The organism is Haloarcula sp. Atlit-120R (assembly GCF_003665885.1).
Taxonomy (GTDB): domain Archaea; phylum Halobacteriota; class Halobacteria; order Halobacteriales; family Haloarculaceae; genus Haloarcula; species Haloarcula taiwanensis.
The window spans coordinates 54,930-112,600 of sequence record NZ_QPLN01000003.1 but is presented as its reverse complement, the minus strand read 5'-3'; the positions used below and the strand labels follow the sequence as shown (position 1 = coordinate 112,600).

The following is a 57,671-nucleotide window of genomic DNA, read 5'->3' as shown; positions in this document are numbered from 1 at the left end:
CACGATGTTCTCCCAGATTACCGCAGAGGTGCTGGGCTGCACGCCGGACGATGTCGTCGTCATCGCCGCCGACACCGACCTGACGCCGTTCGATTACGGCGCGTACGCCTCCTCGACGACGTACATCAGCGGTCGAGCGGTGAAGAAGGCCGCCGAAGACGCGAAAGAGCGGGTGCTGGGATGGGGGTCGAAACTGCTCGACGAGCCCCCGGAAGCGCTCGACACCGGCGACGGCGGCGTGTACAGCGAGCAGACCGGGAGCCGCGTCTCGCTGGCAGAGATCGGCTACGAGGCCGCCTACGGCGACGACGAGCGCGAACACATCCTCGGGGACGGCAACCACTCGACCGACGAGAGTCCACCGCCGTACGGTGCGCAGTTCGTCGACGTGACTGTCGATACGGAGACCGGCGAGTACGAACTCAACAGACTGGTGTTCGCGGCGGATTGCGGCGTCGCCATCAACCCCGCGCTGGTCGAAGGCCAGATTGAGGGCGGTGAGCACATGAGCCTCGAATACGCCACGAGCGGCGACCTGACCTTCGACGAGGACGGGAACCCCGAAGTACTCGGCTTTCGACAGTACGGGATGCCGCGGACGACGGACCACCCAGAAATGGAGACCATTCTCGTGGAAACACACGAACCCACGGGTCCGTTCGGCGCGAAGTCTATCGCGGAACTCCCGACAAACGGGGTCCCGCCAGCGCTTTCGAACGCGATCCGCGACGCCGTCGGCGTTCGGCTGACCGAGCTACCGTTCACTGCAGACGACCTGAAGGCGGCACTCGACGACCAGTCTGCCGATGGTAGATAGGTTTGTTTCGGGCAGTTTTCTTCCGTGTAATATCACACACGGAGTGTTTTTTCGGTGTGTCGAGCAAACTATTAAGAGCTGGTCGGGAAAACCTCGACAGTATGGCGTACATCGGTTTTCTGCTGACAGGGGGTCCCTTCGACAGTGAGCGGTGGCGTACCGCCTACGAACTGGGGCGGGCGGCGCTGGACCAGGGTCACGAGGTGAGTTACTTCCACTACCTCGACGGCGCGCTCGTTCCTGTCGCGGACCAGACCCTGCCGGGCTGTTCGGACAGCGGGCTGTACGACGAGATGCCGACAGAGAAGTTTCAGGAACTTATCGCGGACGGCGCGGAGGTTATCTGCTGTGGACTCTGTGTCGACGCACGCGGCATTGACGCGCCCGCCGACTACCCCGATGGCGTCGAAGTCGGACTGCTGCCGGACCTTGCGGACATCATCGGCGAGGTCGACCGGGTGGTCTCGCTATGAAACAGGATGTCGTCGTCCTGCTTACCCGTGCGCCGTGTGGACGTGTCCATATCCCGGAGGGGCTGCGCGCCGCCCGTGGTATCGCGGCCGGCTTCGACATGCACGACGTGACCGTGATATTCACACAGGACGGCGTGTACGGCGCTCGGGAGGCCGTCGACCGCAACGCGCTCAACATGAGCGGGCATGTCGCCGATCTGGAAGAACAGGACGGACAGATGGTCGCGGACGGCGCGGCGATGGCCGAGCGCAGTATCGAAAAGAGCGAAATCGACGACGACGTGGCCGTCTGGTCGGACGACCGCGTTACCGCCCGCATCCGTGACGCCGACCGAACACTGGACTTCTGACAATGCTGTATCTCATCGACAAACCGATGGCGGAAATCGGGCTGCGTACCGCCGCCGGGGACCCCGAGGCACGCGTCGTGCTGATTCAGGACGGCGTCTACCTCACGCCGGATATCGACGCCTCCGTCTCAGCGGTCGCGAGAGACGTAGACGTGCGTGGCGTTTCACTCCCGCCGGACATCGACCGGATATCCTACGACGACGTGGTCGAGTGCCTCGTCGAACAGGAGGTCAAGAGCTTCGTATGAGTCTGTTCGAACGGCTCGACGAACTGGCCGCGCAGGGAGAACCGGCAGCACTCCTGACTATCGTCCGCAAGGACGGCAGCGCACCGCGAGACGTAGGGGACAAGATGATAGTCACAGGCGACGACGAGTACGGGACCATCGGAGGGGGCACGGTCGAGCATCTCGCCGTACAGGACGCCCGGTCAGTGCTTTCAGGAGCCGACGACCCCGGCGTCCGGACGTACGAACTCGAACCCGGCGGCAACACGGGAATGGTCTGTGGCGGCGAGATGGACGTGTTCATCGACCGGGTTCGCGGGCAGGCACGGCTCTATATCGCTGGCTGCGGCCACGTCGGCGTCGAACTGGCCCCGCTGGCCGAGCGACTGGGCTACGCCGTCACCGTGGTCGACGACCGCGAGGCGTACGCCGATCCGGGGCAGTTCCCCGACGAGACGGACGTAATTCACGGCGGCTACGGCGACGTGCTCGGCGACCTCCCAATGGGGACGGAGACGGCGGTGGCTGTCGCGACGCGAAGCGGGACGTTCGATCAGGAGGCCGTCGCAGCGGCGCTGGACGGTGAGGCCGGCTACGTCGGCCTCGTCGCCAGCGAGACAAAGGCCAATCACGTCCTCGACTCACTCGCCGAATCGGGCTACGCCCGTCGGGAACTCAGCCGGGTCCGAACTCCGGTTGGACTCGACCTCGGCGGGAGCGGCCCGGCCGCCGTCGCGCTCTCGATCCTCTCCGAGGTCACCATGGACCGCCACGACGCCACCGGTAAGCGGTCGACACGACTGAACCTCGACGACCTAGTCGTCGTCCGCGGCGGCGGCGACCTCGGGAGCGGCGTGGTCTATCGCCTGCAGCAGGCTGGCTTTCCGGTTATCGTCACAGAGGTCGAACAGCCAACGGTAGTCCGGCGGGCAGTCGCCTTCGGCGCTGCACTGTACGAAGACGAAGTGACGGTCGAGGGACTCACTGGCCGGGCAGCAGCGGACATCGACGAGGCGCTTGAACTGCTTGCCGACGATGTCGTCCCGGTCCTCGTCGACCCTGAGGCGGCCGTCGCCGACGAACTCAACGCTGCAGTCCTCGTCGATGCTATCATGGCGAAAGGGACGTTCGACACCGGCACGCGACGGGGAGACGCCGACGTAGTGATTGGGATGGGACCTGGTTTCGAGGCCGGCGAGGACGTGGACGCGGTCGTCGAGACCGACCGCGGGCACGAGCTCGGCCGGGTGTTCTACGAGGGGGCAGCGAGCGAGTACGACGGCGAGCCCGGCGAGCGGCGCGGCTACACCCACGAGCGGGTGCTCCGTGCACCGACCGACGGTGAGTGGACCCCCACGGTCGCCATCGGCGATACTGTCACAGCCGGCGATGTAGTCGGCACGGTCGGTGAACTGCCGGTCGAGACAGAGATAGACGGGCTGGTTCGCGGCCTCGTTCACGACGGCCTCAGCGTCAGTGAGGGCACTAAGCTCGGCGACGTCGATCCCCGTGGCGAGTCTGTCGACCCAACGAAGATTTCCGACAAGGCACTGTGTCTCGGCGGTGGGGTGCTGGAGGCAGTGCTCCGGTTGCGGTAGCAGGCTCCTACTTGACGTTATGAACGAACTTCTTCGATAGTCGGGTCGTCAATCGTGACGCCGCGTCCGGCCGTAACGCGGCCGACAGCTCGATAGAACATGCCGGCGTCGTCGAACGCCGATTCGACGGCAGCAGTCGCAGCCGGTGGGACGGAGACGAACAGGCCGCCGCTTGTCTCCGCGCTCTCTCCGTCAGTTAGCCCGTATCCGAAAAGCGTCGAGAGACCGGGCGTTCCTGCGATGACCGGGAGGTGCGTCAGTTCGATACCGACATTCGAGCGGGCGGCCATCACGCGGCTCTGGCCGGCGAGGCCGAAGCCGGTAATGTCGGTTGCGGCGGTTGCATATTCGCGGCACGCGACCATTGCGTCCCGGTTCGTAGTCGTCATCCACGCGATGGCTTCCGAAGCAATACTGTCGAGCGGGCGCTCAGCGGCGTCGGTGACTATCTCAACGAACTGCTCGTCGGTTACGCGGGTCGCCCCCATCGCCGGTTGCGTCCCGAGCGGTTTGGTCAGGTAGAGTCGGTCGCCGGGGCTAGCCCCGTGTGAAGTGAGCAGGGCGTCGGGTCGTGCTGTCGCCGAAATCGCTCCGCCGGCGAAGGGCCACGGACTCATGATGGTGTGGCCACCAGCGATGACGCCGTCCATCGTGTCCAGCGCGTCAGCCATGCCGGCGAGGATGGGCGCTGCGCTCTCGGTTACGTCTCGCGGGAGGCCGAGAGTGACCAGACAGTCGATGTTCTCGACCGCACCTGTAGCGAACGCATCGCTAGCGGCATTACAAGCGGCGATACGACCGAAGTCGTACGGGTCGTCGACGATAGGTGTGAAGAAATCCACCGTCGAAACCAACGCGATATCGTCGGTAAGTTTCCGGGCAGCGGCGTCCTCGCCGATGCCGAACAGCAACGAGTCGTTCTCACCGGTGAGGCCGGCATCGGCGAGCAGCGAATCGAGGTCGCTCTGGCCGACTTTGCAGGAACAGCCGTGGAGTTCGGTGTACTCCGTCAGGCGCGTCGTCTCGTCGTCCGCAGTCGGAGCGTCGGTTCCCACACTCAGGCCTCCGATAGCGACGCCATCTCGGTCACCCGGAGTTCGAGTTCGAACTCGTCGGACTCGCCAGCGGTCTCCGCTGTCGTCACGTCGATACCGTGCGTCGTACACATCCTCCGGAGATTCTCTTCAGCGGGGGGGTAATCGCCCCGCACGACGAGCGTCTCACCGGTATCGAGATCCGAAAGCGCCTGTCGGACGATAAGCGCCGGACGGGGACAGATTTCACCACGAACGTCTACGCGAGCCATACCGGTACGTGTGTCATCATGTCACAAAAACACTATCGCCGCCACATACCGTTGCCCCGGTAAGCTATTTGTGTGTCTTCCGCGGAGCGACCGTATGCATCTGGCTGCTGCGCTGGGCTTGGGGTCCAGCGCCGCTGTCGCTTTTGTCGGGGCCGGCGGAAAGAAAACCGCGATGGGACAGTTGACGGTGGAGGGCACCGACGAGAGGTACGACGTGGGCTACACGACGACAACGGCGATGCCACCGCCGTCTGACCTGCCGCTGACGCTCATCGATCCGGACGCGTGGCGCGCTGACCTCGAAGCACACGACCCACCAATTGCCGTCGCTCGCGAGGAAGTACCCGACCCGGCGCGAGTTGACCGGAAGGTTCGCGGATTGGAGGCGAGTATAGTAGAACAACTATCCAGTGTTGGACTGTTCGACTGGCTCCTCATCAAGGCTGACGGGGCACGCAAGCGAGAGTTCAAAGCACCTGGAGATGGGGAGCCAGTCGTCCCGAGCACGGCCAGCCACGTCGTCCCGGTCGCCTCGGTCACCGCCGTCGGTGAACCGCTGACGACGGATGTGGTCCATCGGCCGGAGCGGGTCGCGGACATCACCGATATCAATGTTGGCGAGACGATCACGCCAGACGCTGTCGGAACAGTGCTCACACATCCCGACGGTGGCCTCCGAAACGCGCCAGCCGGGGCGTCTGTGATACCGTTAATCAACAAAGCGGATACCGAGCCACAGCAGCGGACCGCCAGAGACGTACTCACGTACTCGCTTTCACAGACGAAGCGGTGTTCTCAGGGCGTCATCACGTCGTTCACCTCCGATATCTGTGAAGTCGTCTCAGAAGCAGATCTGCAAGAGGCAGAGAGCGATGGCTGACTTCGTGGAAACAGCCAGTCTCGGTTCGAGAGGAAGGTAAGCATGAACTGTCAGGACCATTCCGGAGTCGGCGGTGTTATCCTCGCCGCTGGTCGGAGCGCACGGTATGGACCGGGTAACAAATTGCTGGCGACTATCGACGGAACGGCGGTCGTCCGACAGGTGGCCGAAACCGCCAGCCAGTCATCATTGACGGACGTTGTCGCCGTCCTCGGCTACGAGGACGAGGCTGTCGCTGAAGCGCTCAATGGACTCTCGCTGTCCCACCGCCACAACAGCGATTACGCGGCAGGCCAGAGTGCATCAGTTCGACACGGCGTCGAGTTCGCCCGTTCGGCCGACTGGGACGCCGCCCTGTTCCTGCTTGGCGATATGCCGTTCGTACGCGTCGAAACCATCGAGACACTTATCGAAACGTACCGTACAGGCTCGGCAAGCATTGTCGTTCCCAAATACGATGGGCAGCGGGGTAATCCGGTGCTTTTCGACGGCTGCCACTTCGATGCCCTCGCCTCGGTCTCCGGCGACCGCGGTGGCCGAGACGTCATCGAAGCCAACGAGGAGACAGCGTTCATCGATGTTGCAGACCCTGGCATCCACTGGGATATCGACACTGCTGCAGACCGTGCCGAGTTCACCGACCGCCGCGACGGCCTGTGAATTTAAGATGCTGATGGTGGAACTCCAGATTGATGAAACGGATACTCAGCACGACCGATGCTCCCGATGCGGTCGGCGCGTACAGTCAGGCAACGACGAACGGCTCGCTCGTGTTCACCGCGGGCCAGATTCCGATGACGCCCGACGGCGACCTGCTCGACGACGAACCGATAGCGACACAGGCCGAACAGGCGCTATCGAACGTCGAAGCGGTGCTGGCTTCCGAGGGGCTTGCAATGAGCGATGTGTTGAAGGTGACCGTCTATCTCGACGATATCGACGATTTCGAGGCGATGAACGACACATATGCCGGCTTCTTCGACGACGCGCCGCCGGCCCGGAGCGCAGTTGAGGTCGCTAACCTGCCAAAGGGTGTCGGCGTCGAAATCGAAGCCATCGCAACGAGCGAGTAAGGGCACCCGCCGAGGGCCACTCAGGGCTTTTGTTCCTGTGCGGACTTGCGCTCGTCTTCGAGGTCCATCTCCAGCCCCATCGTCGAGGCCCGAGAGCGGACGGCGTCGGCGTCGATAGTCGTTACGTCACCGTGTTCCATGAGGACGTTCCCGTCGACCATCGTGAACCGAACGTCGTCGCCGTGTGCCGCAAACACCAGGTGGGAGAGCACGTCGTGCAGCGGCGTCGCGCGCGTGAGGTCCGTAGTATCGAGACCGACGATGTCAGCGCGCCATCCCTCCCGAATCGCGCCGAGTTCCTCGAACCCAGCGGCTTTCGCGCCGTTTCGCGTCGCCATCTCGAAGATTTCTGCCGCCGGCGTCACCGTCGGGTCCAGCTGGTCGACTTTCTGGAGGAGACTCGCCTGTCGCATCTCGGTGAATGCGTCGAGCGTGTTGTTACAGGGCGGGCCGTCGTTGCCGATAGCGACGTTGATACCGCGGTCGCGATAGTCCCAGACGGGCGCGATGCCGCTGGCGAGTTTCATGTTTGATGACGGGCAGTGTGTGACGTGGGTTCCCGTCTCAGCGAGGACTTCGCGCTCGCTCTCGTCGGTCCAGACACAGTGCGCAAGGACCACATCCTCGCCGGTGAGTCCCACCTCGTCGAGCCAGTGGATGTTGCGCATCCCGGTATCCTCTTTCACCGTCTCGATTTCGCTCTGATTCTCACTGGCGTGGGTGTGGATGCGGACGCCGTCGTATTTATCCGCCAGTTCGCGCACGCCCCGGAGACAGGCCTCACTGCAGGAGACGGCAAAACGCGGGGTGACGGCGTACCGGATCCGGTCGTTGTAGGCACCGTGATACTGCTGAATGAGTCGCTCGGATTCGTCCAGTGCGGCCTGTGTCTCCTCTAGCAGGCCGTCCGGTGAGCGCTGGTCCATCAGCACCTTACCGAGCACGCCACGAATACCGATCTCGCCCGCTGCTTCGAAAGCGCGGTCCGCGTGTGCGACCGAGAGGTGGTCGATACAGGTCGTGGTCCCGCTTTCGATCATTTCCAGATAGCCAAGTTTCGCCGCGACCTCCATCTCCGCAGCGGTCAGGGAGGCTTCCATCGGCAGAATGTAGTCGAACAGCCAGTCGAGCAGTTCCGTGTCGTCGGCGATGCCGCGGCCGAGACTCTGTACGGAGTGGATATGGCCGCCGACGAGTCCCGGCAATAACACGTCGTAGGACTGGTGTTCGTGATCGGCGTACTGCGATTCGAGTTCGGCCCGTAAACCAACAGCCTCGATACGGTCCCCGGAGACGACGACCGCCCCGTCCTGCAGGACAGTCTCAGAATCTGCAACGACAGTCCCAGTGAGTAGCATACGTTCTGCAAGACGGTCTCTGTATAAAGAAGGTCCTCATATAGGGGCGACCACCGAGTGCAGACAAGCCGGGCACAGACGTGTGGCACTCCGTGTGTCGCGTGTGGTTCGCGGTGGTCTCACGTTTTCGGGCCGTTTCGTGTCCGTTTCTCACGGGTGATGTATCTGGTGAGTCGGGTCTGGGTACGAAACGAATCCACGCTGGCAAGTCGCTGAACGAGTCGAGTGTTTGTCTCGTACTGCTCAGTAAACAGTTCGGGATACTCAGACAGTAGCCTGTCGCCGGTGTCGATTATCTCCTGGGGGTCGGCCTGCATGGGTGTGAGAATCGCGGAGTATAGCTGTTAACTGCTTTGCTCACAGACGTACCACGGCGTGTCTCATACTGTTGGCCATCCCTCTTGCGGGAGATTTGCGGCCCCCGGGGTGGCGCAATACATCACAGGCCGACGGATGAAAGTGTCAGGTATCCATCGACGGCTTTGGCGGCGTGTGTCGCTTGTGGCGCGTGCTGGCACACCACTGAATCGTACGCTCGACGACAGATTCGCCAACACCGACTTTGTCGGCCACCATCGACGCGGAATAGTCTCTATCAATCGCGAAGTGGAGGATGCTATCGAGAGCTTGCTGGTCTATGCCCAGTTCCGCGGCATCGGTTGCACCAGTGTCTTTCACCGGATGTGTGGACTGGTTGAGGAGGTCCGATGGGACCGCAAGTGCAGCAGCCAGGGACTCGATCTCAGTCCGATAGAGATCGCCAAACAGTGAGAGATCCACGCCGTTCTCGCCGTGTTTCGCAACGGAGCCCAGCAGCCGGTCAGTCCGTGAGACCGTCCCGACGACCAGCTCATTTTTGCTGTTTGCGACGTAGTACTTACACGCCATTCGGACGCGCTCGCTGGCGTTTTGCATCGCCACGAGGTCGTCGGTCGGCTCACCGGTCTCACCGACGGCTCGTTGGAACGCCGTAAGCACTGGCTGCAGATGGATTCGGTGACAGTCGATGTCAAGCAGCGACGCGACGGTTTCAGCCGTCCGGGCAGGTCCTTCGTCGCTTAACTGTACCGGCATCACGAGTCCAGTCACGTGTTCGGCCCCGATGCCGTCGACGGCCAATGCCGCCGCAACCGCCGATTCGACACTGCCGTCAAGGGGCACGACAAGTCCATTGGCCTCCGCGTCGATGAGCTTCTTTTCCAGAAACGCTGGGAGAATCCCCTGTATCCGTCTCGTCGCTGCCGTCGACGTCGCCAATCCGTGTTGCTCACGCGGGAGTTTGAGCGTACGAGGGTGCGTTGATTTACTCACTGCTACGCTCCCGCCTCCGACAGACACACGGAGATGCGACTAACGAAACGCCTGCATCCAACCGGCCTAATCATACTGTGACGTAGGTCACTGGTACGGTATAACTGTTGTCGACAAACGTCATGGGTGTCTTCGGAAGCCTCGATATTCCTTATATCCGACGAGAGAATATCCACTAGGATACCGAGAATGCTACTCAGTGTCGAACCCGTCCGGGTATATGAGTTGAGATGCGCTACACGGTACTCAGAGTGTTGTACAGAGTGCAGATCCCGGATCGGGCGAAGAGGGGGCCTTTCGGAGAGGGCGCTCATCTCGGCTCCCGCCAGACCAGTTCTGAAAGCTATAGTAGCCATTGGAAATCAATACACACCTGATCGCACGATGGCAGTGCGAAGTGTGTAAATCGTTTCAGTGTTACTATAGACCAGATCCACTGGCAATGAGCTAAGACAGGTACCGCGCGGTTCGCTACGTCGTGAGTTCGGTCGTTTCGATGGACTTATCGGTAACAACCAGCTCTCGGTTGACAATCCAGTCGACGAGCGTACTGCTGTCAAGCTGGTCCGAGATGACACCACCGTCCGCAGTGTAGCGTCTGATTTTGTAGGAGTCCATCGCGTTCCGGTTCTCGGTGACAGCTTCGACAGCTTCGATTCGCTCGTCAGTCACAGTGTTGCGATACGTGACGCCGGGAACAAAGCTGACGGTCGGGACAGCAGTCGGACAATCCCAGTCGAACTGCTTGTGGTACTGGTCGAACTGCCAGACAAGACGGGCAGCGGAAGGCTCTGTTTCGACCGTCTCAGTAGTTGCCGTCTTCAGTGTCCGGTCCCAGTAGTCCATCACGCAGGATTTGAGATCCGCCCCGAGCTGTCCCTCGATCATCTTTTGTTCGATTGGATACCGCAACTCGATAGCTACGATGGCTTGGCTGTCAAGGTGGGTAAGACACCGCTGGCACTCCATCTCAAACACAGAAAGACCAAGCGGCCGCTCGGCTGTGAGATGGACGAGTTCGTTCCCGCAGTTTGGACACCACAGGAACAACACATCGTCGTGACTCCCAGTCAGTTCCGCCAGCACAGTCAGGTCGTCGAACGCTTTGTCGATGTCCGCATCCTGTGACTGGGCGGACTCGCCTATCGCAGTGTTGGAGTCCTCGTCCGCGTACTTCGCGATTTTGCGGTCTTTCAGTATTGTTTTGATAACCGAATCGTACGATGAATGCGACTCCGCGTTCCGTATCTTTCTCAGCTTTTCTTTTGTCCAGTCTTTTACCCGTATGCTCGCCATTTGGCGGAAGAGTATGCCAAACACTCATAGTTCCTTTGTATAATTGTCCTAAAACTTGAGTTACACCTAGGAGTGTCCAGTCGTTTCTCAGACAACAGCGGTGCAGCCGAGCAAGAGACTGGGCGTCGATAATGAGATTCAAGGGCGAGAGAACTCAGTCAGCCGACGCCGCTTTCTCGTTCGCAACAGACCACTGTGTCGGGTCGATCTCGCGTCCGTCGAACGCAGTGTATTCCGGGTACGCAGTGAATACTAGATACTCGGTGCCCTGCCGCAAGTACTCGATGAGGGTGTGCAGATTGTCGTCATCGAGACCACCCAGCCCGTCAACGAGCATGAGCGGGACAGTGTCGCTAACGTCGAACGACTGGCGGCCGGCCAGCGCTGCTACAAAGCCGATCAGTTCGAGTTCCCCCTCGCTGAGGGCATCTAAGCTCGCTTCCTGGCCGTCGCGAGCGACCACGATATCGAAGTCAGCGGTGAGGCGAGCCGTTTCGAACCCCGTCCCAAATCGGGAGAGGATGTCCTGCATCGCGGTGTCGAACGCTTCCCGTGACTCACGCTTGATTCGGTCTTTCCGGTTTCGAAGTTCCGCGAGGTCGTCCCGGAGCGATTCAAGCTCAGTCTCGAGCGTGTCGACGCGGGCCGCTCTCGTTTCGAGCTGCGCCAGTTCGTCGGCAGTGTCTTCGAGCTCAGCCTCGCGGTACTTGATCTCACTTTCGACATCCGAAAGCTCCGCCACAGCCGCATCAACGTGGTCGGAAAGCCGCTCTACGTCCTCTTGAGCCTGTTCAAGCCTGTTTCTGGCTGTATCGAGGCTCTGTTTCCGGTCGGCCAGCGTCGTTTTCAACTCAGCGATATCTTCTTCTAAATCGGCCTTTCGCCGGCGAGCCTGACTAATTTCCTCGCGCTGTGTTTCCAGTTCCTCGACAGTATCTCGGTAGGTCTCCTTCTGTGCGCGAAGCGCTGTGAGTTCGCTTCCGATTGTGTCCAGTTGGTCAGACAAATCTGCTCGTGTGGTCTCACTGCCGCAGGTCCAACAGGCGACGGTGTCCCCGGCGATATCCCGCTCCACCTCGGCCAGCAAGTCGAGCCGGTCTTCGCTGAGTACCATCTCGGTGGCCGAGTACACAGACTGGAGCACCTCAGCGTCGCGCTCCACCTCCGAGAGCCGTTCCCGCGCCTCCGAGAGCCTGTCTTCAATATCATCGTACTCCGGGATTTCGAGGGCGTCGAGGGCGTCTTTGCGGTCAGAGAGACGCTGTTCCGTCCGCTCGATACTTTGCTCCAGTCGTTCGACGCGGTTCTTGGCCTGATTCTGTTCAGTCCGTGCTTGACTGAGCTGTCGGCGCACGGACTCAGAGCTGTCGTCGCTTCCCGCCTCGTCGTCGATTGTCTCGCGTCTGGCCCGCAGGTCTTCGATTTCGTCTTCCAGTCGTGTCACTTTCTCCTGAACGCTTGGAATCCGCTTTTTCGCTTCGCGAGCCTGCGTGAGTTCCGTTTCAATCTGTTCGCGCTCCCGCTGTAACGTCTCGATCTGTGAGTCGATATTCTGGAAGTCGAGCGGCTGCAACAGCACGTCCTCCAAGTTCTCTCCTGCTCGGACGGCACGGCGGACCTCGTTTCGTTCGTCCAGGCACGCAAACAGTTCAGCGCGGATCACGTCGTACTCGTCACTGAGATACGGTTCACCCCGTCGGACCACGGTACCGTTCTCACGGCTGAGCGTCACATCGTAGGCACCGGTTGGCGTTTCGAGATGCACCGCACCGTCATCCGCCCCTTCAGTCAGTTCAGTAGAAGTGCCAAGGGCCGTCTTGATAGATTCGATGAAGCTCGATTTCCCCTGCCAGTTTGAGCCACGGACAACATTCAGTCCCGGTTCTATCGTCGCCGATCCGTCGAGTATCCCCGCGATTCGTTCGATTTCGATGGTCCAGCTCATGAGTTGTGTGCTGACAGGTTCGCGCTCCGGTGTTGCTTGCAGACGTACCCACGCTCAAGTGCGACAGCAAACGGAACACGGGTCGGACAATCCGGGCATCCGAGTTGTATCTGAGCCTCTATCTCCGCGGTGTCACCGCCGTCGATATCGCCCTTCTTCGCGAGCGAAGACAATGCTGTTTCGGCCTTCTGTTCGGCGACAGTTTTGGCCGTTGCCACACTTTCGCGCTCCCAGTTCTTTGTTGCCTCCCGGGGCTCTTTTTCCCCGTCGAGGCACTCGTTGAGATGCGTCCGCATCGTCCCCCACGAAACCATGTCATTGCGGATCGATGCACCCGGAATGCCAGTCGCCTGGAGTCGCTCTATCAGTTCGTCTCGTTGCAGATCGTCTTTGCCCCGTAATGTCTCGTAGTCACTGTCTATGCGGGTATCGAGGGCGTCACGCCCGTGTTCAGTGTAGACTTGTTTAAGAAGTCGTTTGTTGAACCACGCTGTCAACGACCGATACCCCATTTCGGTTCGGTCATCAGCACCAGTCCAGCGTGCGAGCAGCCCATCGTCGAGGGAGTCATAGACGGGGTCTGCCGACGCCAACGCGTACTTGTCGATGACCGCGTCTACTTTGCAACCGGAGTCAGCAGCCATTGTCCAGTTGTTCCGGCCTGCTCAGTAATAGTTTTTGACGGCGCGTAGCCACAGTCTGCTGTGCGTCGACGCTCCATATAAAAAGATACACCCTTAGTGTGTGATTTTGACACTGAGCTACAAAAATAAAGACGGAGTTTGTCTGCCAGCCACCATCGATGTAATATATGTGTTATGTATTCGGTAATGAGTTTTACCTGATGTGTTAGCGGCACTAGTACACGTCCGCAATACGCGACACCGTATTCGTTTTTCAGTCACCTTCCGCAGAAAGGCTGTATTGAAGACAGACCACCACTCACCGGAAATGGATAATGAAAGGGTACTTTGAGTCTTCCAAGATTTCCAGACAGAGACCGGTCTGAGAGGAGAGGTCAACTAGAGCCACTGGTGCGAAAGTTGTCGTATCCATACACATTCTAAACGATAAGAACTGTTCACTTGCTTGTCAGGAGCCGACTTTTCCAAGAGAGACAGCTGCTAGCAGACGTAGAATCATGGCGGCGTTGTAACCAAGTCAAACGTTTATACCCTCTGTCTCGTAATTGATGTAGTATGCGGAAGTTGGCCGGTGAAACCGGGCCGGCATCAGCGGACAGTGGGACGGTCGCTTCGAGAATCAAGGTACTGTTAGTCGATGACTACGGGGAGTTCCGGCGGACGACAGCGGAGCTGCTGGAACACGAAAACGACCGTATCGATGTCATCGAGGCCGCAAGTGTCGAGGATGCACTCAGCTACTTCGATTCCGAGTCGATCGACTGCATCGTCAGTGACTACGAGATGCCCGAGACTGACGGGATTGAGTTCGTAGAGACGGTGCGACAGTCTAACGGAGACCTCCCGTTTATTCTGTTGACAGGCCAAGGGAGCGAGAAACTCGCCAGCGAAGCGGTTTCCGCTGGCGTCACTGATTACTTCGTCAAAGGTGGCGGTCCGGAGCAATACGCAGTGCTCACGAACAGAATCGAGAACGCGGTCGAGTCATACCGGTTCCGCCGAGAAACTGCGCGGCTATCACGGATTAACTCACTGTTCCGGGAGATTAATCGGCAGGTACTACGGGCCTCTACAGCAGAGGAAATCAAAGAAGCCGTCTGTGAGATTCTTACCAGTTCGGACGCCTACCAGTTCGCCTGGATTGGCGAGAAGGACGAATCGGGTGATATCGTCCCCACTGCGGGCGGTGGGGACGCCTTCGAATACGTCGAAGCAATGCTCTCTAAATACGGCCGCTCGGCGTTCGACGACGGGCCGTTCGGCCACGCTATCGAAACCGGCGAACATCAGGTGATGTCCGACATCCGGGTCGAATCGTCGGGCCAGCCCTGGCGCGAGCTCGCATCGGAGTACGGTTTCCGATCGATGATCGTCCTCCCGATCCAGTACACGGGATCAGTGCCGAGTGTCATTTCGATATACGCGGACACACCATACGCTTTTGACGAGGCGGAGCAGACCGTGCTGTCAGAGCTTGCGGAAATCGTCGCTGACGGGCTCCATTCAACAGCCACGCGTGCCGAGCTCGAAATGCGCGAAGAGGTCCTGCGGACGATTACCGAAGTGTTCACCACGCGAGAAGGGGCGCTACGAGAACAGATAGCTGAACTCATGCAAGTGGGCCGCAGCGTACTGGGAACCGAGTATGCGACGCTGTCGCAGATCAATGGGATGGAATACGGTTTCGAAGTACTTCAGACACCTGACGAAACGATCTTTTCGGGAGGGACCATTCCGTTGTCAGAAACGCCCTGTGCGAAGGTTATTACGAGAGAAGAGACGGTCGTGATGACAGATGTCAATGCCGAATGTGGCGGCAGTGGTCGAGACCACATATGGGACGGCGAAGTCAATCGGTACCTCGGGACGCCACTCACTGTTGGCGAGAGTATCTACGGGACGCTCTGTTTCTACGGATCTGGGGGCAGCGGAACTGGGTTCTCAGACTGGGACGTGACACTCGTAGACCTGCTGAGCAAGTGGGTCGGAAACGAACTACAGACACAGCGGGCGGAGATGGGCTTTACGCAGTTGTACGAAACGGCAACGGACCTCTTGGGTGTGACATCGGAAGAGGAAGCCGCGAAGATCGTCGTCTCCCGGGCGCGCGATATCATCGGGCTCCCCGAGGTTGTGCTGTATACGTTCGACAGCGATACGAACGCTTTCCGCCCGCTTGCGGCCACGGATACCGAAGGGCACAGAGCGATTCCGGCGGACGACGATAGCCCTGTGAGTTCGGCCTTTTTCGCCGAAGAAACGATAGTACGTGACGAGGAGTCGACCGGTGATGCGAATGAACAGGCCATAGCTGACGGGAAAGCCGTGTTCGTCCCGCTGGGGGACCACGGCGTCATTCGGGCAGGTGACACCACCGGCGGCGTGTTCGATACCCAGACGCACCGGATTACAGAGCTCCTCGGGGCGACGATTCGAACGGCGTTCGATAGGCTAACCTACGAGACGGAACTCGAGGACAGGCAGCGCGATCTTGAGCAACAGACGGTTCAGCTTGAGCAGATGAATCGGTTGACGGAGCTAAGCCAGAAAATTCACGAGCGAGTGCTCAGGGCAGACAGTCGCTCCGAAATAGAGCAAGCGGTGTGTGATCAGTTGGTCGCGTCAGACATCTGTTCGTTTGCCTGGATCGGCGAATACGAATCCGATAACGATCGAGTCACACCACGGACGTGGGCAGGAACCGACCGTGGTTTTTTGCAAGAATCCCGCACGCCCTCGAATGAGACGCCGCCTCCACCAGCAGTCCAGACAGCCCGGACTAACGAACAGACGCTGAACAACAACATCGCGGACGGCCTCAGGGGCAAAGGGTGGCAACGACGGCTACTGGAACGAGGGTTCCAGTCAGTCGTCAGTATTCCACTTAGCTATCAGCAACTCTCCTACGGCATCCTGACCGTATACGCGAAAACGCCGGACACTTTCGATCTGCCGACACAGTCGGTACTCGAAGAGGTGAGTGAGACCGTCGGATACGCCATTAATAGTATTGAAACGAAGCAAGGGCTCGTCGCAGATCGGGCCGTCGAACTCCAGTTGGAAGCAACGGAGTCCGACGATATCATTCATCGGATCGCGGGCATCGCCGATGCAGAGGTCACATTCGAGGGTATCGTTCCACAGGGAGAGACCAGCTGTATCGTGTTTTTCAGCACTGACGCTTCCCCCGATGACTTACAAGCGTGTTTGGACACCCTCCCCCGACTTGAGCGATTAGAGTGTTTGACTGATACAGAAGACACGAGGTTGTTCGAGGCGGCAGTATCGGGAACACAGCTTGCACTGACAGTCGCCGAGCAGGGAGGGGCCCCGCAGTTACTCCGGTCCGACGGTGAGACGCTAGAGATACAGCTTGAGGTCCCACAGACTGTCGATATTCGCCAGCTCATAGCCGAATTACGGCGTTCGTGTCCAGATATCGAGCTCGTGAGCCGTCACAAGCGGGAACGTGGTGTCCAGACCCGCGAGTCATTCCACTCGGAGCTGACGGCACAGCTAACCACCCGACAGTTCGAGGTCCTGCTTGCAGCCTACTATAGCGGGTTCTATCAATCTCCCCGAGACAAGACCGGACAGGAGATCGCCGATACACTCGATATATCACAACCAACGTTTAGCCATCATCTTCGGGTCGCTGTCCGGAAACTACTCGAACAATTGTTTAGCGAAGGTGGAACGACCCAGCATCTAGATAGTTAGCGTCTGTAATTTCAGTTTGCTAGTCTGATAGAGTATATCCTGATACGGTAGCACGTCCATACAAGGAATAATGAGTCTGGAGTGGAACGAGACAGAAACTGTCTTCTGGGCAAACCAGTACGAATCACCGAGTGAAGCGATTGTGACCGCGATAGCAGCCAAAGAATCCGTCACAGAAACGAGCCTCCCGCCGTTATATAATCAGATCGACCCGGATGCCCTCGACGCGCTCGTCACAGGGCGGTCCAACGACGATATACAGATCAGTTTCACATACAGTGGGTACACCGTTCGGATCCGAGACAGCGAGACAATCGAGATCACGCCCACGTAGCTGGCTGGCAACTTCCTACTGTTCCTTCAGCGAGTACATAACCAGTGTCGTATATCCCCGATATATTATTAATAGGATACTACGTAATTTCTGTCTGCTCTCGGTAGAATCTGATAGTACAGTTCTAATACTTATATATGTATTAATAGAAGCAGATCCAGGGTCTGGTAGTGTGAATCAGAGGGGTGTCTCAACCGAGCACAAACTTACCGTACGGCGCTTTCGCCTTCATACTTACATGTTATCTATACTCAATTTTTGTGATTGCGGCGTGTAGTATAGCGAATACGTCCACATCACAGGTACAGAGATTATATGCTGACTGTGGCCAGTCAGTGACGGACAGAATTCTAGTACGTCATACAAGTAGCTATTTCTTACTGAGGAATTAGAGGGTAACGGGGGTGTAACAAAACGGTACCCCGGGTTTCGTGTATATATGTCGCTCTCGCGGCCTGAACATAAACCAATGCAGCAAGAGAGGTCATGAGTGCACCGATGGCAGAAGAAGAACAAGAGCTCTCGCGCGACCAAATGTTCGATATCCTCAGCAGTTCTAGGCGTCGATACACACTTTATTATCTGCGCCAACAGATGGAACCAGTACAGCTGACCGATTTAGCTGAGGAATTGGCCGCGTGGGAAAACGATACAACCGTTGAAGAACTCTCCTCGCAGGCCCGAAAGCGGGTGTACGTTTCGCTGTATCAGACCCATGCTCCGAAGCTGCAAGAGGCAGGGCTAATAACTTATGACGCCGATACGGGTGAGATAGCTCTTCGAGAGGATGCGCCGGAAGTTGAACCGTTCATCAGCAATGGCGATGACGAGTCAAAGTGGTATCAGTACTATGGCGCTGTAGCTTTCTTGAATGCCGTTTTGGTTATAGCAGCGATCGTCGGTGTGCCTCTGCTCAGTGCCGTTAATCCGTTAGTCATCGGACTAGTCGTCATCAGTTCATTTCTCGTGCTTTCTATTGCTCACGCGGTCTCCATGCGCCGAAGAAAAAACAATAAAACCTTCGACATCGGTGAGCCGTGAACGGAACTGTAGGCTGATCAAAAAGACACCCCCCAAGGGTGTGTTATTCTTCGTCGTCGGCCGCACTGTCCGGCAGTAACTGATCAGGCGACCGTTTGTACATCGGAGTGCTCGCGAATTCCGAGATCCGTTCCATTTCGCTGTCGGAGATATGTTCCGGCATACACCGCTACCTGTAACTGTTACAGTTTAGTAATTGAGTTCATATTTGAGGTAGTCAGCTTCTTCTAGACGGTTGTCAGTTGTCGATGTCCAGAGCATATTTGCATCGGGCTTTCGGGATTTCGTTATAAGTGTCTGAATTTTGTGATACTGTGAGCGCTTGTCCAGACGTTGGCTGGGGGAGTGGTCATACATATATTAGTAAGGCTATAATATCTGTTCGTCAGTTACGATTTCGGGTGTCAGCCGCGCCTGGTCTGGTAGATATCAGTGACTTTCTCATGACTTGATTTTAATTTGAAGAGGACGGTAGTGACTCAACAATTCTTCGTGGGGTCGGCGAAGCCATAGCAAAGTGTCTGACGCCAGTAGGCATAGCTAAGGAGCTAAGACCGGAGTGAGCCGGAAAGGCGGTGTGAACGAAGCCGCTCCAGCTCACTGTCAAAGTGGAGAGAGCGATCCGAGTCGACAGCGACTATACAGGGCACGAGCGTCCCTGAGGGGGGTGGTAAGGATTGGGCCGGTGTTGTGGATGTCGGGTAGCTGCCCTCTCCGTTAGACTCTTACACGCAAGGATGTATTGTTATAGTTGTGTTATTCTGGCATAGCTGAGCTTACCACCACGACGTACTAGAGCGACAGTAGCTGCTCAGATTGATTAAGTGCCAAAGCCAACGAAGGCACCCACTGACAGTATTTGAGAGGACGTTGTTGGTTTGGAGATTCAGGCGTAACGATTACAGTTAAAATAGCCCGCATGAGATTGTCAATTAGGACCCGTAGATACAGAACTATTGGTATGGATGTACAGAGAAGTTTGAGTGATCCTGTGGCTAAGTTCAGTATCCACATACGTCACAGAACAGTGTCATCCACAGTCCAAACCTAGCGAATAGCGAAGTAATTTGATCTTACTTCCTGGGATTATGAGTTTTGTTGAGTGCGAAGTCGCAGGATAGGCTGGTAAGTAACTGGGTTGTAATTTACATAAGAATGCCGTGTATAGAGACGCAATCTTTAATATAGTAATTACACCTTTCCGAGATATGCTCGATGTCAGCGCGGTAGAGAGAGAGTATAAATATCGTCTTAATATGAGATCAGGACTACTGGACCGGAGTCAGGATTCGCGGTTGACACACAAGTGTTTGAGTTTGTCAATATCAGGACATTTGAATGGAGTAGCGACTGAATGATGACCTCAGAGGAGTGGGAGGACGTAGCAACAGACCCGGACTGGGAATCGGACCTAGGTTACGAGATGGAAGAACTCACTGTTGTCAAATCTTCCACAGATTCACAGTTGATATTTTTGCCAGAGCACGAGTCACAACTTGGTGAAGAAGAGTTCATTGTTATTCATTCGGACTCACTTCGAGATCTACGCCGATAGCTGAACGGCGCTGGTGACCGAAAGGATGTGCGGTTTGCTTACATGTGATAAGCTCTGATTAGTAGCAGCATTACAATGTGGCACCTGGGAAAGCGTGTGAGTGATGAAAGCAGTAGTCCTCGCAGCTGGGAGGGGAACACGACTCCAGCCACTGACTGATAACCTTCCAAAAGCGTTAGTCAAGGTAAACGGAGAGCCGCTTTTGACACACTGTCTTGACGAACTCGTTTCACTTGATGCGGACGAGTTTGTTATCGTCGTCGGATATCGCCAAGAGCAGATTATCGACTACTACGGGAACTCGTACGATGGTGTCCCGATAACGTATGTTCATCAGGAGGAGCCTGCTGGGCTAGCACACGCTTTATTACAGGCCGAACAGGAAATTGAGAAGGATTTTATGCTGATGCTGGGAGACAATGTGTTTCGAGGAAACCTCGACACAGTCGTGCAACGACAACGAGAGCAACGCGTCGACTGCGCATTTCTGGTAGAAGAGGTCCCGGAGAACGAGGCGTCTCGGTATGGCGTTTGCGTGACGAATAAATACGGTGAGATAACCGATGTGGTAGAAAAGCCGGACGACCCTCCATCTAATCTGGTCATGACCGGCTTTTACACGTTTTCTCCAGCAATATTCAAAGCATGTCGCCTGGTTCAGCCCTCTGATCGGGGCGAGTACGAACTCAGCGATGCCATTGATTTACTGATGGACAGCGGAAGAACCATCGACGCCGTTCGTCTTAACGGATGGCGTATCGACGTTGGATATCCTGAAGACAGAGATGCTGCAGAACAGCGTCTTTCAAAGGAAGCAGCCGCGCCGCCCACTAGCGGCGGGAATATCCAACAATAGTCCGCCTCTAAAGCGCTCCCAAATCACCGTTGTGTTGGTCCCGGTGAGCCGATGGCGAATTATATGTGATTCGACTCATTGTTTTCGGGCGCCAAATTCAATGATCCAATTTCTGTGGCTTCTCAGTAGTGCCCAAGCTAGAACATCGTACACCACAGCTATTCATACGGGAACTGCTACTGGAAGCACCGTTCAGATTATCGGCCAACAGCACGCGCTAGCAGTAGTATAACAAAACAGGAGGGGTATATTAGCGTAGCTATGTGCGCTAGCTGGGTCCGACAGTTTGTGGGTGTGTTCGTCGTCTGGCTATCGACGACGCTGGGAGGTATGATGTTTATTGGTCGGTGGAACCCGTTATTGTATTACTTGCTCAGCTATGCGGGGTTTCTCTTTGCAGTTGAGCTCAGTAAACCAGACGGCCCTAGGCCGAAGAATCACAGGCGACTGCGCTGGGTTTCCATGAGTGGGTTTGTGGTGTTTGTTTACGGGGTTGTATCGTGGGTACAGGCAGTTATTGCAACCATGCCGGCGTAGGCCAAACTCACGAATGTTGTGCCTAATAGTGACAGGTAGGCTATACTAATATATTGAAGGCGATATCAACTTCATAGAAGGATTACATGGTATCGGTCAGCGTTGTCATCGCGACACTGAAGCCGCGGGATGAGATTGAAGCAATTCAGTGCCTCGAGCAACAGGCATTCGACGACTTCGAGGTTATCGTCTGCGATGAGAGCCCAGTAACCAGAGCACGGAATGAAGGGATCAGACGTGCCTCAAGCGACAAAATCGTGTTTCTCGATGATGATTCACGAGTTCGACCGGGATATCTTCGAAAAGCCAACGAAGTCCTCGAAACAGAGGCGGCCTACGCCGGTCGAACCGTTCACCCAGCAGATGACGTATTTGCCCGACATTTCACCGGTCATTACGATTGGGGAGACGATGCGTGCTACGTCAGACACTTCTGGGGGTGTAACATGGGCGTTCACAGGGACGTATTCAGGACCGTCGGTGGATGGGACGAGCAGATGGGGTGGGGTCACGAAGAAAAAGAACTTGCCAGGCGAGTCAGCAGCAAGTTTGATATTCTCTACGATCCCGAACTCATTGTCGATCATCCGTACGCGTCTTCTATTACCGAATACTGGCGGAAGCAGTATAAACTCGAAACGAAGAGTCCATACTACTGGTCAAAGTGTAACATCTCGCGAGCTGATCAACTAAAGAACATTTCCTGTGAAGCATTTGACCCACTGAATTACATCAGAATAACGCCAACAGCTACCGTGGTAGAGGCGGGGAGTACCGTTGCGAAGACAGCCGGGCGTCTTCGAGGGTTCCTTAGTCACCCCCAGCAAGAAGCGGATAGGGGCGAGGTACCAGAGATTGATCGGCCTTCCCAGTCCGCAGACCCGTCAGAATAATCTTAGACTGATTCCGTCAGTGCTGGATTGGGGCAACCTGACAGCTACTGCAGCGATTCTATCCGTGGACAAAGTCGGAGGAGATTCTGTGTTAGTCACTCGCCGAAGCCATGTTCACCATATCCATCCTCACCGTATCCACGATAGAATAGCTCTCGCTTCACAAGCACTGCAGCGATAAACGAGAGACCAGTCGCGACGAGGGCAAGAACGGTCCGCCGGGTGGCCTGCTCCGACTCCATGGTCTTGGTCTCATCATCTGAAGGCATCAGTACCGTGGAATAGTCCTTCTTGCTCCTGTAGCTACGCTATGTCGGCGGCTATTTTGATCCATCGCTATCAGGAATCCAATGACGGGGCGCGTTTTAGTAAACAGGCCATACTGTCAGTCATGCTGTAGCATATCCTGCTGTTGATCGCCATGTGGTTTGGACATGGGCCTAGCTACCACGTATATAGAGGGCACAGAAAGTAAACGCCGACTTGTGGCTGTCGTCGTATGTGTACTCGAGAAGGGAGAATCAAGTCACGACCGAACATCTACGTAGTTGCTGATATGAGTGTTCTGATTGGGAGTCCGACAAGTCCGAGTTAGTAGTCATATAACCACACCGTGCGTGTTCCAAAACCCCATGAGATGGGTGCGTACTGATACAGAGTTTCAGATATGGACCCAGTCGTATTAAGAGAGCGGCCGGTTGTTGCAGACTGCCAGAGTTAGCAGTACGAGGTTACTACTATTGGGGCTACTGTCCCACTCTCAACCGATGACGTACACTGTCGCAGTCATTGGGACTGGCGCAGATCCGGACGACCCGGATACCGACGGGTTCGCAATGGCATACAGACATGCAGGCGCGTACAGGCGGCTAGGTTCGTGTGAAATTACCGCATGTGCCGACGTCGTCCCGGAAAATGCCAAGAACTTCGGTGAACGATGGAATCTCCCAGACGGAAACATCTACACAGATACTGAAAAGATGCTCGCTGCTGTCGAACCCGACATCGTCAGTGTCTGTGTTCCGCCCCATATCCATGCACCTGTCGTGATGACGTGTGCTGATAGCGGGGTAATGGACGCGATCCACTGCGAAAAGCCGATGGCAACGAGATGGGAGGACTGTCAGACAATGGTGTCGGCCTGTAAGCGGGCCGGCATCCAACTCACGTTCAATCATCAACGGCGATTCGGGAAGCCCTTCCGGAAGGCCAAGTCGCTGCTTGAAAACGGAAAGATAGGCTCATTAGAGCGAATTGAACTTGGTGGAAAAAATCTGTTCGACTACGGGTCACACCTGTTTGACCTCTGTGGGTATTTCACTGATCAAGCAATGTCGAAGTGGGTGATGGCTGGGATCGAATACAGCGAGGAAAACGTACAGTTCGGGGCCCACAACGAGAATCAGGCCATCGCGCAATGGCGGTATACAAACGGTGTCAACGGGCTTGCATCGACAGGGGACGGTGGCATTGTCGACTGTCATATGCGACTGCTTGGTACAGACGGAGTAATAGAAATCGGCGGCGAGGTTCCCCTACGGCTCCGGACCGGGAAAAGCTGGGCAACAATCGACACTGATGGAGAGGATGTGCATGGGCCCAACGAAACAATATTCGACGCTGCAAAACAGAAGCTCAGCGCTCGAATACCGGGAGTCACTGTAGAGAACACAAGACCCGAAACCTATATCGACCGTGCCATTGCGGACACCGTCGACGCACTTGCCACAGGCCGTGAACCCGAGCTTTCAGCAGACAATGCACTGCAGGCAACAGAGCTGATATTCGGGTGCTGGGAATCCGCTCGCCGGTGTGGGCGAGTCGATTTCCCGCTGGAAATCGACGATAACCCGCTGGAGTCGATGGTTGAAAGTGGACAAGTCCTCACCGCTGACAATCAGTAAACCCCAGTACACTCGACCAGTTGCAACCAAGAGGGGGTCGTCAGGAGACGCCCTGATAGTTCAGCGGTGTCGCAGTTATCCCGTTCATAACAAACAGAGGGTATCCAAAGTGTGTAGCAACGGAGAGTCTATGCAGGCACAGCAATATAGAGTATTACGTCGGCAGAACACATTTCAGTTTAGCAGAGTGGCTCGACACAGACGTGACGAGGAGTTTGGACGACGATGCTAGATAAACTAAAACGGCTGATAAAGCGACTGCTCCCTGCCAGTGACGATGTCATGGAACAGGCTGTCAAAAGTGGCGTTTGGGTCGGCGTCATGAACGTCACTGAACGGGGGTTAGAGTTGCTGTTGCTAGTCATCGTCGCTTCACTGTTGTCCCCACGTGCATTCGGGTTGATGGGAATCGCGCTGTTGACGCTATCCTCACTCAAGAAATTCTCGGAGTTGGGCATCAAGTCTGCTCTGATACAGGCCGAGGAGGACAATGTCGACGACGAACTCAACACGGCTTGGACAATTGAGACAGCGAGAGGGACGGTAATTGGCGTAATCCTGTTCCTTGGGGCACCGTTTATAGCTTCGTTATTTAACCAACCTGCGGCGACCGACCTATTTCGGGTCATCGCCCTTTCGCCGTTTATTGTTGGGTTACAAAACCCTGCTGTCGTCTATTTTCAGAAGAGTCTAGATTTCCACAAAGAGTTCGTCTACAGAGTCAGCGGTGCGGTGGCATACTTCGTCGTCACCGTGGGTATAGCTCTGTATGATCCAACCGTCTATGCACTGGCAATCGGATTCATCGCCGGCGATGCCGCCCGGTTTCTCGTCTCGTATATCGCAGACGGATACCGGCCATGGCCGTCGTTTGACCTCGGTGTTGCGAAAAAGCGGTACAGTTTCGGGAAGTGGGTTACAGCCAACTCGATCCTCTATTTCCTGTACAGTAGAGGGGATGATGCATTTGTCGGCTGGGCGCTCATGGCGAGTGCACTAGGGTTTTATCAGCTTGCCTACCGGCTCTCGAACGCACCGGCGACCGAAATCACACAGACAATTTCCAGTGTGACGTTTTCGGCATATTCGAAGGTCCAGAACGATGTCGATAAGCTCCGATCCGGATATCTCCAGACGCTCAGGATGACCACTCTGGCCTCGTTCCCAGCAGCTATGGGTATCGCGGCGGTCGCACCCGCATTCGTCGAAGCATTCTTCACTCCAGAGTGGCGGCCGATGGTCCCCGTAATGCAGTTGCTAGCTATCTATGGGCTACTGCGTTCGATGGGTGCGACGATGGGGCCAGTCTGGAAAGCGGTCGGACGGCCAGACTATATTGCTAAACTCTCCGCTGTACGTGTGACTCTCATTGCGATATTCATCTATCCAGCCACGATGATGTACGGAATCGAGGGGACCGCGGCCCTCATTACGGGCATCTACATCTTCCCGATGATGCCGATAGACACCTATCTTATTTCCCGGACAGTTGAGGCGTCTCCGGTTCGAGTGCTCAGGGAGGTCTCGTATCCACTGGCAGCAAGTCTCGGGATGGCAGCTGCGGTGACCTACGTCTATCAGACAGTGACTCTCAACGCGCCGGTATTGGAGTTTATTCTGATGGTTCTGGTCGGTATCGGAGTCTATGTGGCCCTGGCTCTGGCTCTCATGTTTAGTTTCAATTGGGAAGTCAAGCAGAACCTCGAATCCATATTCGATACGTTGGCGTGATCAAAATGAAACAGGTAATCCAGATCAATTGGCTCGGCGAACGGAAAGGTAAAGCGCGATGAAGCGTCGAACAGTACTTGCTGGTGTCCTCCCGTTCTTACAGGGTGGGCGCTGGTTAGATCAGCTGTTGCTCGTTAATCAAGGTGAGATCGTTCAAAAGCGGTTCGTCGGCATTGCAGAGGGGGAGACGACTGAAATCGCCTCCATTGACAATGACGAGACAACCGTTTCGTCAAAGCACGAGGGCCAACTTGGGCAATCACCCGGGGAGATCTCGACAGCGGTCGCAACTTCGCTGCGGGAAACATACGACTCTGTACAATTCCAAGTCACAGTCGACCACGCTGACGGTACTATCAACATGTTCAGCCGGACCGGATCGGTAGAGTACCGGGCGTCAAGAACGCTGTACAACGGAGTTACAGTGGGCGACCACATTTCGTTTCAAACATCTCTCCTGAACAGAGACACCATCATCTCGTTGTCGTGTCTGGCAAAGGAAGAAGAGTCGCTACAGCGTCGGTGCCGGGTTGACATCGAAGACCCGACCGGGTAATCACAGGAGCGTTCGGCGTCACCCCCGGGTCGTGGACACTGCACAGCGAGGACGAGTCGGGGGCGGCCTATCGCATTCGGATTGGGAGCGGGCCCGGGATTACAGTAGCAAAGTGGGCCGGTTTTAGACGGTATAACAATACGTCCGACAGCGGTCCCACCAGTCAGGGATGTACACGCTGGAGTCTTTGAAACATGGCCTCGATGAACCACACAAGATTTTCCAGGAGGTCAACCGCCTCTACTATCGCCGACTCCGGACGTGGCCGTACAACCGCGACGGCATCGACGTCTTTGCTAGGGACTGGGACCACCTCCTCATTCTGGATGCGTGTCGCTACGACATGTTCAAGCAGCAGAGCTCGCTTCCCGGGACACTGGAGTCAGTAGAATCGAGGGCCTCCGACACAAAGGAATTCCTCAAAGCGAACTTTCACGGGCGCAAGTTCCTCGATACGGTGTACGTAACGGGAAGCCCGATGTTGCACAGGCATCGAGACAGGGTAGAGACGCGGTTTCACGACATCGTCGACGTGTGGAGGGAGGACGGCTGGGACGAGGAGTACCGGACGGTCCTCCCAGAAACGATGACCGAAGCCGCGATACAGGCGAAAGAGCGGTACCCCAACAAGCGACTGCTGGTCCACTACCTCCAGCCACACTACCCGTTCCTCGGGCCGACTGGACAGGAAAATTTCGACCTAGACAGGCTTAATTTCGAGTGGCACAAGCTCCTCAGCGGGGAAATAGACGTCTCCGACGAGGTCGTCGAGCGTGCGTTCAGGGAGAACCTCGACGTGGTGTTGCCCGAGGTCGAGCGGCTCTTCGACGAGTTTTCGGGGAAGACGGTCGTCACCGCGGACCACGGGCAGGTCATCGGTGAGCGGAGTTTTCCGGTGCCGATAAGGGAGTATGGACACCCGGGTGGGGTGTACGCCGACGGGCTGGTCACGGTCCCGTGGCTGACATACGAGCGCGGCGATCGCCCAGAAATCACTTCTGAGAATCTCGCCGGTTCCGACACGTCCGAACAGGACGAAGAGACCGCCCGCGAGCGACTCGGGCATCTCGGCTACGTGAACTGACTCGAGACCCAGGTCGCGTCGTCGCCGGACCGGAACCACGCGACTGAGGCCCGGTAAGCGAGTCGGGAACTGAGGTCGCCAGCGTTACACTCTGCCGCATCTTGCTGTTAATACCTTCTTACTTCTGGTCCTGCTCGGCAATATCGGCTGGCGTTCGATAGTTTTACTGTCATTTTCGTTTGTAATTTTCTTTTAATAATGATATGCAAGATAGATTGCATGGGTGGCAAGTACTTCAAAAGCCACCTAACCCGCAACAACGAATAAAATAGTAAATAGGGATTACCGGAGTGTGACCAACGAAGAACAGAATCGCTCGCACGACAGTGAGGAGGTGTCGCGGGAGGACAGGATTCCGACAGACGCGACCGTCGTAGACCGCCGCACGTGCCTGAAATTAGCAGGTGTTGCCACCGCGGCCCTGGCGGGATGTACCGGTAAAGGTGGTCCTACCACGGGCAGTTCGGCGGCACAGTTCGGCTACGGCGGCGAGCCCGCAGTGACGTCCCAGCTCGCCGCGGTCGACGTTTCGGAGGTGGCCGGGGACGCCAGCGTGGCGAAGTCGGTCAGCAGCCTCGACGTGGGTTCTCGGCTCTCGACGACGCTGTCTCCGGGCTCGTCCGATCTCTTCGCGTTTCGGCCCGACACCGAGGACGTGACTGTCACGTTCACGCCCGGCCCCGACACGGGGCCCGCGGCCCTCGGGGTGTTCAACCCCGACGGTGAACTGGTGTCACAGGCGTACGCGAGTTCGGCGGCCCCGGTGTATCTCCCGGAATCACTCTCTACCAGCGCGACACATTATCTGCAAGTCATGGACGTCGGTCGGGGCGGTGGCGATTACTCGCTGGCCCTCTCGACCGGCACCACGACGCAGTCCCAGTCCCCGTACGAGGGGACGGTCCGGTCGATTCCGGGCCGTATCCAGGCCCAGAACTTCGACATCGGCGGCGAAGGCGAGGCGTATCACGACACGTCCGCCGGGAACATCTACGGGTCCGCCAGCCGGGACACCGACGTGGACATCCGACCGACCGGGGACGAGTCCGGGACGTACAACGTCGGCTACTTCCAGGCCGGGGAGTGGCTCGAATACACGACCGACGTCTCGCCGGGGACGTACGACATCAGCCTGCGAGTGGCGTCGGCGCTCTCGGACGGCCAACTCGAACTGTCCCTCGGCGACCGGACCCTCGCGACCGTCACCGTGCCCAACACGGGCGACTGGACCTCGTGGGAGACCGTCACGGTCGAGGACGTCGAGATAACGGCCGAACAGCAATCGACGCTGCGGGTCGAGGCGCTGGATTCCGGCGTGGAGTTCAACTGGGTCGAATTCGAGAAAGTCGACGTACAAGACCCGTACAACGGGACGGCCGCGACGATTCCCGGCCGTATCCAGGCCCAGAACTACGACACTGGTGGGGAGGGCGTCGCCTACTCCGATACGACGGCCGGCAACGAGTACGACACCGGGTACCGCGACACCGACGTCGACATCCGGGAGACCCAGGACAGCACCGGGGAGTACAACGTCGGCTACTTCGAGGACGGCGAGTGGCTCGAATACTCCGCCGACGTCTCGCCGGGCCAGTACGACATCAGGGTCCGCGTGGCGACGACCCGGGACGACAGACAGCTCCGGTTCACGCTCGGCGAGCGGACGCTCGGTACAGTCGACGTCCCCAACACGGGCGACTGGACGGCGTGGACGACCGCGACCCTGGAGGACGTGACCATCGACGCCGACGGACAGCAGGTCCTCCGGGTCGAGGCCGTCGGCTCCGGCATCGACTTCAACTGGGCCGAGTTCGTCGTCGCCGGCAACCAGCCGTACGACGGCGTCCCGGTTCTGCCGGGCCGAGTGCAGGCCCAGAACTACGACCTCGGCGGCGAGGGCGTGGCGTACCACGACACCACCGCCGGGAGCGAGTACGACCTCGACTACCGCGACTCCGACGTGGACATCCGGCAGACACAGGACGTCTCCGGCGAGTACAACGTCGGCTACTTCGAGGACGGCGAGTGGCTCGAATACACCGTGGAGGTGCCGGCCGGAACCTACGACGTCGACGTCCGCGTGGCGACGACCCGCGACGACAGGCAACTGCGGGTGTCGCTCGACGGCGAACGGGTTGGCACGGTGGCCGTCCCGAACACGGGCGACTGGACCGCCTGGGAGACGGCGACGCTGCCGGACGTGACGGTCGATTCCGGTGGCGAACACGTCATCCAGGTCAAGGCGGTCGGGTCCGGTATCGACTTCAACTGGTTCGAGTTCCGGGAGGCGACCGAAACGGAGACCGAGACCGCGACGCCGACGGAGACCGAGACGGCCACACCGACTGAAACGGCCACGCCGACAGAGACGGAAACGGCGACGCCGACACCGACGGAGACCGAGACCGCGACCGACGACTTCGGCAGCGAAGGCTACGGGATGGGTGGGTACGGGGGTACCCAATAAGACAATGGCAGAACGATACAACACGCCCGCGGAGGGCACGCTAGATTGGCACGTACCGCTCAACGAGAACTTCAAGAAGCTCGACAACCACGTCGAACTCCGGGACGCCGAATCCAACATGGACCAGTATTCGCCCAGCGCCGGTGCGAAGTTCCTGGCGACGGATACGGGGACAGTGTATCTCGGAGACGGCGACACGTGGAACCCCATCGGGGACATCACACCCTCGTCTACGGGGTCGAAGACCGCCGACGACGGGACGATAATTGCCCCGCCCGGCGACCTCCAGTCCGCAATCGACGACGCGTCGAACGGCGCCGAATGGGGCAAGCGGCCGACCCAGACCGTCCGGTTGGTCTCGGGCGAGAACTACACCGTGTCGGACACGATTAAGCTCCGGCGCGGCGTCCGACTGGAGTGCAACGGCGCCAGAATCGTCCCCTCCGGCGACTTCGACGTCATCGAGATGTACCGGGAGAGCCAGCTCATAGAGCCACATATCGACTCCCGGAACCAGGGCTGGAGTTCGACCCAAATCGTCGTCGGTGCCGACGACGCTGCGAAACTCGAAGCCGCGAACCGGGCCTGGGTCCGGGATGCCTACCTCATGGGCGACAAGGGAGAAGGAACGGGTCTCCAGTTCCGCGGCGGAAGCGGTGGCCCCTGCTCGATGCAGTGGGCGACCGGGACTATCAACGGGTTCAAGCGTGCGATAGACCTGTACGCGGCGGGTGGCGACACCAGTGGTCAGGGCGACTGGTCGAACGGCAACCACTTCGAGGGGCTCATCCGGAACTACGAAATCGGGGTCTCGATGCGGTCGGAAGGTGCAGCCGTCACAGGCAACTCCTTCCGCCTGCAGGCCCAGCCGAACCCGCGAGTCAGTAAATGGCTCTGGTACATGGAAGACGACCCCCGCTCCAGCTCTCAGCGCGGCGACTCCTCCTACGTGAAGAAGGGCAACGCCATGCTGGTGAAGTCCTGGGACAACATCAATTACGAGAAGAACCCGTACTACGACAGCAGTGACCGCAAGCCCCCGGTGTGGTACATCGGGAAGGGCAAGCAGTACGCGAACTCGCTGTACGACTTCGGTGGCCTGATGGGCAACCAGTACATCGTCAACAACGCCGACACCCCCGACAGAAACGGTATTCTCACCGGTCACGGCGGGCACGTAACGGGGACGACGGAGTGGAGCCAGCCGCCGAACTACCAGCGCAACGACAGCCGGAACTGGCACCACGAGTCACGGAACGCGTAACTCGTAATTCGTACCGACCGCTGTCCAGAAGCCCCCGGTTTCAGCTGTTCTCGGACTCCGGGTGCCATCTGCGACTATCGTTTCGGTCGTATGCGGGGTTGAACCGGAGCTGTGTCGTTCCAGTGACCTCGCCGCCGTGTGCGGTGAAGATTCCGTTTCGGTCGGGATTGTCGGAGTTGTTCACGATGAACTCGTTGCCTAGCAGGCCGCTGAAATCGTAGATGGAGTTCCCGTAGCGGGTCCCTCGACCGAGATACCATATCGGCGCCCGTCGGTCCGAATCAGAGCTATAGGGGTTATTCGCGTTGTAGTTGTTCACGTCCCACGGGTACACGAAGAGGGTGTTGCCCTTCATCAGGTAGTTCTCGCTGTCTCGGTCGCTTCGGGGGTCGTCAGCCATCCACAGGAGCCATTCGCTCCGCTTGCTGTTTGCCTGTACTTGCGCCCTGACCGTGTTCCCGCTGACCGCCGCACCGTCCGACCGCATGCTAATCGCGACACGGTAGTTCCGAATAGTGCCCTCGAAATGGTTGCCGTTCGACCAGTCGCCCTGACCGCTGGTGTCGCCGCCCGCCGCGTAGAACTCCAGTGCGGTGTCGAATCCGTTGAGTATCCCGCTGGCTGCCTGCATCGAACACGGTCCGTCCTGTCCGCGAAACTGCAAGCCGGTGCCCCGTCCCGGCTCACCGAGCAGATAGGCGTCCTGTACCCAGGCTCGGTTCGACGGTTCTAGCTTGTCGGACTCCCTGGTTCCGACAAGGACTTGAATCGACTGCCAGTCCATGTTCCGCGTGTCGATGTGGGGACGGACTAGCTGTGTCTCACGGTGGAGTTCGAAAACGTTGAAATCGCCGGAGGGGACGATTCTGGCGCCGTTGCAATCCAGCCGGACACCGGATTTGAGGGTGATTGTATCGGATATTTCGTACGTTCGCCCGGAAACGAGACTGATAGTCTGTGTGGGTTGCTGACCGAAGTTGGAGTTCGTCGCGGTCGCATCGATTGCCGCCTGAAGCTCGCCCGGCGGAGCAATCACCGTTCCGTCGGCCGTCCGAGTGAAACCGTTCCGAACGACGTTGACCGATGCGCGTCGCTGCCACTCGTTCCCGTCGCCGATGTACACCTGTCCGGTGTCTGTCGCGAGGTACTTCGCACCGGTCTTCGGCGTGTACTGACTGCGGTTCTCCTCTGTGTCCCGGATTTCGACGTCGCCGTCTATCCGCGAAAAGTTCTCGTTGAGCAGTACGTCCCAATCCTGTGCACCCCGGGGCGGTCGGTTGTACGCGTGGTTCGCTGTGTTATCGGCCACAATATCTGCGTGCAGGACTCCCCGGGTGAAAATTATAATACGGCTACCGAAACGCTGTCCCCGCTATAGATATCCCATCTCTTCGAGATGCTCCGCAGTGGCTGCATCTATGTCGTGTTCGCTGCCGGCTGTCTCGCCCTCGAGAATCGAGTCGATTTTCGACCGGGCCTCGGACGTGTCGAATCCGGGGAGCCCGTACGACGCGTGTCCGGGCGTGAACATCTTGTACGATTCGAAGACACGATTGCCGTGTCGGACCTGTTTCCCGAACGGCTTCTGTAGCAACAGGACGAGGTAGATGAGCGAGGCAGTGACCTGTGACCCCTCCACGAATACGTGACCACCGTTCGCATCCCAGAGACTCTGGATGGTCCGCTCAAATCCGCCGGTCAGCTGGAGCAGCCGTTCGAGCGGGTCGGCAAGGGTCCCGTACCGGATGTGCCGGAGGTGATTGTATCCAGTTTCGCGGTCAGCGCCATCGATAACCCCGTCCGTCTGTCCGATGTCGACGGGGCGTGCCATCGCGTCGGCGACGGTCGGCACCAAGTCGACGTGGTGGAAGAGCCCATCGGCCCGTCCGGGTTCGAGGTCGGGATGGATGAACGTCGTCGGGACGTAGACGACTTCGGGCGTGGCAGCGTGTGTGTGGCCGAAGAACCCGTACTCGCCGAGGAGTTCACCGTGATCGCTCGTGTAGACCACTAACGTGTCGTCGGCGAGCCCGCGCTCTTTCAGGACACCGAGGACACGCTGGAATTCCTCGAACGAGCGTTCCACGCCCTGCTCGTAATCGATTCGTGCCTGTTCGGGTTGATTCGAAATCCTGTCGAAGTATTCGGCGGCAGTCTCGTCCGCGTACTCGTACTGGTCCCACTCGAACCCGTTGTACGGCGCATGTCCGCCGGGACGGCGGACGACGTGGACGAACGGCGGCTTCGCTTCCTCGATAGTCGTCCGCGCCGGAGAGCCGAAGATATCTGCGATGCCGTCGTTCATCCCTCCCTCGGACCCCATCGACGTCTCGTGTGTCTCGATGTCGAAGACGGACCGTACGTCAGGGGGTACTGTGTGTTTGAAACTGTGGATTCCGCTCCGCGGCGGTAACAATCCGGTCAGTAGGCTCCCGAACGACGTCGGGGTATGAGTCGACGCTGCGATGGTCTTGTGCGTCGGCCCGAAATCAGACAGCGTGTCCGCAATCGAATCGTATCTAACAGCGTCGTCGACGTAAATGAGGACGTTTTCGACATCCAAGTGCATTCTATCTGTCCCCAAGACTATCGGGAGCAAAGTAAGAGAGGTGTTAATCAACTGTACGGACGGCGCGCGCGAGGGTTCGAGTTCAAGCCACGATTGCAACTGTAGCGAGCCGACCGGCAGTATTACTAGTCAGTTCCTACTTGTGGATGGTATCCGTCCTGACCCGGTGGAGCAGACTGGCTAGCGTGTGTGCCGCCCTGTAGGTGTACTTCCCGCCGTATGCGACGAGAGCGTACACGAGCCGCGATCTATCAAGTGGATGGTATCGGAGCGCTTTGAGGAGGTATTTTTTTGCATCAGCGTAGTAGCCGTTTTTCAGCGCCTCCTGCCCGAGTGATTCGGTCGTCGCGGCCATGAACGCCCGCTCACATCGCCACCCGTACTCCGCGGCGAGGTCTCTATGTTTTTCAATGAACAGCGGGTACGAGATGTCGCGTTTCTCCTCGAAGTTGTCGCTGATGCTGTCTTCTCCGGTCTTGCGGCGCCGAGTGGTGAGCGCCTCGGGGACGGTTTTGAACTCGCAGTGACGGGACAGGCGCAGCAGCCAGTCGCGGTCCTGCCAGCTCGGGAAGTCTGTATCGGGGAGCCCAGCGGCCCGAACGACATCCCGACGTACCATTAGGGTGGTGAATTCACCGAGGGAGCGACCGCGGAGCATCTCTTCGGTGACGTCCCCCTCCAGCGAGAAGGTGACGGTGCGCACGTAATCGTCGTACACGTACTCGGACCCCGTATAGACGACACCGACCTCCGGGCCGGCCTCGCGGAACGCCGCCACTTGCTTTTCGATTTTTGACGGGGCCCAGTCGTCATCGTCGTCGAGGAAAGCGATGTACTCGCCCGTCGATTCGCGTATCCCCGTGTTTCGGGCCTCGTTTGCACCTCTGTTTTCCTCGTGTCTGATTATCTCGACGGTCAGTTCGTCGAACGAGAGCGGACTGAGCGTGTCCGCCGCCGGGGTCGGTGAGTGGTCGTCGACAACGACGAGTTCGATGTGGCTGTACGTCTGCTCCTGAACGCTCTGGACGGCGTTGCGAAGGTTTTCTGGACGGTCGTACGTCGGGAGGACAACACTGACGAGCGGGTCGTTCATACCTGTTGGACGTGTTCTGCTGTGTCAGGAGACTCGGTCGAGTGTGCCGTCCGGTGCCACGTCGTGGGCCGGCGTCGCTGTGGTTCTCGTAGTATCTTGACGGTGCAGTGGGCGAGTGTCACTGTAGGTACCCCAGGTCTTCGAGGCGCTCTTTCTTGGTCGCGCTGATGGTGGTTTCGTCCGACGTGCCGCGAGCGAGGCGACCGAGTTCGTCTCGGAGGTCTGTCCCGAGGCGCTCACAGATGTCCGGGTGCATCGACGCGATGTCAATCCGTTCGGTAGGGTCCTCATCGCGGTCGTACAGTTCGGTGTCGCCCGGTGCCTCGATGAATTTCCAGTCAGTGGTTTTAATCGCTCGAAGCGGGCGGTCGAACCGCGTCGCGGTCTCATCGAACGACTCCACGGCCTCCCGGATCGCATCCATCGACGGCTGCGGGACGAGATACTCGGCGATTGCGCTGTCCCGTACGGGGACGGTTCCGTCTCGGGGAACCAAACTGTGCGTCGAAACGTCCGTATCGGCCGGCGGCTCAGCGCCCGCGAGGTCTGTAACGGTTGGATACAGGTCCCGGAGTTCGACGGGTCCCGAAACTTCTTTATCGTTGAATAGTTCCGGGTATCGGATGATGAGCGGGACGTGAATCAGCGTCTCGTAGAGGCAGTACTGGTGGTCCATCAGCCCGTGTTCGCCGATGTTCTCCCCGTGGTCCCCGACCAGAATGATGGCGGTCTCGTCGAGAATACCCTGTTCGGCGAGTGTATCGTACAGCCGTCCGAGTTGCGTGTCAAGATACGCCAGTTCTGCCTCGTACAGGCTTTTGAATAGTTCTATATCCGCGTCAGTTAGCTCCCGGTCGCCGGCGACGTACTGCCAGGGGTCCTGGTCGAGGTTCGAGACGCGTGACGGGTCGGCACCGTCAGGCAGGTACTCGTCGAGAAAGGGTTCGGGCGGCTCGTAAGGAAGGTGGGGTTCGACGTAGTTCAGGAAGTAGAAGAACGGGTCGTCCGCCGTGCCGTTCTGCTCCAGCCATTTGACCGTCCGTGAGGTAGTGTGGCGTGCCCCATCGTCGTTGCGCTCCGCGAGGAACTTCGCGTAGCCGGTAGTAAGCGCGCCTTTGAGGAGGTCGACCGGGCCTTGCCCCCGAAACACGTCCAGAATGGTGTCGCCGGTCGCCGTCGTGTTCCGGTTGCTGATAACGCTCGAAAGCTCGGGGGCGTCCCAGAACAGGTCCCACTTCATCGAGAACTCGTCGAAGCCGGCATCGAAGCCGAACTCCGGACTTATCCAGACGTTGCCCGAGATGCCCGCCGTTCGGTAGCCTGCGTCGGAGAGTCGGGACGCGAGCGGCGCGGAGTCCGGGTCGAAGATGTGGTTCCCGGCGTGGACGCCGTGTGATGACGCGTACTTTCCAGTGAACATCCCGGCATGGGAAGGGAGCGTCCACGGTGCAGTGGCCGTCGCGTCAGTGAACGTCGTTCCGTCATTCGCAATACGCGACAGCGTCGGCATCAGTCCGGATTCGAGACCCGGAAGCACCGTGCGCGCACGTGCTGTATCGAGAACTATCAACAGCACGTTCGGCCGTTGCTTCGGTGACATTGGCACCCAGTTTTTCACCGACGGGTATAGTTATACGAGGTAAAACCGACCAATCTCCTGCTACTTCGCGTACAGTGTTTCAGCGACCGATAGAGTCTGCCGGCCACCGGCGGGAGAATCGCTGGACTTCACAGACGTGCGATGCACAGTCGGTGTACGTAGTCATTAACAATCAGCCAACGCCGAATCTAACGCAGTAATGAGCGAGTCAACTGCTCCGCCTAATATCATCTGGATTACTCTCGACAGTATTCGCTACGACCGCACCACGTTGGACGGGCACACGCGAGCGACGACGCCGAACATGGAGCGTATCGCCAATCAGCCGGACGGAGTCAGTTTCAGTAGTTGCATTGCCGCCGCGAACTGGTCGCTGCCGTCGGCAGCATCGATACTCACCGGAACCTTTCCCGAACACCACCGGACGGGCTACGGTACGAACAAGCTTCCAGAGGGCGTCAGCACCGTCGCCGAGCGACTTCGGGAGGTCGGGTATCAGACGGTCGGTGTCTCTGCGAACCATTACTTCAGCGAATCGACCGGCCTTTGCCGTGGGTTCGAGACGTTCAAACACATCAATCCGAGCGACCTGTTCAGAGAGGTCAGCCCGCTTACGCTGCTCCGGTTCCTCGGCAACGTGCGGTCCCATTCGGGCGGTCTCAGTACGGAGAAGACGAAACACCGACCCGACTTCTTCGTCAACGAAGTCGTAAAGAAGCAGGTCTCGTCCCGAGCCGGGACGGATGACCCGTTCTTCATATCCGCACACTACCACGGCGCACACCTCCCGTACTATCCGCCGCCGGCGTGGCAGGACCAGTTCGCGTCGGACCTCATCGAATCGCCACGAGCAGCGAGCGAGCGGGCCTTCGAACACACCGCCGACCTGCACCGAGGAATCGCCAACGTCAGCGAGTTCGGCGACGCGGACTGGAGCGCTTTGAACGTGATGTACGACACGCTCGTCGCGTACTCTGATTCGCTGATTGGAGAGCTCTTCGACCATCTGAAGGCGCTTGACTTCGAAAACACCGTGTTCGTCGTGACCGCCGACCACGGTGACCTCCTCGGGGAGTGTGGCCTGCTCGGTCACAAATTCGTCCTTCACGACGGGTTGGTTCACGTCCCGGCCGTCGTACACGGGCTCGATTCAGTGGCCGGTAAACAGGACGAACTCGTCCAGCATGTCGACATCGTCCGGACGCTCGTCAAGTGTGCTGGCGGCGATACGACCGGTTTCGACGGCATCGACCTCCGGAACGAGCGACGGACAGCCGCACTCAGCCAGCGTGCCGCCGACATCCAGGGCCCACTCTCGGCGATACGAGAGCACGACCCGTCGTTCGATACCGGGTACTTCCACGACGCGGCGCTCAGTTCGCTCCGGACCCACGAGTTCAAATATCAGCAGAGTTCGGAAGGTGACGTGCTGTTCGAACTCCCCGATGAACAGTCAGACGTCTCTATGTCGTACCCCGACCGCAGGGACGAACTCAAGGCGGACCTCCAGCGGCGACTGAGCGAAATCGACAGTCAGAAAGTCGACGGGGAAGCGGCCGAGTTCAGCGACGACATCAGAGACCAACTGTCCGACCTGGGATACTTAGTCGAGTAAGACCGCTCCGAGAGCAGCGTGCCGATCCGGATTATTCGGCGGTCCCCTCATCTACTTGTGGCGATACTCTCCAAGCTGTGTACCCGCCGTTCACGTATATTTTGTTCGCCGTCGAGTCCCGTTTTAACTCATTCAGATGGGACTCGCCATACCGGAAGAGGAACTCCTGCTGTTCCGGGGTGTAGTGGGAAGCAGTGTGTCGTTTGCGGTCGTACGTCTTCGTCACGAGATACGCACTGCCGTACGTATCCGCCGCCCTCACATCCGGTCCGGTGTATCCCAACGCATCCGGAACGTCGTTTTCCGTAGTGATGCCTCTCGGCCACAGGCGGTCGTGGTTGCTCGACAGCACGAACTCCTTCATTTTGTGTGACGTATCCATCGAGTATACGGGCTCTCCGAGGTCGTAGTTCGTCGACAGATACTGCGTCCCGTCGTACTCAGCGTGGGTGAGATGCCGGTTCGGCTCGTATGCCGCCTGGGCACCTAATCCAGCCGCAAGAAGCACGACGAGTGCGGACAAGACTATCAGAGATGACCGCTGTCGCTCGAAGAGATGGAGAATGAACATCCCGATAGCCACTGCGGCAAAGAGGATGGCGTAGCGTGACAGACGGATGTGGCCCTTGACGACGAGGTCACGGAGCAAGAAGAGCACTGCCAGCGTTACACCGGCCATGAAATGGGTCGCGCCGAGGCCCCAGTCGTAGCGGTTGTTTCTGCGGAGGAAGGCCACGAGAACGAGTAGGAGAAAGAGGCCCGCGATCAGGAAGTAGAGGAACACGCTGCCGTAGAGGTCGACGAACTTCCAAGCTAACTGCACCGGAGTGAACGAAACCGACGTGGCTTTCGCCAGTTCCTGGGCCGCCGGGCTCGGACCTTTGTCCGGTCCGAACATGTTGTACATGGACACCTTCGTTTGTCGGAAGCCCTGTAACCAGATGAACTGAAGCGGCAGGAAGAGGGCACCCAGACGGAGACTGAGCGTCTCGATTGAGCTATCGAAGAGGCCTCGGTACAGAATTGAATACGCCGCCGTCACCGTAATCATCCCAATCATGAACAGCGTCGTCATCGGGTGCATGTAGATGACCGCGAGACCCAGCGTAACGAGAAGTAGGAGGTACGTCTTCTCGTTCGTCTGGCGGTACCGTTCGAGTACGAACAAAACGACCGGGAGTAGCATGAAGGACAAGATGGCAGGATGTGCCGAGAGGTGGAACGTGGTGTACAGGAGCGGCGCACCGACTGCTAGTCCGACTGCGATGCTCTCCCGCCGCTGACTGAACAGACGGATGACAGCCCCGATAGCCACGATATGTAGTAGAGTAAACGCGAAATTGATGCCGTACTGGGTGCTCGTCAGCGGAAGGCCCAGCATGTTTAGTTCCGCCATCAGAACGTGTTCGCCGGGATACCAGATGCCGGGGAGGCTCCCGGTTTCGACGATACCCTGGACGTCCCCGAGATGCCGAAGTTTGTCAGCCTCACCGCGTCCATAGAGCTTGTACCCTCGGGCAACTGGCAGGAACGTGTATATGAGGTAATTCGCCAGCAAGAGGGCCAGTCCGTGTCGCCAGAACGTGGTGCCAGTCGTAGCGGCGACAAACAGCAGTACGATGCTGCCGGCTAGTATCGCATAGAAGAGGAGCCAGTACGCCGACGGGAGCGACTCGACAATTGACGTTTCGTATCCCGTCGCCAGTTGGGTGCGAAGAAACAGCGCACCCTCTGCGAGGAGGAGGCCCGAGAGAACGACGGCGAGAGTCGCTTGCAGATGGCTATCGGTAAACCCGACCCAGTTGTCGAGACGGCGTTCGAGATTATTTACGATACTCATCGCTGGTGGAGAGAGATGAAGTCACTACCAGTGACACGGTTCACGTCCGCTTGTTCGGGTTTGTAACAATAAGTAAACGCAGCATAACGGGCCGTCGGCGCGGGTCGGCCAGGGTCGGCAGTACCGCGGACGACAGTGTCGTGCATATCGGTGTCAGGCATCGTTTTCGTATTCTCCGGCGTTGTTCTCCCGTCCCTGTCGGCCGTCGAGAGAGCGATACAGCCGAGTGTAGCGGGAGACCATCTGTTCGACGGTGAACACGTTTCGGACACGGTCGCACCCCTGCTCCCCGTAGCGCTCCCGGGTCGCGTGGTCCGCGAGCTCTCGCATCGCCGCTGCCATCTGTGTTGGCTCATCAGGAGGAACCAACCGTCCGGTCTCACCGTCGAGGACGACTTCCCTCACGCCGTCGATGTCCGTGGCGACCACTGGGCACTCCGCGGTCATGGCTTCGAGGATAGTCACCGGCAGTCCCTCGAAGGCCGATGCAGAGACGAAGGCATCGGCAGCCGCGTAATACCCGTGAATCTCCGGGACGCGTCCGGTGACCGTCACAGCCTCGGACAAGCCCGCGCTCTGGACCTTCTCTCGGAGCGATGCTTCGAGCGACCCCCACCCGACGATGAGAAGGTGTGCCGACGGCACGCTGTCGATGACCTCCCCCATCGCCTCGATGAGCGTCGGCTGTCGCTTCTGGGGTTCGTATCGGGCCACGTTGAGATAGAGCGGGTCAGAGTCCGAAAGGCCCCACTCTTGGCGGACGGCACGTCCGTCAGCGGCGTCCACGGAGCCGGCGAAGGCGTCCACGTCAATCCCGTTGGGAATCGTGCTCCACTGCCGACCAGTATCGTGGTGAAAGACCTCGCTCTCACCGGTGAAGGCCGTCTGAACGCCCTCCGAGACGGCAACGGTCCGGGAGTCGAGCGGTCGGGTGAGACGTTCCGCCACCCGCTCGATTGGATGGTAGTTCGCCGGGACGTTGTGCTGTGTGCTCACGATGTGGTCGACGTCGGCCACGGAGCCGACGAGTCGTCCGAGCGATTGTGAGTACGGCAAGTGGCAGTGGAGGATATCGAACGATGTCCGGCGGAAGAACCGGAGCATACGCGGGAGCGAGCGTGGGTCGAACTGCGGGAACTCCCCGACCGCTCCGAAGTCGACCACGCGCGCGCCTGCGTCTTCGAAGTCCGTCCGGAGCGTGTCGTCACCGCCGAAGAAACAGACCGTGAAATCGAACGGTTGGTCTCGCGCTTGCTCGACGAGGTTCAGGACGATAGTCGGTGCGCCGTCAGGCGCGAGTTTGTTGATGAGAAAGCAGACGCGAACAGTCTCGTCCGGGGATTGGTGGGAGGCGTCGTCGTAGCTGTCGGTGCCCGCGGTGGGAGCTTCGTGTGTCGTGTCCGAGCGGCTCATTGCTCGTGCTCCGTGTTCGAGCCGGCGGGTATCACCTGCTCTTCGGCCTGGTCGCTGTCGACCTGCTGTTGGGAGGGCGTCGACGTGGAAATAGTACCGAGGGCCTGTGTCGTCTGCTCGACCGTTTCGGACCAGTCGTATTCTCGCATCACAATCTCCCTGCCGGCCTGGCCGAGCTTTCGTAGCGCATCTCTATCGTCGAGCATCGAAGACATGGCCTCGGCTAGTGCCGTCGTGTCCCCAACCGGTACCGTCTGGCCAGCCTGCTCGATTACCTGTTCCGTCTGTTCCAGTCGGGTGCTGAGAACGGGCGTGGCACACGCCATAGATTCCATGACGCTTCGCGGGAATCCTTCTGTTCTACTGGCAAGTACAAACAGATCCGCGGCGCGGTAGACCGCCGGCATCTCCTGATACGGAACCCGCTCCAGAAACCGTATCGACTCGCGCATATTCTCTCGCTCGACAATCTGTTCTAGCTTGTCCCGAAGCGGTCCGTCACCGCACAAAAACAGTTTGGCCTCGGGGATGTTGTCTTGGACTATCTGAAACGCTTTCAGAACGTCCCGAGGCCGTTTCCCTTCGACCAGACGACCGACGAAAACGACTGCCGGACCAGTCGCATCGGTTATCCGGTCGTACGTTTTGCCGACTGGCGTGAATCGGTCGACGTCAATCCCGTTGTGGATGACGCGGATATCGGACGAGACACCGAGGTCCCGGAGGCGCTCGCGTTCGAGTGCAGTGTAAGAGAAGAGTACGTCCGCCGCGTTGTACGTGAACCGTCCGACAGTGTTGAGGTGGAACCGCGAAAACCATTCGGGGACTCGTTGCGACATGAGTCCGTGACACGTGACGGCGAGCGGGATGTCGGTCACCCGGCTGTAAGCCGCCGTGAGGTTGCTCGAAGAAAACAGGTGTGAGTGAGCGTGTACCACGTCGTACTCCCGAGCGTTGCGGAGGTACTTCACCGTCCCGGCGAACAGCGCGTTACCGAACAGTTCGATACGCGGCGACAGACGGACGAGGGTGTACCCGGCTCTCTGTTCGGTCTGTGGCAGAGACTGGTCGTTCGAGACGGTCAGGACCGTCACATCGTGGCCCATCTCGGCCTGGTCGCGGCTTAGAGCGTGTATGTGATAAGGTGCTCCCCCAACTTTGTCCGGAAAGATATCTTGGGCGACACGTAGGATGCGCATTCTGTGCAGGACGCTTGCTGTCCGATACTTATTGTTAAGCCTGTGCTTTCCAGGGTATCACAGTCCTAACCGCGTAACTGCTCCGGAGCGGAATTCGCGCGTTGACGAGTTTGTCGCCAAATTCCGTCGTAGTCTCCCGACCAGTTTGCGGACCATCCCACAGCGTGCGGTACGGCAAAGATACGAGAGATGCCTCGGGGTAGGAAGATAGTAAAAAAGCCTACTGACCGAGACGATGTCGATATGACAGGGCAGAGGCCGCTGGCGTTCTACGTTCCGTCCCTGACGGTTGGGGGGGCTGAACGGGTGACGGTGACAATCGCAAACGGGTTGGCCGAGCAAGGGTACGACGTCGATCTCCTCGTCTCGTTTTGTGAAGGCGAGTTCAAGAAAGAAGTGCGAAGCGACGTTCGCCTCATCGACCTAGAGACTCCGTCTATCTCGGGAATCGGTATCGGTGCCGCTGTCCCGGCGCTCCGAAGGTATCTCAGGACCGAAACGCCGAGCATGATTTTCTCGCAGATGACATACGCCAACGATGTCTGTCTCGTCGCACACGGATTGGCCGGCTCCGATGCGGTCGCGGTTCCGACGGTCCACAATACCCTCGGCGTGCAGGACTCGCCGAAAGAGAAGTTCGTCGAGTGGCTCGCGGGCCGACTTGCCGACCGAGCGGACCAGTTCGTCGCCGTTTCCGAAGGTGCCGCCGAAAGCATCGTCGAACACGTGGGGGTCAGTCGTGAGGACGTGACCGTACTGCACAACCCGATTCCCGTCGAGGAGGTCCGCATGCGGTCCCGGGACCCGGCCGACCACGAATGGGTCGGCGTTCCGGAGTACGAGGTCGTACTCGGCGTCGGCCGCCTCGAGCCACAGAAGAACTTCGGCTCATTCCTCAAAGCGTTCAAACGGGTACACAAAGCGCGCCCACAAACGCGAGCAATCATCGTCGGTCGAGGGTCTGAGCGTGGCGAACTCGGGCAGTTGGCCCGGGATCTCGGAATCAGCGAGAAAGTCTCGTTTCCGGGCTACGTCGACAACCCCTACGGCTACATGGCCGGTGCATCCGTGCTAGCTATGTCGTCGGTACACGAGGGGCTCCCGACAGTGCTCATCGAAGCGCTAGCGTGTGGCTGCCCGGTCGTCTCGACTGACTGTCCTAGCGGTCCCTACGAAATTTTAGAAGGTGGCGAAATCGGACCACTAGTCCCGGTCGGGGACGATAGCGCCCTCGCGGATGGGATACGTACCACTCTGGCCGACCCACCGGACAAAGAGAGATTAGTCCAGCGGGCGCGCGATTTCGCCCCCGAGGCCGTGCTTCGGGATTACGAGGCGTTCATTCGAGCGCACCTGCCTACCGCAGCCCCGGCTCACAGAACGGCCTGACTCAAGCGGTATAGCGCCTCACCAGAGCTTCGTTACGACACGTCGAGCCAGACGTGGAGTTCCCGGTAGCTGTTCTGGGCCGTGGGCTGTTCGGGGACAGGCCCGTCGTAAAGCAGATACGTCAGTCGTAACCGCTCACCGCTCAGCAGGGGTTCGACCGTGTGTTCCTGCCGCCACGTCTCTTCGGCAGCGACTTCGTTTCTGAACGAATCCAGTTGCGCACGCTGGATTGCCTCTCCGTCCTCGTTCGTAGCGACGAGCGTAATCACGACGGTGTACTGTTTGGGTTGCATCTCACGGTTCGTGACCGTGAAATACAGTGTCTCCTGGTCGCCAACCGACATCTCGGACGGATAGTTGTCAGCGACGAGCGTCCCGTTGTCCGCCTCGGTGAGGAGCCCGAACTCCGTGTACCGCTCACCGCGGGGCGGGTCCAGTGCGACAGCACCGACGCTGAGTACCGCGACGAGCACAGCGACGGCAACAACGACTGAGCTGAGCTGTATCGAGTCGCCGATATTCGGGGTCTTGGCCCGGTACGAGGAGCCACCAAACGTAGTAGGGGAGGTCTCGTTGAGAGTCGATAGTCGGCGATACATCCCGATACTGGCCGCCAAAAGCGCTATCGACGACAGGGCGACCATCACTGGGGCCGCGGCGATATCCCAGACCGTGTACTCGAGATTCACCCCGACGATAATCGCGAGGGCGATGCTGGTAGCGATTCCCAACAGAAGCGCCTCGGAGCCGAACAACTGCTCGCCGTCGAGTGACGAGCGCCGGTGTGGGAACATCGCCACCACCACCGAGTACCCCGGTGCGAAGAACAGAAACGGTATCGTCACCACGGTTCGGAGCAGTGACTCTGACAGGAAAGTTGCCGCGAGCGCCAGCACGGTAAGCAGAATGACGGCCACCAGATCAGCCACTCGCAACAGAGATGCGGACCATCTACTCATGCGATACGGTCACCACTGGTCCGATATAAGTAGGAACTACATAATCGGACGACGTATCATCTGAAGAACTTCTTACCGATTCGCCAGAAGAATCCTCGCAGGAGCAGCATAGACAGCTTCGGAACGAACGAACTGTATCTGATCCCACTTGATTCGTCGCCGTAAAACGCCTCCATCGGTACGTCCCGTACAGTCAGTCCATTGGCGTCTAACTGAATGAGCATATCGTTCAGGAACCCGTAGTCGTCAAACAAATCGTTCAGCGAGAGTTGTTCGAGCGCCGTTGCGGAAATCGCAGTGTATCCGTTCTGTGGGTCGCGCATCTTCCAGTGTCCGCTCGCGACCTTTGTCAATATCGTGAGGAGTGCGTTTCCGAAAAACCGCCAGTTGGACATCTGGGCACAGTGGCGTCGTGATATCAAGCGGTTGCCCTTCGCATAATCCGCTTCTCCTTTAACGACTGGGTCGAGAATCTCATCAAGGATGTTCGGATCCATTTGACCGTCGCCATCGAGGACTGCAATCGCATCCATGCCGCTCATAAGCGCGAGCTCGTAGCCAGTTTGTATAGCGGCTCCGCGACCGCCGTTTGTCTGATGACGGACCGGGACGATCCGCTTGTCGAGAAACGTCTGGCTTTCAGATATCGTTGTTCCTGCCCCGTCGGCAACAACTATTTGTTCGGCAGAATCACCGGTCACACCTGCCTGTGTCACTTCGGTATCCACGTATTCCTTGATCTCGGTCCACGTGCCATCTGTCGAGCAGTCGTCGATAACGAACACTTGGTCAACGTACTCCGGAAGTGAGTCGATGACATCACTAATAAATCCCTCCTCATTGTATGCGGGAACAACAACACCGATTGTCGAACCGTTATACACGCCATGTCCCCCCCGAGTATGAGCCGTGTCGCTTCGCTTCTGTCAGTTGCACAGCACAGTCGCATTGCTGGAGGGACTCCGCTACGGTTGACACAGAGTTATCGACAGGTGAACTACTCATCTGGGGTCGGCGTGCATGCCAGACCCACGCGCCAACAGCAACCTCTGGTTCAGTGGTAATCATGGTAGGTCGTAGGGCCAGTCACCGGCCACCAATGGGGCCCTCTCTGACGCCATGTTGGAGAAATCGATCTATTGTTATTCCTTACTTTCCAGGGTTAGCAGTCATATACAGTGACGCATCAAATCGATAAATATCTCATTAGGTCAATCCAAAAAGTGCCTGTGTACGTCGATTACTCGGTAACAGCGAGAGGGAGTTATTCGAATTGATCCTGATACGTCGTTCTGATGTCCGCCTGGCGACTAGCGGTCAGGTTCTCGTACGACGCTCCGTAGGTGTCGTTTGCCAGTTCGTCCCACGACTCGATTCGGTCACCGGAATCAGTCTGGAACTGTGAATCGAAGTCCGCTTCGACCTTCTGTTGTGTTTCAATATCCAATCCAGTGAAATTAAACTTATCGCCAGCTTTCACATCAGCTCCATACTCTTGCCGGGCGATCTCCTCACGCGTCCGCACCTCTGCAGCCGCAAGACCGTCCGCGAACGGCTGCCGTTCATGAATCTCTTCGATCTGGCGCTTCGTTTCGCCGCTAACCTCGTTATAGTAGAGTCCGTACTTATCCTGGGTTATTTCGTCAAGCGAGGCGCGATCGCCCTCAGAGACACTGGTACTGCTGCCGGAACTGCTGGACCCGCTACCGTCCTTTGCCCACGACGGTTTGACCGACATGGCAGTTGACGCACGCGCGTCCTCTGAGTAGATACCATAAACGTACGTCTGCAGACTTAATGGTTCTACTGGATAATCTGTCGAGTCAGTTACTGTGTATTCAATCTCGAAGCGAACACGGGTCGACTCACCAGGTGCAAGCGTAACGTTTCTATTGACTCCATAGGTCTCTGGTCGGTCGTCGTCATCGCTGTCGATGCGATGCTGGATCGATTGGGTCGCAGTTACGTTGCCAGTGTTCGTTACGCTCGCGGAGAACACAGCCGTATCACCGACGTACAGGACGTTCGGTCCGTCCAGATCCGACACCTCGAAATGGCTGTCCTCCACCGTCATCGAAACGGTCTCCTTGTCAGCAGCAGTCCCGAGCGAATGGTTGTGTATCCCGCGGCTCAAATTCGCCGTGTGCACCCCAATAGACACCGACGCCGACTCATTAGCAGCGAGTGAAACGGAGCGTGAGTAGGTGGTGTTCGTGGAATCACTGCGGAGCGTGACGTTGTCGGTACCACCCACATCGCCGACGTTCTCGACGACTACAGAGACATTGGCAGTTTCACCTTTCGTTACGTTAGCCGGTGCGGTCATGTTCTGTAGCCGGAACGTCGCCGGTTGCTGAACACTGAGGGTCCCGGTCGTTGTTGCGTTCTCCGTGGCGATCTTGTATTGATACTCATCTGGGGCCAAATCAGCAGTGTTGACCGTGGCAGTGCTCACCTGACTCTGGCCGCCCGCAAGCGAGTGTACGCTCTCGTTCAAGATTTCGGTATCGGAGTATTGGCCGTTTCGGTCAGTATCGACAGCGAATCGGACGGTCTGGACGCCGCGATATGCACCGACATTGGTCAGGTTTGCCCGGATAGAGGCGTTCGTGCCACGGACGATAGTAGCGTTTGCAGTGGTGTCGGCGAGTACAAATGTGGGGGGAGTGAGTACAACCACATTTCCAGTTGTCTCCGGGGACGACGAGTCACCGACAGCAACGGCGTACGTGTACTCTCCGGAACTGAGTTGCTCAGGCTCGACAGCCAGGGTCACTTCTGTCGGTTCAGCTGCCGAAAGCTCGACTTGTTTTGTTGTTACTGTTTCGGGAGACTGTTGCTCCCCGTCGCCGCTCAGCCGTAGCGCTACCTGTTTCGTTGTCGTTTCCGACCCTGCGTTCGTAATTCGAAGGCGTACACGCAACGGCTCGTCCGGCCGAATCTCGGCTGAAGACTGCACAGCGGTGATCTCCAGTTCGTCCTCGCCGGCAGTGGTCTCCGGATCTGCGGGCATATCAGCGAAGCCACCGATTCCGAGCCCTAACGTAGCACCTCCAAGGACCACCAGTCCAGCAACGCATCCAATCAGTAATTTTCTATAGCCTATTGACAACATGCGTACACAGGTATGTTACAAATCATTATTGTTACGGCTGTTATACCCGCTGGTAGACACTCTTTGTATTCAACATCGAAGAGCGGATTCCCGCAGTATAGACCTCAGAACAGGTAGCGTTCGTTTACCACCAGACACGTCCGTCAAAGTGACAGCGTCCAGCATAGTCGTAGTGAGTTGATACCGATCGTTGCTGTCTCAATTAAACGACTGCCGCATCTGGCTCCGCGGAAAACACACCACTCGTGATACAATCCCAGATCTATTGTAACAAAGTATCACATACGCAAGAGCGTTATATTTGTTGTACATTCCTTCGATGGAAGAGAAGCACGGAGAAAGTTCTAAGCTGATGCGCTCGCACATCCTTGCTGACGCAAGTCCAAGACGTGACGGTTATGCCATGTTCTTCCGTTCGATTGTTTCCCAAATATCGACACCTTTCTCCGTGATATCGTACACGCGCCCTTTTTTTCGATCTTCCGAGACTAGTAAATCAACAAGTTCCGACTCACGGAGCTCTTGTAACGCACGTGAGACATGTGCAATACTCATGTCTCGATCGTCCGCGATCAACGACGGTGTCGCGGGGCCTTCTGACAATCGACGGAGAGTCTCGACTCGATACCGTGAACTGATCACGTAGCTCACTTCATCCCACTGATCAAAGTCTGCCATCGTATCTATTCGTATGCACGAGTGTCCCAGCTACCGTCTTTGGATACAGACTCGTGTACAGGGATATTCCATGTGCCTGTGGTTAATTGTTTCGCTCGTGTCGCTTGGTGTCGCTTCGTAACCATACACCATTCCGGTTGATTACCCTGCATACTGAGTATATGGTGAGTAATACCGTTCTTCAATCTAATTTGCGGATGGTGCGTTTCAACCACTCATTCGACCGTCGGAAGGTTCCTGATCAAATATGGTTACTTCAAAACCGGTAAGGTTGCAATTCCTGAGGACTTTCCCTAGAAGGAGTTCGCCAGAGGCTTCGTATATCGAGGAGGATTTCAGCGATATACCTCGCCGCTCAATTGGGGGTCATAAGATTCCGTTACTTGTAAAGCCCACAGGAACACTAGATATACGCTACGATTTATCTCAGACAATGTGAGGAAGAGAATTGCGGATAACCGCGATGTTATCGCGTTTCAGCGATTGTTACGGTCGTCCTGTTTATTCATCACGTCTCACCGCCCACCGAAGCTCTAGCTTACCGAGGATCGTCAAAAATTGACTCAGAGAGCACCGTTACCCCTAGGATACCAATGCAACTACTGACTACCCTTATCGGTAACCAGCAAAAAATTATCTAATATATTACATAACAAAGTATTAAGTGGCAAGGTGATGTTGATTTGAAATGCTGGCTGACAGCGTAACGATCCGTCGATACAGCCGGGGGGCTGTGTGAGCGCGATTCCAGACGGGTGGACGATGTCGCAGCACACAGGAAGTGGGTAAATATGGGAGTCAAAGACACCGCACAAACGGAAGCAGAACCGGAGAGTAAACTAAGCGACGAGTCCGTCCCAGCGCCGAAGGGGAAGGAAAGCAGTGCCGACCAAGCGGCGACGCAGGAGCAGGACGATCCCGATATATCTCTGGATGTCATCTTTGAAATACTGAAAAACAGCCGGCGCAGAGAGGTCCTCCACTTTCTTCGGGAACGAGACGAACAGGTCTCTCTTGGGGAGCTTGCAGAACACGTCGCGGCTATCGAGAACGAGACCACGACTGATGCGTTGACGTCAAGTGAGCGCAAGCGCGTGTATGTCGGTCTTTACCAGTGCCATCTCCCAAAAATGGACGATATCGGCGTCGTTGATTTTAACCAAGACCGTGGGCATATCAACCTTACGCAAAAGGCCGACGACTTCGAAACGTACCTCGACCGCTCTGAGGATGGCGAGAGCGATCGACAGTGGCATCAGTATTACGCAGCCGTTTCGATGCTGGGCGCAATGGTCCTGGCTGCCTCTGTCGCCTTCTCACTCCCCGGGAACATGGTATTGGGACTGTTCTCCATAGTCGTAGGTGTTGCAGGCGCGTGTTCCGTGTATCACTGGTCCGTAGAGCGGGAAATGCCGGAAAGCGAGTAGCCGGATCAGAAGCGTTTGGTTCCGCGGCGAATTTTTACGCAGTACGCGTGGTGAGTCGGCTATGCAGAACGGTACACCTCATCGCCGGCAACATACGTTCGTACTATGGATGGTTCCGGGTTAGGATCAACAATAATAATATCTGCTCTTGCCCCACACTCCAGCCGCCCACGGTCGTATAACCCGGCAGCAGCAGCTGGTGCAGTAGAAACACGTAACATCCGGTCTATCAGAGAGTCATTGTTTTCAATGAAAACAGAGCTAAGCAATGATTGCGGCCGAAAGTCGCTGCAAAGGATGTCTACGACGCCGTCTTTGATTGCCTGAGACGCGTCGGGTCCGTCCCACAGACTCCCACCGCGAACCACATTCGGCGCGCCCATCGCCACGGTCAGGTTTAGCTTGGTCGCACGCTGTGCAACACGGTGAGAGAGCGGATACTCGCTGATGTCCACCCCGATGGCAGCAGCGTTATTTACACTCGCAACAGTTTCATCGTCGTGTGAGGCAACCGGTATATTTCTACTGCTCGCTAAATCTGTGATCTCTCGTGCGCGCGCCACTATTTCTGTGTCTGAAACATTGCTGCGGCGTGTCTCGAGGGTCTGAATGCCTGCCTCAAATTCCTTATCGGGGCAGTCATAGCGTTGTGCGATTGTATTTTCGCCAGCGAACTGACCCTGTCCGGGGATGTGTGAGACAAGAGAGACGAGGTCCCCCCCTGATCGGATTCCCTGCGAGACAGCGTCGACTGCCGCTTCATTTGTTAGCTCACACCGCATATGTAGCCTGTTGTCGACACGAGCACCGGCTTTGCGGTCAAAATCCCGTATCTGTTCGGCGAGGCGACGGGCTAATTCGATACTCCGGTTATCATCTGGAACATCTTCGAACGAGATAGCATGATATTTTGTCGTAATACCTGCACTAGCGTTGGCAATATCACAGCGATCCAGAGCGATAGTCGTGTCGACACGCTCCCCGGCTCTCGGAAAGAGATGCCGTTCAATGTCATCACCGTGAAGGTCAATCAGTCCAGGCAGGACATAGTTACCCGTCGCATCAATATCGGGGGTGTCGTGAGGTTCTGCGTCCACTGAGACAATTTTACCGTCAGAAAACGTCACCGTCCCGTTCTCTATTTTCGCCGTAGGCGTAACAACAGTTCCTCCTGATATCAATGTCTGATTTGCATTATTACTCATGTTCTATGACTCCCTGTATGATAATCAATGTGGTAACACTTCACTGTCTAAAAGCATGAATATATGCTCACTACGGCTACGCTCTGGCCAGATATAGAGTCTATATTTATATAGAATAGGTTGCTGTAGCTGTAGTTTTACCAGATGGGATACTCGGAGACAAGCCAGTCAGTTGCACTCTTGAATCGTAAAAACGAGGCAGACCACTCCAGCAATCGATCATGACTTGAGTTGAGACCCCGCCCGCAAGATTCGAGACCAAATGGTATTCTGGACAGTTGCCCACATGTCAAGAGTTTATAGTTTGCAAGTCAGATTTATATAATATCATAATAGAGTTCACAAAATGCACGTAATTCTGTCGAATTCATATCCATTAGGTTACACCTACTCGCATAATACCGTATTAACTGGCCGGAAAAGAGCATTTGACCGGTGATTTCTCACTATTTTTCCGATGATAGGAGAGAGTATAATAACACCTATGTAAAGAACAAGGTCGGTTGTACCAATATCGCGGTTCCACAATGACCGATTCCGGCGATCCACCCACTCGCCACGATATCAGACGCTATCAAGCAACGTCGTCGAGGACTCATCGAAGTTATTGTGAGGTCCCCTGTGTTGCTACCACTGACATGGCGGTTGCATGTTCAGAACCCGAAGGTTTTAGCGAACAGCGTTTGGAATAAGTTCCTATGAAAGACTGGATTGATACATACAACGAGCGTGACTGGCAAACCACCACAGATGGGACCATTCGGTATGCACTACTCGGCCTCGGCTGGTGGACAATCGACTTGGCGCTCCCCGCGATTCAGGACTCTGAGTTAGGTGAGGCCACAACGTTTGTCAGTAGCTCGGCGGAAAAAGCTGAACGGCTCGCCGATGAGAACGGCGTCAACCACGGGATTAGTTACGAAGAGTTCCACAACGGGGCAGCTGCCAACGCATTTGATGCGGTCTACATTGGAACACCGAACGCCCTACATCTGGAATACGCCGAGACAGCCGCAGAGTTAGACAAAGCGATCCTGTGTGAGAAACCAATGGAAGCGACGGTCGGACGGGCAGAGGAAATGGTCGAGGTATGTGAAGACGCCGCTGTGCCGCTGATGATTGCCTATCGGATGCAGACTGACCCCGCTGTCAGGCGCGCAAAGGAGCTCATCGAAGACGGATTTATCGGGGAACCAGTATCCGTATACGGAAACAACAGCCAGCCACTGCTTGAGATGAATCCGGACAAAGACCAGTGGCGTCTCGATCCGGATCTGTCAGGATATGGCACCTCAGTGATGGACTTGGGGATTTACTCGATTAACACGACTCGGTTCTTGCTTGACCGGGAACCACTGGCGGTGCAATCGCAGATGGATTCGTATGAGGAGGCGTTTGAAGACGTGCCCGATGAACGCTCTGGGGCCTTGCTTGCGCTGGAGGACGGTGTCAAGATGGTCACGACCGACAGCCAGAACGCCCACAGTGATACACAGCTGAAAATAACTGGCACCGACGGACAAATCGACATCCGTCCAGCGTTCCACGGGAAGGCAAAACTCCATCTGTCTCGAAACGAGACCACAATAACTGTCGAACACGAGAGTTTTGACGCGGAGGACGAAATGCGTGAAGAGTTCGATTACTTCGCTGACCGCGTTCTGACCGAAGCCGACATTGGTCCGGACGGCCGCCATGGTCTCCAAGATATGCGAGTCATCCGGGCAATTCACGAAGCTGCAGAGAGCGGTGACGTTGTCGAGTTGTAACTAAGTCGTTCGAGTTTTCTACTCCTACCGCTTGTTCATTGGCTCGTGACCCGTTCCCGTGTCAATAACGGCTCGTCTAATTCCAGTCCGGAGTAGATATAGCGCTATCGCAGTATGGTATTTCGAATAAACTTCCGGCTGAGAGGTTTTATACTACCCACTGATCCGGAATTGAATATCAATTTTTGGAGACCCAGTCAACTGAGAGCTGTAGCGAAGGTTGACAAGATATCGGACTCCCCGTCGGGTAAAAAGCTATTACCTAGTGATGGGATAATAATATAATAACATCTGTACAGGCGTTATATTTCGCCAGCGACCCGACACGCTATCGGCGGATAGTGGTCTGGGGAAGTTTTGCTCTTGGTGATAGCCTACTGAATGGACAGGGCAGCTTCTATACAGATTTAAAATTGGTTATATTTTCAGCTGCAGATATCTCGTTTGAATCTGATAATATATGGAAGTATAAGCACGATATTTCATCATTGAAACCGAATCTACAGATTAAACTGGGCCGATTTACCCCACATTCTCCAGATACATATATGAACAACGTGTTTGTAATTTTAACACAGGGAATATTGACTTATACTCATTGCAGTGATGGCACGATCAGTCGCTTGCACTGCAAGCAAGTCAGAAGCCATTCTTGGTTAGGCCATTACCTTTCGTGAACTAACTGGCACTGACAGTCCGAACTGACTGTCCGGGAGTCATTGGGAACTTCTCTGGTGGGACCGTTCAGTGACTAACTGCGTTATTGAGAGGAGTTGCTCAGAGGACTGCTGTGACAAGCACTAATCAAGAGTTGCAATCGGATCTGCTATTACATCTCCGCCATAGACAGCTATGTAATGCGAAAGTCATATAGGGAGTATTAGGCCAACCTAAATCATGGGCAAAACAGGAGATACTGGGAGCTTCACCCGGCGCCACTACCTCTCCGGCAGTGGGTTGCTCCTCGGCACTTCGATCGTTGCTGGCTGTTCCGGCAACGGTGCTGAATCAGCGAGGACAGCTACATCAAGCAATACCGGCACGGACGGAGCAGCGCCATCAGATAGCGGCTCATACACTGCGTCGGTTTCCCCTGTCGGAGAAGTCGAGTTCGACTCCGTTCCGGAGAATGTCTTCACGATGTACAATCAGTACGCAGACATGCTAGTGGCACTTGATTGCGATGACGCGATCAATTCGATGTTCGTTCCAGATATGGCCGGTCCATCGATGAACCACTACTACGAGCGACTTTCGGGTGTCTCTTTTGACTGGGAAGACCTTCCAGATCCTTACGATAATTTCAGTAAGGAGTTTTTTTACAGCCTCGATAGCGACATTCACTTCCTTGACCCCGCATGGGCGATTACCCAGGAGAACTGGGATATGGGCGATATCGAAGAGGTTATCCACAACATCGGACCCCTTTCGGAAATTTCTATAGCGGAACACACGGTGATCCGCAGGAACCATACAGTGAGGACTACCAGTATTACACGCTGTGGGAGATCTTCGGTCGTGTCGCCACCGTGTTTCGAGAGCGAGAGCGTTACGAACAGCTCAGATCCGTTCACGAAGGACTCATACAAACCATCCAGACGAACCTTCCACCGCAGGAAGAACGGCCGACAGCAGTTCGGGTTACACTTGGCGACGGCCAGTTTTGGACGTATCACCTCAACCATCCGGGATTCTGGCTCGCCGACACGCGTCCGCTCGCAGCCAACGACGCTTTCGAGGATGAGACGTGGGACGGTCTCTGGGGTTCGGTTGGCTACGAAACGATGCTGGAGGCAGACCCTGACGTAATCCTCCATCTCTGGGGAATGACACCGCGCTACGACATGGACGACGTCCGGAGGAGACTTGCCACACACAGCGTTGGCAAAGAGCTCACGGCAGTCAAAGACAACCGCGTGTACGCGCACGGGATGAGATACCAGGGTCCGATCATGAATCTCTTCCAGATCGAAATGACTGCCAAACAACTGTATCCGGATGTCTTTGGCGAGTGGCCTACCTACGAAAATGAGGACCACTATCCGGAGATTCCACCGGATGAACAGCTTTTCAGCCGCGACCGCGTTGCTATGATCATTACAGACGAATAATGAAGTCGAGGCGCCTCTGAAAGCTATGGCGCATTCCAATCGTATCGCATGACGAGGTCGTCCTCGTCGATTTCGCTGGCGAGTTTGTCCACGAGCTCGTCCTGTTCGAGATCGCCGAACTGCTCCAGTTCGTAGGGCTTGACCGTCACTGGCGAGGACTCACCCTCGGCGATGCGCTCCTGTAGCTTGGCGACGCCGTAGATGAGTGCCTCGGGGCGTGGTGGGCAGCCCGGGACATGGATATCGACCGGAATGACTTGCTCTGCACCCTTGATCACGTTGTATCCCTCCTGGAACGGGCCACCGGATATGGTACACGACCCCATCGAGACGACGAACTTCGGTTCGGGCATCTGGTCATAGACGCGCTTCATCCGCGGTGCGAACTTCGAAACGATGGTCCCCGGGACGATAATCAGGTCTGCCTGTCTCGGCGATGCCCGGGGGACTCCAGCAGCAAATCGGTCGAGGTCGTGTTTTGTAGCGAGAGTGCCCATCATTTCGATGGTGCAACAGGCAATTCCGAACTGCAGCACAAACATCGAAGAGCCTCGAACCCAGTTCATGAACGCGTCGAATTTCGTGAGAATGAACGGAGACGAGCCAAGGACCTCCCGAAGTGTAGAATTAAATCGGTTCTTCGTGGTTCTGCCGCGGGATATTCGCTGGTCAGACTGTGCGTCGTCCATATTTCGCCGATCACTGCTCATGAACAGAGAGAAATAGCCACTGAGAATGAATACGCAAACTGTCGTATGCACTAGTGTGTTTATACGGGAGCCGTCTCAGAACTCGCCTATGAGATATCTCCGCTTGGAGATCAAGTATGCATCGGAGTATCAGCGTCCGATGCACCGTTTCATGACTGAAAGCGAGGCAATCAAGCGCGAATGGCTCGTTACATGGAAAGTGGGCGTCGAGGACAAGATCGCCTATACATTGTTCTATGTCGTTGGGGACCAGGAGGCCTACGAATCGGCGCTTTCTACGGTTGAAACCATGGAAAGCTACGATATTACACCCGTTCGGGACGAGGCGTTCTACGCGTTCGTCCGTGGCAGAGAGACTGACCAATCACGGCAGTTCTACACGGCGTTCGAGCAACCGACGCTAATGGTCGTTCCACCGGTTGCCTACCGACCGAACGGGACTGTGTTGTTTGATGTCGTTGGGGAACCTGCTGTTCTCGAAGACGTCCGGAGCGAACTCCCCAACGGAATTACCGTAAATGTCCGAAAAGTCGGTGAATACGATGCCAGTCCCGGAACATTCGAAACCGACCTTACTGCACGCCAGCGCGAGGCTCTCGCTACAGCACGGGAAGCCGGTTACTACGATGTCCCACGAAATGGGAGCGTTGAGGACGTCGCCGAGGAGCTCGGTTGTGCGCCCAGTACCGCGTCGAACCATCTCAGGAAAGCGGAGGCACAGCTTGTCGAACGTGTGTTCCGATGACGACTGTAACAGAGACAGGAAGATATCGGTACTCCAACTTGTAACTGAATTGTTCGACTGTGGAGGCAGCAGAATCCATCAGTTGGGTATCGTGATGACGGGCAAACAGTCTATTACCGAACGGTAAAGCAAGGTAGTATTCAGTGACGATTTGGGTCCAGTAGTGGGCAGGGTGGATGTTCGAGAGCGCTGCACCGGCCACTACGAGTTGCCAAGCAAACAGCAGGACACAGAGTACACCACAGTGTCTGCAGTAATGCTGTGTTAGAAGTTCTATACCACCACATTACTGCGGACATTGTGGTGTAATTCCGGTGTAGCCACACCACGATGTCCGCTGTTCTGGCGGCCGGACGGGAGAACAGCGGACACAATGGTGTGTCCCAGAACTACGTTACCGCTATGAGGTGTGCAGAGAGGGGCTAACAAGTATGAATTCGACAAATGGCCGGAGCGAAGACTCCCACCCCACTTTGTCCGCTGTTCTTCGAAAAGAACGGGGAGGGGGAAGCAGAGACGGCAATTTTTGAGTTGGAATGTAGTTTGTCTAGTCTAGACAGCCTACCACATAACACTGTAGTGGTTTGTAATACGACTGTAAAATTGCAGTACGGTCTAGCTCTACGCAAGAGGATATAAACTTTTCCTCTAGTTATGGTCAGGTTCTACCCCCTCTCCCCTTCTCTCCTAGTTACTGCGGACATAGTGGGGTGGGAGGGTACCCCGGATTACTTATAAAGAAAAGAACAGCGGACACTCCGGACACTCCGGACAGGGGTGGTTTTATATGACTTCCTTACAATACATCAAGCAACGACTATGGGGATGTTCGAACGCGACACCGAAATTTACCTAGATCGGGATGCCCTTCGAGAGGACTATCAGCCTGAGAACCTTGTTGGGCGTGACACTGAACTAAACCGGTATCGAGCGGCTCTCCAGCCCGTAATCAACGGTGAACAGCCAAACAACATCTTTTTGTACGGTAAAACGGGGGTTGGAAAGACCGCTGGC

General features: G+C 57.0%; 48 protein-coding genes and 1 pseudogene (2 of these 49 cut by a window edge). 27 read left to right on the top strand and 22 right to left on the bottom strand.

All coding sequences use genetic code 11. The annotated features are described in order from the left end of the window. The 5 genes from DVK01_RS12410 to yqeB all read left to right on the top strand — a co-directional run. Positions 1 to 817: the 3' portion of a xanthine dehydrogenase family protein molybdopterin-binding subunit gene (locus DVK01_RS12410; RefSeq protein ID WP_121536945.1), read on the top strand. 1,664 nt of this gene lie to the left of the window's left edge; the window shows 817 of its 2,481 coding nt (coding positions 1,665–2,481); its start codon lies off the left edge, out of view; its stop codon occupies positions 815 to 817. A gap of 101 nt (positions 818 to 918) precedes the next feature. Next, the gene (locus DVK01_RS12405) at positions 919 to 1,290 is read left to right on the top strand and encodes a DsrE/DsrF/TusD sulfur relay family protein (protein WP_101351691.1); all 372 of its coding nucleotides are present in this window, start codon (positions 919 to 921) and stop codon (positions 1,288 to 1,290) included. After that, on the top strand, positions 1,287 to 1,640 hold the full coding sequence (locus DVK01_RS12400) for a DsrE family protein (protein ID WP_101351690.1): 354 nt from the start codon (positions 1,287 to 1,289) through the stop codon (positions 1,638 to 1,640). Before DVK01_RS12405 ends, DVK01_RS12400 begins: the two co-directional genes overlap by 4 nt. Positions 1,641 to 1,642: 2 nt before the next feature. Continuing rightward, complete coding sequence (locus DVK01_RS12395) at positions 1,643 to 1,888, top strand: DsrH/TusB family sulfur metabolism protein (protein WP_101351689.1); 246 nt, start codon at positions 1,643 to 1,645, stop codon at positions 1,886 to 1,888. Next, positions 1,885 to 3,465: a selenium-dependent molybdenum cofactor biosynthesis protein YqeB gene (yqeB, locus tag DVK01_RS12390; RefSeq protein WP_101351688.1), complete on the top strand. Its 1,581-nt coding sequence runs from the start codon at positions 1,885 to 1,887 to the stop codon at positions 3,463 to 3,465. Before DVK01_RS12395 ends, yqeB begins: the two co-directional genes overlap by 4 nt. 17 nt (positions 3,466 to 3,482) lie before the next feature. Here the strand turns inward: yqeB and selD are convergent, their stop codons facing one another. Together selD and DVK01_RS12380 are read right to left on the bottom strand one after the other, a co-directional pair. Next, complete coding sequence (selD, locus tag DVK01_RS12385) at positions 3,483 to 4,520, bottom strand: selenide, water dikinase SelD (protein WP_121536943.1); 1,038 nt, start codon at positions 4,518 to 4,520, stop codon at positions 3,483 to 3,485. 2 nt (positions 4,521 to 4,522) lie between these two features. Further along, a complete protein-coding gene (locus DVK01_RS12380) occupies positions 4,523 to 4,771 on the bottom strand; it encodes a sulfurtransferase TusA family protein (RefSeq protein WP_011222658.1) in 249 nt (82 codons plus the stop codon). 94 nt (positions 4,772 to 4,865) lie between these two features. Here DVK01_RS12380 and yqeC point away from each other — a divergent pair, with 94 nt between their 5' ends. From yqeC to DVK01_RS12365, 3 genes are read left to right on the top strand one after another with little or no spacing between them, the layout of a single operon-like run. After that, positions 4,866 to 5,651 (top strand): selenium cofactor biosynthesis protein YqeC, encoded by a 786-nt coding sequence (yqeC, locus tag DVK01_RS12375; RefSeq protein ID WP_121536941.1) that lies wholly within the window; start codon positions 4,866 to 4,868, stop codon positions 5,649 to 5,651. Between the two features lie 42 nt (positions 5,652 to 5,693). Further along, a complete protein-coding gene (locus DVK01_RS12370) occupies positions 5,694 to 6,311 on the top strand; it encodes a nucleotidyltransferase family protein (RefSeq protein WP_121536939.1) in 618 nt (205 codons plus the stop codon). A gap of 32 nt (positions 6,312 to 6,343) precedes the next feature. Further along, positions 6,344 to 6,724, top strand: coding sequence for a Rid family detoxifying hydrolase (locus tag DVK01_RS12365; RefSeq protein ID WP_101351684.1), 381 nt, complete (start codon positions 6,344 to 6,346; stop codon positions 6,722 to 6,724). A 20-nt stretch (positions 6,725 to 6,744) separates the two neighbouring features. Here DVK01_RS12365 and DVK01_RS12360 read toward each other — a convergent pair whose 3' ends face one another. The 6 genes from DVK01_RS12360 to rdfA all read right to left on the bottom strand — a co-directional run bounded on the left by DVK01_RS12360 (position 6,745) and on the right by rdfA (position 13,278). Beyond that, entirely contained in the window at positions 6,745 to 8,082 is a 1,338-nt protein-coding gene (locus tag DVK01_RS12360; RefSeq protein WP_121536937.1) for a 5'-deoxyadenosine deaminase, read from the bottom strand. Between the two features lie 119 nt (positions 8,083 to 8,201). Further along, positions 8,202 to 8,399 carry a 30S ribosomal protein S17 gene (locus DVK01_RS12355; protein WP_101351682.1) on the bottom strand — a complete coding sequence of 66 codons (198 nt, stop codon included), beginning with the start codon at positions 8,397 to 8,399 and terminating at the stop codon, positions 8,202 to 8,204. A gap of 145 nt (positions 8,400 to 8,544) precedes the next feature. Beyond that, on the bottom strand, positions 8,545 to 9,393 hold the full coding sequence (gene nadE, locus DVK01_RS12350; RefSeq protein WP_198560271.1) for an NAD(+) synthase: 849 nt from the start codon (positions 9,391 to 9,393) through the stop codon (positions 8,545 to 8,547). 471 nt (positions 9,394 to 9,864) lie between these two features. Next, entirely contained in the window at positions 9,865 to 10,689 is an 825-nt protein-coding gene (locus DVK01_RS12345; RefSeq protein WP_101351680.1) for a hypothetical protein, read from the bottom strand. Positions 10,690 to 10,843: 154 nt separating this feature from the next. Next, positions 10,844 to 12,634, bottom strand: a complete 1,791-nt coding sequence (locus tag DVK01_RS12340) for an archaea-specific SMC-related protein (protein WP_101351679.1) — start codon at positions 12,632 to 12,634, stop codon at positions 10,844 to 10,846. Further along, complete coding sequence (gene rdfA, locus DVK01_RS12335) at positions 12,631 to 13,278, bottom strand: rod-determining factor RdfA (protein ID WP_101351678.1); 648 nt, start codon at positions 13,276 to 13,278, stop codon at positions 12,631 to 12,633. The genes DVK01_RS12340 and rdfA overlap by 4 nt, the downstream gene beginning before the upstream one ends. 555 nt (positions 13,279 to 13,833) lie before the next feature. Here rdfA and DVK01_RS12330 point away from each other — a divergent pair. The 6 genes from DVK01_RS12330 to DVK01_RS12300 all read left to right on the top strand — a co-directional run bounded on the left by DVK01_RS12330 (position 13,834) and on the right by DVK01_RS12300 (position 22,214). Continuing rightward, on the top strand, positions 13,834 to 16,998 hold the full coding sequence (locus tag DVK01_RS12330) for a GAF domain-containing protein (RefSeq protein WP_101351677.1): 3,165 nt from the start codon (positions 13,834 to 13,836) through the stop codon (positions 16,996 to 16,998). Between the two features lie 70 nt (positions 16,999 to 17,068). Continuing rightward, positions 17,069 to 17,332, top strand: a complete 264-nt coding sequence (locus tag DVK01_RS12325) for a HalOD1 output domain-containing protein (RefSeq protein WP_101351676.1) — start codon at positions 17,069 to 17,071, stop codon at positions 17,330 to 17,332. Between the two features lie 498 nt (positions 17,333 to 17,830). Further along, positions 17,831 to 18,373: a hypothetical protein gene (locus DVK01_RS12320; protein WP_121536935.1), complete on the top strand. Its 543-nt coding sequence runs from the start codon at positions 17,831 to 17,833 to the stop codon at positions 18,371 to 18,373. A 1,354-nt stretch (positions 18,374 to 19,727) separates the two neighbouring features. Further along, the gene (locus DVK01_RS12315; protein WP_053968816.1) at positions 19,728 to 19,928 is read left to right on the top strand and encodes a hypothetical protein; all 201 of its coding nucleotides are present in this window, start codon (positions 19,728 to 19,730) and stop codon (positions 19,926 to 19,928) included. A gap of 103 nt (positions 19,929 to 20,031) precedes the next feature. After that, positions 20,032 to 20,784, top strand: coding sequence for a UTP--glucose-1-phosphate uridylyltransferase AglF (gene aglF / locus DVK01_RS12310; protein ID WP_121536933.1), 753 nt, complete (start codon positions 20,032 to 20,034; stop codon positions 20,782 to 20,784). Between the two features lie 623 nt (positions 20,785 to 21,407). Then, entirely contained in the window at positions 21,408 to 22,214 is an 807-nt protein-coding gene (locus DVK01_RS12300; protein ID WP_101351672.1) for a glycosyltransferase family 2 protein, read from the top strand. Positions 22,215 to 22,309: 95 nt separating this feature from the next. On the opposite strand, the gene DVK01_RS22260 is transcribed toward DVK01_RS12300, so the two are convergent. Further along, positions 22,310 to 22,483, bottom strand: coding sequence for a hypothetical protein (locus tag DVK01_RS22260; RefSeq protein ID WP_198560270.1), 174 nt, complete (start codon positions 22,481 to 22,483; stop codon positions 22,310 to 22,312). A 498-nt stretch (positions 22,484 to 22,981) separates the two neighbouring features. On the opposite strand from DVK01_RS22260, the gene DVK01_RS12295 reads away from it, so the two are divergent. From DVK01_RS12295 to DVK01_RS12270, 6 genes are all read left to right on the top strand, one after another. Next, positions 22,982 to 24,118, top strand: coding sequence for a Gfo/Idh/MocA family protein (locus DVK01_RS12295; protein WP_101351671.1), 1,137 nt, complete (start codon positions 22,982 to 22,984; stop codon positions 24,116 to 24,118). A 225-nt stretch (positions 24,119 to 24,343) separates the two neighbouring features. After that, positions 24,344 to 25,849 (top strand): lipopolysaccharide biosynthesis protein, encoded by a 1,506-nt coding sequence (locus tag DVK01_RS12290; RefSeq protein WP_121536931.1) that lies wholly within the window; start codon positions 24,344 to 24,346, stop codon positions 25,847 to 25,849. Positions 25,850 to 25,907: 58 nt separating this feature from the next. After that, positions 25,908 to 26,405: a hypothetical protein gene (locus DVK01_RS12285; protein ID WP_101351669.1), complete on the top strand. Its 498-nt coding sequence runs from the start codon at positions 25,908 to 25,910 to the stop codon at positions 26,403 to 26,405. A gap of 169 nt (positions 26,406 to 26,574) precedes the next feature. Next, positions 26,575 to 27,489, top strand: coding sequence for a hypothetical protein (locus DVK01_RS12280; RefSeq protein WP_101351668.1), 915 nt, complete (start codon positions 26,575 to 26,577; stop codon positions 27,487 to 27,489). Between the two features lie 292 nt (positions 27,490 to 27,781). Further along, the gene (locus DVK01_RS12275; protein WP_101351667.1) at positions 27,782 to 29,956 is read left to right on the top strand and encodes a carbohydrate-binding domain-containing protein; all 2,175 of its coding nucleotides are present in this window, start codon (positions 27,782 to 27,784) and stop codon (positions 29,954 to 29,956) included. 4 nt (positions 29,957 to 29,960) lie between these two features. Continuing rightward, complete coding sequence (locus DVK01_RS12270; RefSeq protein WP_101351666.1) at positions 29,961 to 31,220, top strand: hypothetical protein; 1,260 nt, start codon at positions 29,961 to 29,963, stop codon at positions 31,218 to 31,220. Positions 31,221 to 31,260: 40 nt separating this feature from the next. Here the strand turns inward: DVK01_RS12270 and DVK01_RS12265 are convergent, their stop codons facing one another. The 4 genes from DVK01_RS12265 to DVK01_RS12250 form a co-directional block, all read right to left on the bottom strand. Next, entirely contained in the window at positions 31,261 to 32,529 is a 1,269-nt protein-coding gene (locus tag DVK01_RS12265; protein WP_101351665.1) for a hypothetical protein, read from the bottom strand. 63 nt (positions 32,530 to 32,592) lie between these two features. Then, a complete protein-coding gene (locus DVK01_RS12260; protein WP_121536929.1) occupies positions 32,593 to 33,789 on the bottom strand; it encodes a sulfatase-like hydrolase/transferase in 1,197 nt (398 codons plus the stop codon). A gap of 136 nt (positions 33,790 to 33,925) precedes the next feature. Further along, the gene (locus DVK01_RS12255; protein ID WP_121512575.1) at positions 33,926 to 34,882 is read right to left on the bottom strand and encodes a glycosyltransferase family A protein; all 957 of its coding nucleotides are present in this window, start codon (positions 34,880 to 34,882) and stop codon (positions 33,926 to 33,928) included. A 118-nt stretch (positions 34,883 to 35,000) separates the two neighbouring features. Further along, positions 35,001 to 36,482 carry a sulfatase-like hydrolase/transferase gene (locus tag DVK01_RS12250; protein WP_121536927.1) on the bottom strand — a complete coding sequence of 494 codons (1,482 nt, stop codon included), beginning with the start codon at positions 36,480 to 36,482 and terminating at the stop codon, positions 35,001 to 35,003. Between the two features lie 199 nt (positions 36,483 to 36,681). On the opposite strand from DVK01_RS12250, the gene DVK01_RS12245 reads away from it, so the two are divergent. Next, positions 36,682 to 38,097 (top strand): sulfatase, encoded by a 1,416-nt coding sequence (locus DVK01_RS12245; RefSeq protein WP_121536925.1) that lies wholly within the window; start codon positions 36,682 to 36,684, stop codon positions 38,095 to 38,097. Positions 38,098 to 38,128: 31 nt separating this feature from the next. Here DVK01_RS12245 and DVK01_RS12240 read toward each other — a convergent pair whose 3' ends face one another. From DVK01_RS12240 to DVK01_RS12230, 3 genes are all read right to left on the bottom strand, one after another. Continuing rightward, positions 38,129 to 39,937 carry a hypothetical protein gene (locus DVK01_RS12240; RefSeq protein ID WP_121536923.1) on the bottom strand — a complete coding sequence of 603 codons (1,809 nt, stop codon included), beginning with the start codon at positions 39,935 to 39,937 and terminating at the stop codon, positions 38,129 to 38,131. A gap of 153 nt (positions 39,938 to 40,090) precedes the next feature. After that, positions 40,091 to 41,350: a glycosyltransferase gene (locus DVK01_RS12235; RefSeq protein ID WP_121536921.1), complete on the bottom strand. Its 1,260-nt coding sequence runs from the start codon at positions 41,348 to 41,350 to the stop codon at positions 40,091 to 40,093. Continuing rightward, positions 41,347 to 42,549: a glycosyltransferase family 4 protein gene (locus DVK01_RS12230; protein ID WP_101351658.1), complete on the bottom strand. Its 1,203-nt coding sequence runs from the start codon at positions 42,547 to 42,549 to the stop codon at positions 41,347 to 41,349. The genes DVK01_RS12235 and DVK01_RS12230 overlap by 4 nt, the downstream gene beginning before the upstream one ends. A gap of 243 nt (positions 42,550 to 42,792) precedes the next feature. Between DVK01_RS12230 and DVK01_RS12225 the strand changes: the two genes are divergently transcribed. Beyond that, positions 42,793 to 43,938, top strand: a complete 1,146-nt coding sequence (locus DVK01_RS12225; RefSeq protein WP_121536919.1) for a glycosyltransferase — start codon at positions 42,793 to 42,795, stop codon at positions 43,936 to 43,938. 32 nt (positions 43,939 to 43,970) lie between these two features. Here the strand turns inward: DVK01_RS12225 and DVK01_RS12220 are convergent, their stop codons facing one another. From DVK01_RS12220 to DVK01_RS12205, 4 genes are all read right to left on the bottom strand, one after another. Beyond that, positions 43,971 to 44,897, bottom strand: coding sequence for a DUF1616 domain-containing protein (locus tag DVK01_RS12220; RefSeq protein ID WP_101351656.1), 927 nt, complete (start codon positions 44,895 to 44,897; stop codon positions 43,971 to 43,973). Positions 44,898 to 44,953: 56 nt separating this feature from the next. Beyond that, the gene (locus tag DVK01_RS12215) at positions 44,954 to 45,781 is read right to left on the bottom strand and encodes a glycosyltransferase family 2 protein (protein WP_101351655.1); all 828 of its coding nucleotides are present in this window, start codon (positions 45,779 to 45,781) and stop codon (positions 44,954 to 44,956) included. A 380-nt stretch (positions 45,782 to 46,161) separates the two neighbouring features. After that, the gene (locus tag DVK01_RS12210) at positions 46,162 to 47,910 is read right to left on the bottom strand and encodes a hypothetical protein (protein WP_121536917.1); all 1,749 of its coding nucleotides are present in this window, start codon (positions 47,908 to 47,910) and stop codon (positions 46,162 to 46,164) included. Positions 47,911 to 48,408: 498 nt separating this feature from the next. Beyond that, positions 48,409 to 48,690 (bottom strand): winged helix-turn-helix domain-containing protein, encoded by a 282-nt coding sequence (locus DVK01_RS12205; protein WP_053968835.1) that lies wholly within the window; start codon positions 48,688 to 48,690, stop codon positions 48,409 to 48,411. Positions 48,691 to 49,481: 791 nt separating this feature from the next. Between DVK01_RS12205 and DVK01_RS12200 the strand changes: the two genes are divergently transcribed. After that, positions 49,482 to 50,117, top strand: coding sequence for a hypothetical protein (locus tag DVK01_RS12200; protein ID WP_121537315.1), 636 nt, complete (start codon positions 49,482 to 49,484; stop codon positions 50,115 to 50,117). A 59-nt stretch (positions 50,118 to 50,176) separates the two neighbouring features. Here DVK01_RS12200 and DVK01_RS12195 read toward each other — a convergent pair whose 3' ends face one another. Next, entirely contained in the window at positions 50,177 to 51,322 is a 1,146-nt protein-coding gene (locus DVK01_RS12195; RefSeq protein ID WP_121536915.1) for an alpha-D-ribose 1-methylphosphonate 5-triphosphate diphosphatase, read from the bottom strand. Between the two features lie 698 nt (positions 51,323 to 52,020). On the opposite strand from DVK01_RS12195, the gene gfo6 reads away from it, so the two are divergent. Beyond that, positions 52,021 to 53,091 carry a D-xylose 1-dehydrogenase Gfo6 gene (gfo6, locus tag DVK01_RS12190; RefSeq protein ID WP_101351651.1) on the top strand — a complete coding sequence of 357 codons (1,071 nt, stop codon included), beginning with the start codon at positions 52,021 to 52,023 and terminating at the stop codon, positions 53,089 to 53,091. 897 nt (positions 53,092 to 53,988) lie between these two features. Further along, positions 53,989 to 55,202, top strand: a pseudogene (locus DVK01_RS12185) (ABC transporter substrate-binding protein). Between the two features lie 23 nt (positions 55,203 to 55,225). Here DVK01_RS12185 and DVK01_RS12180 read toward each other — a convergent pair. Then, positions 55,226 to 55,912 carry an NADH-quinone oxidoreductase subunit B gene (locus tag DVK01_RS12180; RefSeq protein ID WP_101351649.1) on the bottom strand — a complete coding sequence of 229 codons (687 nt, stop codon included), beginning with the start codon at positions 55,910 to 55,912 and terminating at the stop codon, positions 55,226 to 55,228. Positions 55,913 to 56,000: 88 nt separating this feature from the next. On the opposite strand from DVK01_RS12180, the gene DVK01_RS12175 reads away from it, so the two are divergent. Further along, positions 56,001 to 56,657, top strand: a complete 657-nt coding sequence (locus tag DVK01_RS12175) for a helix-turn-helix domain-containing protein (protein ID WP_232794587.1) — start codon at positions 56,001 to 56,003, stop codon at positions 56,655 to 56,657. 819 nt (positions 56,658 to 57,476) lie between these two features. Then, positions 57,477 to 57,671, top strand: partial view of a Cdc6/Cdc18 family protein gene (locus tag DVK01_RS12170; protein ID WP_101351648.1) — the 5' end (the start) only. The gene runs 1,050 nt beyond the window's last position; the window shows 195 of its 1,245 coding nt (coding positions 1–195); the start codon lies at positions 57,477 to 57,479; its stop codon lies beyond the right edge, outside the window.

Coding starts and splice junctions, on each gene's coding strand:
- DVK01_RS12405 (WP_101351691.1), top strand. CDS start 919: ATGGCGTACATCGGTTTTCTGCTGACAGGGGGTCCCTTCGACAGTGAG.
- DVK01_RS12260 (WP_121536929.1), bottom strand. CDS start 33,789: ATGCACTTGGATGTCGAAAACGTCCTCATTTACGTCGACGACGCTGTT.
- DVK01_RS12320 (WP_121536935.1), top strand. CDS start 17,831: ATGGCAGAAGAAGAACAAGAGCTCTCGCGCGACCAAATGTTCGATATC.
- DVK01_RS12400 (WP_101351690.1), top strand. CDS start 1,287: ATGAAACAGGATGTCGTCGTCCTGCTTACCCGTGCGCCGTGTGGACGT.
- DVK01_RS12175 (WP_232794587.1), top strand. CDS start 56,001: ATGAGATATCTCCGCTTGGAGATCAAGTATGCATCGGAGTATCAGCGT.
- gfo6 (WP_101351651.1), top strand. CDS start 52,021: ATGAAAGACTGGATTGATACATACAACGAGCGTGACTGGCAAACCACC.
- DVK01_RS12315 (WP_053968816.1), top strand. CDS start 19,728: ATGATGACCTCAGAGGAGTGGGAGGACGTAGCAACAGACCCGGACTGG.
- DVK01_RS12210 (WP_121536917.1), bottom strand. CDS start 47,910: ATGCCCGCAGATCCGGAGACCACTGCCGGCGAGGACGAACTGGAGATC.
- DVK01_RS12225 (WP_121536919.1), top strand. CDS start 42,793: ATGACAGGGCAGAGGCCGCTGGCGTTCTACGTTCCGTCCCTGACGGTT.
- DVK01_RS12195 (WP_121536915.1), bottom strand. CDS start 51,322: ATGAGTAATAATGCAAATCAGACATTGATATCAGGAGGAACTGTTGTT.
- DVK01_RS12340 (WP_101351679.1), bottom strand. CDS start 12,634: ATGAGCTGGACCATCGAAATCGAACGAATCGCGGGGATACTCGACGGA.
- DVK01_RS12285 (WP_101351669.1), top strand. CDS start 25,908: ATGAAGCGTCGAACAGTACTTGCTGGTGTCCTCCCGTTCTTACAGGGT.
- DVK01_RS12380 (WP_011222658.1), bottom strand. CDS start 4,771: ATGGCTCGCGTAGACGTTCGTGGTGAAATCTGTCCCCGTCCGGCGCTT.
- DVK01_RS12245 (WP_121536925.1), top strand. CDS start 36,682: ATGAGCGAGTCAACTGCTCCGCCTAATATCATCTGGATTACTCTCGAC.
- DVK01_RS12370 (WP_121536939.1), top strand. CDS start 5,694: ATGAACTGTCAGGACCATTCCGGAGTCGGCGGTGTTATCCTCGCCGCT.
- DVK01_RS12395 (WP_101351689.1), top strand. CDS start 1,643: ATGCTGTATCTCATCGACAAACCGATGGCGGAAATCGGGCTGCGTACC.
- DVK01_RS12300 (WP_101351672.1), top strand. CDS start 21,408: ATGGTATCGGTCAGCGTTGTCATCGCGACACTGAAGCCGCGGGATGAG.
- DVK01_RS12255 (WP_121512575.1), bottom strand. CDS start 34,882: ATGAACGACCCGCTCGTCAGTGTTGTCCTCCCGACGTACGACCGTCCA.
- DVK01_RS12205 (WP_053968835.1), bottom strand. CDS start 48,690: ATGGCAGACTTTGATCAGTGGGATGAAGTGAGCTACGTGATCAGTTCA.
- DVK01_RS12200 (WP_121537315.1), top strand. CDS start 49,482: ATGGGAGTCAAAGACACCGCACAAACGGAAGCAGAACCGGAGAGTAAA.
- DVK01_RS22260 (WP_198560270.1), bottom strand. CDS start 22,483: ATGCCTTCAGATGATGAGACCAAGACCATGGAGTCGGAGCAGGCCACC.
- DVK01_RS12250 (WP_121536927.1), bottom strand. CDS start 36,482: ATGTCACCGAAGCAACGGCCGAACGTGCTGTTGATAGTTCTCGATACA.
- DVK01_RS12280 (WP_101351668.1), top strand. CDS start 26,575: ATGTACACGCTGGAGTCTTTGAAACATGGCCTCGATGAACCACACAAG.
- DVK01_RS12240 (WP_121536923.1), bottom strand. CDS start 39,937: ATGAGTATCGTAAATAATCTCGAACGCCGTCTCGACAACTGGGTCGGG.
- yqeC (WP_121536941.1), top strand. CDS start 4,866: ATGCATCTGGCTGCTGCGCTGGGCTTGGGGTCCAGCGCCGCTGTCGCT.
- DVK01_RS12290 (WP_121536931.1), top strand. CDS start 24,344: ATGCTAGATAAACTAAAACGGCTGATAAAGCGACTGCTCCCTGCCAGT.
- DVK01_RS12365 (WP_101351684.1), top strand. CDS start 6,344: ATGAAACGGATACTCAGCACGACCGATGCTCCCGATGCGGTCGGCGCG.
- yqeB (WP_101351688.1), top strand. CDS start 1,885: ATGAGTCTGTTCGAACGGCTCGACGAACTGGCCGCGCAGGGAGAACCG.
- DVK01_RS12330 (WP_101351677.1), top strand. CDS start 13,834: ATGCGGAAGTTGGCCGGTGAAACCGGGCCGGCATCAGCGGACAGTGGG.
- aglF (WP_121536933.1), top strand. CDS start 20,032: ATGAAAGCAGTAGTCCTCGCAGCTGGGAGGGGAACACGACTCCAGCCA.
- DVK01_RS12220 (WP_101351656.1), bottom strand. CDS start 44,897: ATGAGTAGATGGTCCGCATCTCTGTTGCGAGTGGCTGATCTGGTGGCC.
- DVK01_RS12270 (WP_101351666.1), top strand. CDS start 29,961: ATGGCAGAACGATACAACACGCCCGCGGAGGGCACGCTAGATTGGCAC.
- DVK01_RS12235 (WP_121536921.1), bottom strand. CDS start 41,350: ATGAGCCGCTCGGACACGACACACGAAGCTCCCACCGCGGGCACCGAC.
- rdfA (WP_101351678.1), bottom strand. CDS start 13,278: ATGGCTGCTGACTCCGGTTGCAAAGTAGACGCGGTCATCGACAAGTAC.
- DVK01_RS12360 (WP_121536937.1), bottom strand. CDS start 8,082: ATGCTACTCACTGGGACTGTCGTTGCAGATTCTGAGACTGTCCTGCAG.
- DVK01_RS12230 (WP_101351658.1), bottom strand. CDS start 42,549: ATGCGCATCCTACGTGTCGCCCAAGATATCTTTCCGGACAAAGTTGGG.
- DVK01_RS12180 (WP_101351649.1), bottom strand. CDS start 55,912: ATGAGCAGTGATCGGCGAAATATGGACGACGCACAGTCTGACCAGCGA.
- DVK01_RS12295 (WP_101351671.1), top strand. CDS start 22,982: ATGACGTACACTGTCGCAGTCATTGGGACTGGCGCAGATCCGGACGAC.
- DVK01_RS12325 (WP_101351676.1), top strand. CDS start 17,069: ATGAGTCTGGAGTGGAACGAGACAGAAACTGTCTTCTGGGCAAACCAG.
- DVK01_RS12355 (WP_101351682.1), bottom strand. CDS start 8,399: ATGCAGGCCGACCCCCAGGAGATAATCGACACCGGCGACAGGCTACTG.
- DVK01_RS12345 (WP_101351680.1), bottom strand. CDS start 10,689: ATGGCGAGCATACGGGTAAAAGACTGGACAAAAGAAAAGCTGAGAAAG.